The 57,671-nt window shown below is 36.7% G+C and carries 57 protein-coding genes and 1 riboswitch (2 of these 58 cut by a window edge); of the genes, 12 read left to right on the forward strand and 45 right to left on the reverse strand.

What is annotated here, in order from left to right; translation table 11 throughout:
• The 15 genes from coaE to citZ form a co-directional block, all read right to left on the reverse strand.
• Nucleotides 1-418, reverse strand: the 5' portion of a protein-coding gene (gene coaE / locus AC1Q6O_RS12250; protein WP_089985710.1) for a dephospho-CoA kinase. 176 nt of this gene lie to the left of the window's left edge; only the first 418 of its 594 coding nucleotides appear in the window; it begins with the start codon at nucleotides 416-418; its stop codon lies off the left edge, out of view.
• Between the two features lie 13 nt (nucleotides 419-431).
• Nucleotides 432-1,304: a bifunctional DNA-formamidopyrimidine glycosylase/DNA-(apurinic or apyrimidinic site) lyase gene (gene mutM / locus AC1Q6O_RS12255; protein ID WP_008176868.1), complete on the reverse strand. Its 873-nt coding sequence runs from the start codon at nucleotides 1,302-1,304 to the stop codon at nucleotides 432-434.
• A 12-nt stretch (nucleotides 1,305-1,316) separates the two neighbouring features.
• Nucleotides 1,317-3,944 (reverse strand): DNA polymerase I, encoded by a 2,628-nt coding sequence (polA, locus tag AC1Q6O_RS12260; RefSeq protein ID WP_492401363.1) that lies wholly within the window; start codon nucleotides 3,942-3,944, stop codon nucleotides 1,317-1,319.
• 57 nt (nucleotides 3,945-4,001) lie between these two features.
• Nucleotides 4,002-4,130, reverse strand: a complete 129-nt coding sequence (locus AC1Q6O_RS12265; protein ID WP_258955931.1) for a hypothetical protein — start codon at nucleotides 4,128-4,130, stop codon at nucleotides 4,002-4,004.
• Nucleotides 4,131-4,380: 250 nt separating this feature from the next.
• Nucleotides 4,381-4,797: a DNA polymerase I gene (locus AC1Q6O_RS12270; protein WP_239354819.1), complete on the reverse strand. Its 417-nt coding sequence runs from the start codon at nucleotides 4,795-4,797 to the stop codon at nucleotides 4,381-4,383.
• A 185-nt stretch (nucleotides 4,798-4,982) separates the two neighbouring features.
• On the reverse strand, nucleotides 4,983-5,993 hold the full coding sequence (hflC, locus tag AC1Q6O_RS12275) for a protease modulator HflC (protein WP_008176863.1): 1,011 nt from the start codon (nucleotides 5,991-5,993) through the stop codon (nucleotides 4,983-4,985).
• On the reverse strand, nucleotides 5,993-6,955 hold the full coding sequence (gene hflK / locus AC1Q6O_RS12280) for an FtsH protease activity modulator HflK (RefSeq protein WP_036119524.1): 963 nt from the start codon (nucleotides 6,953-6,955) through the stop codon (nucleotides 5,993-5,995). The genes hflC and hflK overlap by 1 nt, the downstream gene beginning before the upstream one ends.
• A 99-nt stretch (nucleotides 6,956-7,054) precedes the next feature.
• Nucleotides 7,055-7,768, reverse strand: coding sequence for an LrgB family protein (locus AC1Q6O_RS12285; RefSeq protein WP_008176859.1), 714 nt, complete (start codon nucleotides 7,766-7,768; stop codon nucleotides 7,055-7,057).
• On the reverse strand, nucleotides 7,765-8,133 hold the full coding sequence (locus tag AC1Q6O_RS12290) for a CidA/LrgA family holin-like protein (protein ID WP_036119530.1): 369 nt from the start codon (nucleotides 8,131-8,133) through the stop codon (nucleotides 7,765-7,767). The genes AC1Q6O_RS12285 and AC1Q6O_RS12290 overlap by 4 nt, the downstream gene beginning before the upstream one ends.
• Nucleotides 8,134-8,514: 381 nt before the next feature.
• Complete coding sequence (gene pnpS, locus AC1Q6O_RS12295; protein ID WP_089985705.1) at nucleotides 8,515-10,047, reverse strand: two-component system histidine kinase PnpS; 1,533 nt, start codon at nucleotides 10,045-10,047, stop codon at nucleotides 8,515-8,517.
• The gene (locus AC1Q6O_RS12300) at nucleotides 10,044-10,760 is read right to left on the reverse strand and encodes a response regulator transcription factor (protein WP_008176854.1); all 717 of its coding nucleotides are present in this window, start codon (nucleotides 10,758-10,760) and stop codon (nucleotides 10,044-10,046) included. Before AC1Q6O_RS12300 ends, pnpS begins: the two co-directional genes overlap by 4 nt.
• A 53-nt stretch (nucleotides 10,761-10,813) precedes the next feature.
• Complete coding sequence (locus AC1Q6O_RS12305) at nucleotides 10,814-11,254, reverse strand: MaoC/PaaZ C-terminal domain-containing protein (protein WP_008176852.1); 441 nt, start codon at nucleotides 11,252-11,254, stop codon at nucleotides 10,814-10,816.
• Between the two features lie 285 nt (nucleotides 11,255-11,539).
• Nucleotides 11,540-12,478: a malate dehydrogenase gene (gene mdh, locus AC1Q6O_RS12310; protein WP_492401369.1), complete on the reverse strand. Its 939-nt coding sequence runs from the start codon at nucleotides 12,476-12,478 to the stop codon at nucleotides 11,540-11,542.
• A 183-nt stretch (nucleotides 12,479-12,661) separates the two neighbouring features.
• The gene (gene icd, locus AC1Q6O_RS12315) at nucleotides 12,662-13,924 is read right to left on the reverse strand and encodes an NADP-dependent isocitrate dehydrogenase (RefSeq protein WP_025114483.1); all 1,263 of its coding nucleotides are present in this window, start codon (nucleotides 13,922-13,924) and stop codon (nucleotides 12,662-12,664) included.
• A 79-nt stretch (nucleotides 13,925-14,003) separates the two neighbouring features.
• A complete protein-coding gene (citZ, locus tag AC1Q6O_RS12320; protein ID WP_025114482.1) occupies nucleotides 14,004-15,119 on the reverse strand; it encodes a citrate synthase in 1,116 nt (371 codons plus the stop codon).
• A 238-nt stretch (nucleotides 15,120-15,357) separates the two neighbouring features.
• On the opposite strand from citZ, the gene AC1Q6O_RS12325 reads away from it, so the two are divergent.
• Complete coding sequence (locus AC1Q6O_RS12325; protein ID WP_089985702.1) at nucleotides 15,358-16,323, forward strand: AI-2E family transporter; 966 nt, start codon at nucleotides 15,358-15,360, stop codon at nucleotides 16,321-16,323.
• Here AC1Q6O_RS12325 and AC1Q6O_RS12330 read toward each other — a convergent pair.
• The 8 genes from AC1Q6O_RS12330 to AC1Q6O_RS12365 all read right to left on the reverse strand — a co-directional run bounded on the left by AC1Q6O_RS12330 (nucleotide 16,307) and on the right by AC1Q6O_RS12365 (nucleotide 26,635).
• Nucleotides 16,307-16,696, reverse strand: a complete 390-nt coding sequence (locus AC1Q6O_RS12330) for an FxsA family protein (RefSeq protein WP_008176844.1) — start codon at nucleotides 16,694-16,696, stop codon at nucleotides 16,307-16,309. The genes AC1Q6O_RS12325 and AC1Q6O_RS12330 overlap by 17 nt on opposite strands.
• A 226-nt stretch (nucleotides 16,697-16,922) precedes the next feature.
• Entirely contained in the window at nucleotides 16,923-18,683 is a 1,761-nt protein-coding gene (gene pyk, locus AC1Q6O_RS12335; protein ID WP_008176842.1) for a pyruvate kinase, read from the reverse strand.
• 25 nt (nucleotides 18,684-18,708) lie between these two features.
• The gene (gene pfkA / locus AC1Q6O_RS12340) at nucleotides 18,709-19,668 is read right to left on the reverse strand and encodes a 6-phosphofructokinase (RefSeq protein ID WP_008176840.1); all 960 of its coding nucleotides are present in this window, start codon (nucleotides 19,666-19,668) and stop codon (nucleotides 18,709-18,711) included.
• Between the two features lie 312 nt (nucleotides 19,669-19,980).
• Nucleotides 19,981-20,937, reverse strand: a complete 957-nt coding sequence (locus tag AC1Q6O_RS12345; protein WP_008176839.1) for an acetyl-CoA carboxylase carboxyltransferase subunit alpha — start codon at nucleotides 20,935-20,937, stop codon at nucleotides 19,981-19,983.
• Nucleotides 20,930-21,787 (reverse strand): acetyl-CoA carboxylase, carboxyltransferase subunit beta, encoded by an 858-nt coding sequence (gene accD / locus AC1Q6O_RS12350; RefSeq protein ID WP_312145880.1) that lies wholly within the window; start codon nucleotides 21,785-21,787, stop codon nucleotides 20,930-20,932. The genes AC1Q6O_RS12345 and accD overlap by 8 nt, the downstream gene beginning before the upstream one ends.
• Nucleotides 21,788-21,811: 24 nt before the next feature.
• Nucleotides 21,812-22,453 carry a FadR/GntR family transcriptional regulator gene (locus AC1Q6O_RS12355; protein WP_008176833.1) on the reverse strand — a complete coding sequence of 214 codons (642 nt, stop codon included), beginning with the start codon at nucleotides 22,451-22,453 and terminating at the stop codon, nucleotides 21,812-21,814.
• Between the two features lie 132 nt (nucleotides 22,454-22,585).
• The gene (gene dnaE, locus AC1Q6O_RS12360) at nucleotides 22,586-25,669 is read right to left on the reverse strand and encodes a DNA polymerase III subunit alpha (protein WP_089985698.1); all 3,084 of its coding nucleotides are present in this window, start codon (nucleotides 25,667-25,669) and stop codon (nucleotides 22,586-22,588) included.
• Nucleotides 25,670-25,690: 21 nt separating this feature from the next.
• Nucleotides 25,691-26,635: a DHH family phosphoesterase gene (locus AC1Q6O_RS12365; RefSeq protein ID WP_083796489.1), complete on the reverse strand. Its 945-nt coding sequence runs from the start codon at nucleotides 26,633-26,635 to the stop codon at nucleotides 25,691-25,693.
• Between the two features lie 90 nt (nucleotides 26,636-26,725).
• Here AC1Q6O_RS12365 and AC1Q6O_RS12370 point away from each other — a divergent pair, with 90 nt between their 5' ends.
• On the forward strand, nucleotides 26,726-27,031 hold the full coding sequence (locus AC1Q6O_RS12370) for a YtpI family protein (protein WP_008176828.1): 306 nt from the start codon (nucleotides 26,726-26,728) through the stop codon (nucleotides 27,029-27,031).
• Nucleotides 27,032-27,083: 52 nt separating this feature from the next.
• On the opposite strand, the gene AC1Q6O_RS12375 is transcribed toward AC1Q6O_RS12370, so the two are convergent.
• Together AC1Q6O_RS12375 and AC1Q6O_RS12380 are read right to left on the reverse strand one after the other, a co-directional pair.
• Nucleotides 27,084-28,391 (reverse strand): DRTGG domain-containing protein, encoded by a 1,308-nt coding sequence (locus AC1Q6O_RS12375; protein ID WP_008176826.1) that lies wholly within the window; start codon nucleotides 28,389-28,391, stop codon nucleotides 27,084-27,086.
• Between the two features lie 152 nt (nucleotides 28,392-28,543).
• On the reverse strand, nucleotides 28,544-29,227 hold the full coding sequence (locus AC1Q6O_RS12380) for a metal-dependent hydrolase (protein WP_089985696.1): 684 nt from the start codon (nucleotides 29,225-29,227) through the stop codon (nucleotides 28,544-28,546).
• A gap of 231 nt (nucleotides 29,228-29,458) precedes the next feature.
• Here AC1Q6O_RS12380 and AC1Q6O_RS12385 point away from each other — a divergent pair, with 231 nt between their 5' ends.
• Complete coding sequence (locus AC1Q6O_RS12385; RefSeq protein ID WP_089985694.1) at nucleotides 29,459-30,547, forward strand: M24 family metallopeptidase; 1,089 nt, start codon at nucleotides 29,459-29,461, stop codon at nucleotides 30,545-30,547.
• A 183-nt stretch (nucleotides 30,548-30,730) separates the two neighbouring features.
• Here the strand turns inward: AC1Q6O_RS12385 and ald are convergent, their stop codons facing one another.
• Entirely contained in the window at nucleotides 30,731-31,846 is a 1,116-nt protein-coding gene (gene ald, locus AC1Q6O_RS12390) for an alanine dehydrogenase (RefSeq protein WP_008176820.1), read from the reverse strand.
• A gap of 402 nt (nucleotides 31,847-32,248) precedes the next feature.
• Between ald and AC1Q6O_RS12395 the strand changes: the two genes are divergently transcribed.
• A complete protein-coding gene (locus AC1Q6O_RS12395; RefSeq protein WP_008176818.1) occupies nucleotides 32,249-32,698 on the forward strand; it encodes a universal stress protein in 450 nt (149 codons plus the stop codon).
• Nucleotides 32,699-32,756: 58 nt separating this feature from the next.
• Here AC1Q6O_RS12395 and AC1Q6O_RS12400 read toward each other — a convergent pair whose 3' ends face one another.
• The 5 genes from AC1Q6O_RS12400 to mbcS all read right to left on the reverse strand — a co-directional run bounded on the left by AC1Q6O_RS12400 (nucleotide 32,757) and on the right by mbcS (nucleotide 37,837).
• Nucleotides 32,757-33,686, reverse strand: coding sequence for a class I SAM-dependent methyltransferase (locus AC1Q6O_RS12400; protein ID WP_342530408.1), 930 nt, complete (start codon nucleotides 33,684-33,686; stop codon nucleotides 32,757-32,759).
• 89 nt (nucleotides 33,687-33,775) lie between these two features.
• On the reverse strand, nucleotides 33,776-34,279 hold the full coding sequence (gene tpx, locus AC1Q6O_RS12405; RefSeq protein ID WP_036119564.1) for a thiol peroxidase: 504 nt from the start codon (nucleotides 34,277-34,279) through the stop codon (nucleotides 33,776-33,778).
• 137 nt (nucleotides 34,280-34,416) lie between these two features.
• A complete protein-coding gene (locus tag AC1Q6O_RS12410; protein ID WP_008176812.1) occupies nucleotides 34,417-35,043 on the reverse strand; it encodes an RDD family protein in 627 nt (208 codons plus the stop codon).
• A 12-nt stretch (nucleotides 35,044-35,055) separates the two neighbouring features.
• The gene (gene sppA / locus AC1Q6O_RS12415; RefSeq protein WP_008176810.1) at nucleotides 35,056-36,069 is read right to left on the reverse strand and encodes a signal peptide peptidase SppA; all 1,014 of its coding nucleotides are present in this window, start codon (nucleotides 36,067-36,069) and stop codon (nucleotides 35,056-35,058) included.
• Nucleotides 36,070-36,253: 184 nt separating this feature from the next.
• Nucleotides 36,254-37,837, reverse strand: a complete 1,584-nt coding sequence (mbcS, locus tag AC1Q6O_RS12420; RefSeq protein WP_342550511.1) for an acyl-CoA synthetase MbcS — start codon at nucleotides 37,835-37,837, stop codon at nucleotides 36,254-36,256.
• Nucleotides 37,838-38,024: 187 nt separating this feature from the next.
• Nucleotides 38,025-38,123: riboswitch (TPP riboswitch) on the forward strand.
• 86 nt (nucleotides 38,124-38,209) lie between these two features.
• Here mbcS and thiM point away from each other — a divergent pair.
• From thiM to thiE, 3 genes are read left to right on the forward strand one after another with little or no spacing between them, the layout of a single operon-like run.
• Nucleotides 38,210-38,977, forward strand: coding sequence for a hydroxyethylthiazole kinase (gene thiM / locus AC1Q6O_RS12425; RefSeq protein ID WP_008176807.1), 768 nt, complete (start codon nucleotides 38,210-38,212; stop codon nucleotides 38,975-38,977).
• Entirely contained in the window at nucleotides 38,965-39,789 is an 825-nt protein-coding gene (thiD, locus tag AC1Q6O_RS12430; protein ID WP_107922394.1) for a bifunctional hydroxymethylpyrimidine kinase/phosphomethylpyrimidine kinase, read from the forward strand. Before thiM ends, thiD begins: the two co-directional genes overlap by 13 nt.
• Nucleotides 39,779-40,420, forward strand: coding sequence for a thiamine phosphate synthase (gene thiE, locus AC1Q6O_RS12435; RefSeq protein WP_342550512.1), 642 nt, complete (start codon nucleotides 39,779-39,781; stop codon nucleotides 40,418-40,420). The genes thiD and thiE overlap by 11 nt, the downstream gene beginning before the upstream one ends.
• A 73-nt stretch (nucleotides 40,421-40,493) precedes the next feature.
• Here thiE and AC1Q6O_RS12440 read toward each other — a convergent pair whose 3' ends face one another.
• The 5 genes from AC1Q6O_RS12440 to ezrA form a co-directional block, all read right to left on the reverse strand.
• Entirely contained in the window at nucleotides 40,494-40,712 is a 219-nt protein-coding gene (locus tag AC1Q6O_RS12440; protein WP_008176803.1) for an alpha/beta-type small acid-soluble spore protein, read from the reverse strand.
• A gap of 151 nt (nucleotides 40,713-40,863) precedes the next feature.
• Nucleotides 40,864-42,078: a tRNA uracil 4-sulfurtransferase ThiI gene (gene thiI / locus AC1Q6O_RS12445; protein WP_008176801.1), complete on the reverse strand. Its 1,215-nt coding sequence runs from the start codon at nucleotides 42,076-42,078 to the stop codon at nucleotides 40,864-40,866.
• Nucleotides 42,078-43,232 (reverse strand): cysteine desulfurase family protein, encoded by a 1,155-nt coding sequence (locus AC1Q6O_RS12450; protein WP_008176799.1) that lies wholly within the window; start codon nucleotides 43,230-43,232, stop codon nucleotides 42,078-42,080. Before AC1Q6O_RS12450 ends, thiI begins: the two co-directional genes overlap by 1 nt.
• Nucleotides 43,233-43,350: 118 nt before the next feature.
• A complete protein-coding gene (locus AC1Q6O_RS12455; protein ID WP_043990211.1) occupies nucleotides 43,351-43,818 on the reverse strand; it encodes a GNAT family N-acetyltransferase in 468 nt (155 codons plus the stop codon).
• A gap of 83 nt (nucleotides 43,819-43,901) precedes the next feature.
• Entirely contained in the window at nucleotides 43,902-45,605 is a 1,704-nt protein-coding gene (gene ezrA / locus AC1Q6O_RS12460) for a septation ring formation regulator EzrA (RefSeq protein WP_008176795.1), read from the reverse strand.
• Between the two features lie 162 nt (nucleotides 45,606-45,767).
• On the opposite strand from ezrA, the gene hisJ reads away from it, so the two are divergent.
• Nucleotides 45,768-46,562, forward strand: coding sequence for a histidinol-phosphatase HisJ (gene hisJ, locus AC1Q6O_RS12465; protein WP_089985679.1), 795 nt, complete (start codon nucleotides 45,768-45,770; stop codon nucleotides 46,560-46,562).
• 24 nt (nucleotides 46,563-46,586) lie between these two features.
• Entirely contained in the window at nucleotides 46,587-47,066 is a 480-nt protein-coding gene (locus AC1Q6O_RS12470; protein WP_342530422.1) for a GAF domain-containing protein, read from the forward strand.
• 82 nt (nucleotides 47,067-47,148) lie between these two features.
• Here the strand turns inward: AC1Q6O_RS12470 and AC1Q6O_RS12475 are convergent, their stop codons facing one another.
• Nucleotides 47,149-48,840 (reverse strand): sensor domain-containing diguanylate cyclase, encoded by a 1,692-nt coding sequence (locus AC1Q6O_RS12475; RefSeq protein ID WP_492401382.1) that lies wholly within the window; start codon nucleotides 48,838-48,840, stop codon nucleotides 47,149-47,151.
• A 661-nt stretch (nucleotides 48,841-49,501) separates the two neighbouring features.
• Between AC1Q6O_RS12475 and rpsD the strand changes: the two genes are divergently transcribed.
• The gene (gene rpsD, locus AC1Q6O_RS12480; RefSeq protein WP_008176787.1) at nucleotides 49,502-50,104 is read left to right on the forward strand and encodes a 30S ribosomal protein S4; all 603 of its coding nucleotides are present in this window, start codon (nucleotides 49,502-49,504) and stop codon (nucleotides 50,102-50,104) included.
• Between the two features lie 367 nt (nucleotides 50,105-50,471).
• Here rpsD and tnpA read toward each other — a convergent pair whose 3' ends face one another.
• The 4 genes from tnpA to AC1Q6O_RS12500 form a co-directional block, all read right to left on the reverse strand.
• Nucleotides 50,472-50,948: an IS200/IS605 family transposase gene (gene tnpA / locus AC1Q6O_RS12485; protein WP_342530425.1), complete on the reverse strand. Its 477-nt coding sequence runs from the start codon at nucleotides 50,946-50,948 to the stop codon at nucleotides 50,472-50,474.
• 240 nt (nucleotides 50,949-51,188) lie between these two features.
• Nucleotides 51,189-51,440 carry a hypothetical protein gene (locus AC1Q6O_RS12490; RefSeq protein WP_089985677.1) on the reverse strand — a complete coding sequence of 84 codons (252 nt, stop codon included), beginning with the start codon at nucleotides 51,438-51,440 and terminating at the stop codon, nucleotides 51,189-51,191.
• Nucleotides 51,433-51,687: a YolD-like family protein gene (locus AC1Q6O_RS12495; RefSeq protein WP_089985675.1), complete on the reverse strand. Its 255-nt coding sequence runs from the start codon at nucleotides 51,685-51,687 to the stop codon at nucleotides 51,433-51,435. Before AC1Q6O_RS12495 ends, AC1Q6O_RS12490 begins: the two co-directional genes overlap by 8 nt.
• Nucleotides 51,688-51,830: 143 nt before the next feature.
• On the reverse strand, nucleotides 51,831-52,415 hold the full coding sequence (locus AC1Q6O_RS12500) for a DUF4352 domain-containing protein (RefSeq protein WP_089985673.1): 585 nt from the start codon (nucleotides 52,413-52,415) through the stop codon (nucleotides 51,831-51,833).
• Between the two features lie 329 nt (nucleotides 52,416-52,744).
• Here AC1Q6O_RS12500 and AC1Q6O_RS12505 point away from each other — a divergent pair, with 329 nt between their 5' ends.
• The gene (locus AC1Q6O_RS12505; protein WP_342550514.1) at nucleotides 52,745-53,071 is read left to right on the forward strand and encodes a hypothetical protein; all 327 of its coding nucleotides are present in this window, start codon (nucleotides 52,745-52,747) and stop codon (nucleotides 53,069-53,071) included.
• Between the two features lie 283 nt (nucleotides 53,072-53,354).
• On the opposite strand, the gene AC1Q6O_RS12510 is transcribed toward AC1Q6O_RS12505, so the two are convergent.
• The 4 genes from AC1Q6O_RS12510 to AC1Q6O_RS12525 all read right to left on the reverse strand — a co-directional run bounded on the left by AC1Q6O_RS12510 (nucleotide 53,355) and on the right by AC1Q6O_RS12525 (nucleotide 56,999).
• Complete coding sequence (locus AC1Q6O_RS12510; RefSeq protein WP_008176785.1) at nucleotides 53,355-53,540, reverse strand: hypothetical protein; 186 nt, start codon at nucleotides 53,538-53,540, stop codon at nucleotides 53,355-53,357.
• A gap of 80 nt (nucleotides 53,541-53,620) precedes the next feature.
• Entirely contained in the window at nucleotides 53,621-54,475 is an 855-nt protein-coding gene (locus AC1Q6O_RS12515) for a hypothetical protein (protein ID WP_008176782.1), read from the reverse strand.
• Between the two features lie 687 nt (nucleotides 54,476-55,162).
• Nucleotides 55,163-56,359 (reverse strand): MFS transporter, encoded by a 1,197-nt coding sequence (locus tag AC1Q6O_RS12520; protein ID WP_492401386.1) that lies wholly within the window; start codon nucleotides 56,357-56,359, stop codon nucleotides 55,163-55,165.
• A 91-nt stretch (nucleotides 56,360-56,450) separates the two neighbouring features.
• Nucleotides 56,451-56,999 carry a MarR family winged helix-turn-helix transcriptional regulator gene (locus AC1Q6O_RS12525; protein WP_008176776.1) on the reverse strand — a complete coding sequence of 183 codons (549 nt, stop codon included), beginning with the start codon at nucleotides 56,997-56,999 and terminating at the stop codon, nucleotides 56,451-56,453.
• A 537-nt stretch (nucleotides 57,000-57,536) separates the two neighbouring features.
• On the opposite strand from AC1Q6O_RS12525, the gene AC1Q6O_RS12530 reads away from it, so the two are divergent.
• Nucleotides 57,537-57,671, forward strand: the beginning of a protein-coding gene (locus AC1Q6O_RS12530) for an iron-containing alcohol dehydrogenase (protein WP_008176772.1). 1,071 nt of this gene lie beyond the right edge of the window; 135 of the gene's 1,206 nt are visible here — the first part of the coding sequence; the start codon lies at nucleotides 57,537-57,539; its stop codon lies off the right edge, out of view.

Consider the following 57,671-nt stretch of genomic DNA (forward strand, 5'->3'; position numbering starts at 1 on the left):
GAAGCTGAACCTCTTCACTTACCGACACTACAATGATACGCTCTACAAAATGCTGAAGCTTACTTTCAAATAACAGGGGAATATCCATGACAACATGCTCATGGCCATCCTCTAAATAGGCATCACGTTGTCGTAGCATTTCCTTTCTAATGGCCGGATGCATAATATCATTTAAAATTTTGCGTTTGGCAGGCTCATGAAAAATAATATCTCCGAGCATTGTCCGATTTAAATTGCCATCCTCTAGTAAAATATCTTGACCAAAGTTTTCTGCAATAAATGCCAGTGTCTCTGTTCCTGGCTCGACGACATCTCGCGCTACAATATCTGCATCAACAATCGGTAATCCTAGTTCGAGCATCATTTTTGCTACTGTACTTTTTCCGCTTGCAATACTTCCTGTAAGTCCGATAATCATTGTTAAATCCCCTTTAATGTTGACAATTTGGGCAAAAAACCGATGTTCGCCCACCAATCGTCATTTGACTTGTTGCCGTTTCACATGCTGGGCATATCTTTTTCCCATACATTTTCAAACGATTCTGCATGCTCCCAGCTTCCCCATTAATATTTCGATAATCAGAGATGGTAGAACCACCTGCTTCAATACTTTGACGCAAAACAGCAACGATCTCCTCAAATAATGCTCGTTTACGCTTCTCACTAATACGGTTCATTTTTCGAGCAGGATGAATTTTTTGAGCAAACAGCGCCTCTGTTGCATAAATATTGCCACAGCCCGAAACGACTTGCCCATCCATAATCACTTCTTTTACGGCCTTATTCTCATATTTTGGTAATGTTGATTTTGTTATAAAAAAATCACACGCTAATTCATCAAACGGCTCTGGCGCCATTTTTGTTAATGGTACATGATCTTCAATTTTTGCCAGAAATCGTAGTTCACCAAAGCGTCGTATATCTGAATAAATTAAGTAACCACCATCAGCCATCTTAAAGGTGGCATGTATATGCTTTTGGAATTTTGCTTCATCGATGTCTTCTGGTGAATTCACAACAAACCATGCACCTGTCATTCCTAAGTGACTAACAAGTACATAAGGAACCTCATCTTTGAATAAGTGAAAGAAAATATATTTTGCACGTCGTTCAATTTTTGTAATCGTCATTTCAGACAACGTTAATTCAAATGCATCAGGCTCTGCTTGCTTAACAATACATTGTTTCCCCTCACTAAAAGAAAAGTGTACCCTTTCAGATAGCTGTACATGTTGAATTGTACGTCCTTCAACCTTTGGCTTCAATGCCTGGACGACACCTTCTACCTCTGGTAATTCAGGCATTTGAACCCCTCCTTATTTTGCTTCATACCATGTCGAACCATGGTTAAAATCTACTTTTAGCGGTACGGAGAGCTCGATTGCATTTTCCATTACCTCTGGCACAATTTTTTCTAGCAACGCAATCTCTTCCTTAGGTGCTTCAAAAATCAACTCATCATGCACTTGTAAAAGTAGCTTTGCCTGCATATTTTCCTTTTTTAGTCGAGCATCCATATCAATCATCGCTTTTTTAATAATATCCGCAGCACTTCCCTGAATCGGGGTATTCATCGCCGTACGCTCAGCAAAGCTTCTTAAATTAAAGTTTAAGCTCGTAATATCTGGTAAATAACGACGTCTATTTAAAATTGTTGTAACATAGCCATTGAACTTCGCATTTTGCACAATATCATCCATATACTGTTTAACACCTGGGAAACTAGCGAAATATTTATCAATAAAAGTTGCCGCTTCCTTACGGGTAATATCTAAATTTTGTGATAGACCATAATCACTGATACCATAAACAATCCCAAAGTTAACAGCCTTCGCTGCACGACGCATATTACTATCAACTTCATCTTCGGATACATGGAATACGTCCATCGCTGTTCGTGTATGAACGTCCATCCCTTCACGGAAGGCCTCTACAAGGTTTTTATCCTCCGACATATGTGCGAGTACACGTAATTCGATTTGCGAATAGTCCGCTGAAAACAGTATCCAATTCTCATTTGAAGGGACAAATGCTTGACGGATTTTACGTCCCTCCTCTAAACGGATAGGGATGTTTTGTAAATTTGGATCTGTTGAGCTTAGTCGTCCTGTAGCAGTTAAAGCTTGTTGGAAACGAGTATGCACCTTGCTATCCTTTTCATGGATTTCCTTTAGCAACCCTTCAATATAAGTAGACTGTAATTTACCAAGCTGACGATATAACAGAATATATTCAATAATGGCATGCTCAGATTTTAACTTCTCTAATACATCAGCAGCCGTTGAATAGCCCGTCTTCGTTTTTTTAATAACAGGTAAACCTAATTTATCGAATAAAATAACACCTAATTGTTTTGGTGAATTAATATTAAACGTTTCTCCTGCCTCCGCATAAATTTCTTGTTCAAGCACGACAAGCTTTTCATTAAGCTCTTGGCCCATTTTTTCTAGCGTAGCACGGTTAACGGTAATGCCTTCACTTTCCATCTCACCTAAAATGGCTGCCAGTGGCAATTCCAAGTCTTTATAAAGATCAAATTGTTCATTTTCCTTTAATAATGCCTCTAGCTTCGGCTGTAATGACCAGACAGCATAAGCTTTTCGGCTAACATGCTGTGCAAGCTTATCTATTTCAGGTATAGCACGTTTAGCCCCCTTGCCATAGACCGTTTCATCTGCTTGTACATCATAATACCCAAGCTCCCTTGCAAGAGTGGCAACATCATCCCCACTAAGTCCAGGATTATTAATATACGAAGCAAGCACTAAATCAAAATCAACGCCAGCTAATTGAATACCTGCTCGTTTTAATGCTGCTTGAGACGCTTTGGAATCAGACATGTATTTTATTTTTGAGGAGTCCTCTAACCAGCAACGTAATATATCTGATTTTGCCGCAATATCAAAAGGAATGTATTGAGTCTTGGTCCCATCAGATAAGGCAATTCCAAGTAGCGCACAAGTGTGGTAATGTTCATTCTCTAGCTCAACATGCACAGCCATCACATCTTGTAAGTCTTCTTGTCGAACTTCTTGAATTTGTTCAAAATCAAAAGGTGTTTGCTCTTGCTCCTGCACAGTAAAATCACTTTTCTCGAGCAATGATTTAAAGCCGAGCTCACGCCATACATTGATCAATTCTTCTTCATTCGGTCCATGGTACGCGAGATCAGTTAATGAAATGGTAATTGGGGCATCTGTAAAAATCGTTGCCAGCTTCTTACTCATCTTAGCCTGCTCTTCATTGGCTACCAGCTTTTCTTTCATCTTAGAAGCTTTCAATGTATCCATCGCCTCGTAAAGTGCCTCAACGGAGCCATGCTCTTTTAATAGTTTGACAGCCGTCTTTTCGCCAACACCTGGCACACCAGGAATATTATCTGAAGAATCCCCCATTAAGCCCTTCATATCAATAATTTGTAAGGGCGTTAAACCGTATTTTTCTGCAATAAAGGCTGGCGTATTTCTCTCAATTTCCGTAATCCCTTTTTTCGTAATATAAACCGTAACTTGCTCTGTCGCAAGCTGTGTTAAATCGCGGTCTCCAGATACGATGATAACATCCATATCCTGTGATGAAGCCTCTTTTGCCAGCGTCCCAATAATATCATCCGCTTCATATAGGTCTTGTTCATATTGCTTAATTCCATAGGCATCAATTAGCTTGCGTATATAAGGGAATTGCTCCGATAATTCTGGTGGCGTCTTTTGTCGTCCACCTTTATATTCTGTAAAGGTTTCATGGCGGAAAGTTGTTTTTCCAGCATCAAAAGCCACTAAAATTTGCGTTGGTTGCTCTTCCTCTAATATTCTTTGTAGCATCGTTGTAAATCCGTACACAGCATTAGTATGAATTCCACTATCATTCGTCAACAATGGCAACGCAAAAAACGCGCGATATGCTAAACTATTACCGTCCAATAATAGTAATTTTTCCTTTGTCATAATATTATCCTCCTGCGTTGTCTTCTACTTCCTTCTACTTTATCATAACAATACATTTCAAGTAAAAAAAGCAGACGGGTCCTCCCTAAGGTTATCCGCTACTTTTGACTCGCTATCCGTCACTCTCTCGGTTTTATCCGTCACTTTTGGCTCGCTATCCGTCACTTTCTTTGTTTTATCCGTCACTTATAACATGCTATCCATCACTCCTGCATTTCAACCTATAGCGAATGTGAGCCCTTTATTGTGAAAATCCATAGCAGCAGGTAATGAGGTTTCTCCTGTCACAGGATCAGTGTATATTATTGCTTCATTTAATGTAATAGCAACTTGTTCGCCTCAATAGTAAAGGATTCCTCGTATTCAACGCATAAAAACGTAAAAAAACTCCCATTCGCGGATAAAGTCCCAGTGAATGAAAGTTCTATTATAGATATTATTGATTGGCTGTTCGATGAAAAATTTCTTCATATATAATCGTTAAAATAAAGGCATTCATAAAGGCAAATACTAAAAATAATGGCATTCCACCCAGTTGTGGCTGTGTTAACTCTTTACTAAATACCATTACAGCACTAATTTGCGCTAAAAAGAAAATGAAGCCAATACCGACTTGCCAAATAGGACGCTTGACCTTACGTTTTTCATACCAAAACAACTTTTTAAACAGATTTCTTACATCATTTGCAATAATAATACTAACTAAAAAGATACTTACAAAAAATACAGGTATATGATAAACACTCTTTGTCATCCATGCAAAATCAGATAGGCGGAAGAACAGAGTCAATAACGATGCTATACTACAAGCAATTCCTACATTTTGGAGCCAAGTGCTAATTCGCAATTTCACAGCTATTACCCCCAACAGTTCTTTTTTAAACATTATCATTCTATCAAATTATAGGCTGTTGGGGAATAGAAATTTGTATGTTTCTATTATTTTCACAATATAACAAGTCAATTGTAGGGATATTTATAATTTTCATAGTAACCAAAAAGTCGCCTTCCTAATAGGAAAGACGACTTTGCTATCTATTATTTTAAATAACCAGATAAAATTTTTGCATAAGGTGATGATGCTGGCAAAATAATGACCGTATCCTCTCCAACCGTTTTCTTATAGGATTCTAACGTACGGTATAAAGAGTAAAATTCAGGATCTTGAGAGAATGATTTATTGTATATTTTCGCAGCTTCCGCTTCTCCCTCAGCTTGAATAATGGATGCCTCCTTATTCGCTGTAGCTAACATTTCCTGCACTTGTTGATCCGTTTGGGCTTCGATACGTCGTTTATCTGCATCCCCTTCAGAAAGATATAATTGAGCCGTTGATTCACGCTCTGAAATCATGCGGGTAAATACAGACTGTTCATTTTCTGCCGGTAAGTCTGTACGACGAATACGTACATCCACTACTTCTACACCATACTTGTCGTTTTGTAACAGTTCATTAACTCGCTCTGTTACACGATCATTGATGCTTCCTCGTGAAGATTTTTCATCATTAATAATTTCATCGTATCGCAGTTGGCCAAGCTCTGTTCTTATGACGGAGTAAATAAACTCCTCCATTCGAGTCTCTGCCTTGCTAAGTGTACCTGCATTCGATATTAAAGCTTTTGGATCTGTAATACGCCAAACAGCATAGTTATCGATGATAATTCTTTTTTTATCCTTTGTATTAATTTCTTCTTCTGAAATATTATAGGTCATCTGATTTTTTGGTAATCGTGTAACACTTTGAATAAAAGGTATTTTCATTTTTAAGCCTGGATCTCGTTCAAATTTCACTACTTCTCCAAACTGGCGAACCACGGCATATTCAGATTCCTTTACAATATAAACATTCGCAAAAATAATGATAGCTGTAGCAAAAACAACTGTTAATGTGATGACAATAGACAGATATTTTTTAGGGTTGAGCGGGCCTTTTTTCGCCATTTTCACGACATTGTCTCCCGAATCACTGTCTGTTGGAGCCGCTTTTTTGCTTTTTCCTGATAAAAAATTGAGGAATTTGTCAAGGTCCTTATTTTTTTGGTCCATTAATTACTGCTCCCTTCTTTTTTATCTGATTGTGCCTGCTGAGGCTGTAATGGCTGTAGTGGTAAGTACTTCATCGTACTGCCATCATCATTCATAATGTATATTTGCGCCTTCGGTAAGACGTTTTCAAGTGTTTCTAGAATTAATCGCTCTCGTGTAATTTGTTGATTTCCTTTATATTGCTCATACATCTTATTAAAGACAGCTACATCACCTTGAGCTTGCTCGATACGTGCTGTTTTTGCACCTTGTGCCTTGGAAATAATAGCATCTTTTTCACCTTCAGCTTCACTTTTACGCTGATTCATATACTTTTGTGCTTCATTCGTTTTTGTATTCTTTGTTTCACGTGCATCCGTTACTGCTGTGAAGGCAGCACGCACTTCCTTGTTTGGTAATTCAACGTCTTGTAATTTCACACCTAATACGCCAATACCAATATCATATTTTTCGATTAAGGACACTAGTAAATCACGTGTTTTTGCTTCAATTTCAGCCTTCCCATCTGTTAATGCTGCATCAATGGTAGAGCTACCAATAATTGAACGAATGGCGCTTGATGTGGCGCTATGTAAAATTTCTTCGGGGCTTTGTGCGTTAAATAAAAATTTACGAGGGTCGGTAATTTTCCATTGTACAACAAGATCAGTTAATACAATATATTCATCTCCTGTAATCATCTTTGTCTCAGCATCATAGGCTTCTAGCTCTCCTGCCTTATTTTGCTTATAGCCAAACTGTAAACTGAACGTTTCTTTCGATAAAATTTCAACTGATTGAACTGGCCAAGGTAATTTAAAATGAAGTCCTGGGTTTGTAACCATTTCATCGGCACGGCCAAATGTAATGACAACCGCTTGTTCTGATTCATCTACTGTGTACCAAGATGTAAATACGGTAATAAGTGCAATAACTCCAAAAATCCCAAGTCCAACCATCATTAGTGTCCTTTTCACACTCATGTCTGTTCCTCCCTTTTATTGATTACTATTGTTTACGGAAGAGTTTTATAAAAAGTTTCAAAATATAGTGAATTTAGCATAAAAAAATCCTGCTACCTTTTATGGTAACAGGATATTAATAACTAGATGTTCAAAGACTGGGAAAATGGTTGTGGTTAATACAATGCTAATTAAAGCAGCAACAATCATTGCTAAGCTGGCAAATGTACCCTCTAGTTCACCAAATTCAAATGCTCTAGATGTACCTGCCCCATGCGCGCCCATTCCTAACATTAATCCTCTAGACGATGGGTTGTGGAATCGACATATTTTAATAACAATAGGTGCTAATAGGCTTCCTAAAATGCCTGTCGTCATAACAAAGACAGCTGTTAAAGTAGGAGAGCCTCCAATCATATTTGAAATGTCCATTGCAATAGGTGTTGTCACTGAACGTGGCACTAAACTATGCACAAGCTCATTGTTTAACCCTACTACTAAGGCCATTATAAAAGATGAAATAATGGCGACTGTGGAGCCAACCGCAATACTTATAAAGATTTCGAAGGCATGTTTTTTTAATAAATTGACATTTTTATAGATAGGAACCGCAAAAGCAACCGTTGCTGGTCCTAGTAAATTCGTTAAAACACTAGCTCCTGCATTATAAGTTGTATACGGTATACCTGTTAGTAATAGTAAGATAATAATAACGATCGGCGTCACCAGCATAGGTGTCAGCCATTCCTTTTTATATTTCTTATAGATTATTTTACAAATATAAAAAATAATAATTGTTCCAAGTAAGCTACTACCAGCTATCCATAAACTCATACTGCATCACCCTTCTTTCGACGCCCTAGCCATTGTGCTGTGTAGCCCGTTACAAACATCACAATAATCGCACTTCCAACAATGACCAACACAACCTTCATGCCTTGCACACCGAATAATGCATCATAATCGATGACACCAATGGCAGATGGAATGAAGAAAAGTAAGAGTTCACTTAGTAATAATGCTGCCCCTAGCTCAATCCATTCAAGCTTAATAATATGAAACTGTAAAAGTAAAAATAATAGAACGAGTCCTATTATGCTCCCTGGAATCGGCAAGTGAAGTAGGCGTGCAATACTATTCCCAATCAATAATAGGAAATAAAGAAAGCCGATTTGCACGATACTTTTGACGATTTTCATGGTCATCCTTCTCTCATTTTTTTCTCTGCTTCAACAGTCAGAAAAACACGATTCAAATGAAAAGAAGTTATGATTTCACTGACTGTTCAAGCTTTAGTTTGACAAACTATCTACTACAGATTGATGTTAAACTTTTATGCTACTATACTTTACACCTATTTATCCTCTCTGTAAAACAGAAAAAGAATCTAGTGCCTAATAATTAGACAATAGATTCTTCTGTGGAGAAAATAAAACAGTTATTAAAAAATCTGTCATCACCAAATAAATTGATGAGCGCGATTTTTTAGTTTATAGTCTTAACAATCATATAAGGGGGTTTCTAGTTATAAGTATAGTTCCCAAATATGAATGTAACATTTTGTTCATGTAAAGTATTTGTTAATTTTTCGGAATCATCACAATCATTATTGTCCCTACGCCCACTTCACTTTCTACTTGAATACGTCCATGATGGGCCTCTACAAGATGCTTGACAATTGCTAAGCCTAAGCCTGTTCCACCTGAATTCCGGCTTCGTGCGCGATCAACACGATAAAAGCGCTCAAAGACTCGGGCTATTTCATGCTTTTCAATTCCAATTCCTTGATCTTCAATTTCAATAATACCATGTGTTTCATTTTCCTTTAAACGAATAGACACTGTTGTATTTTCTGGAGAATAGGTGATTGCATTGGTAATTAAATTCGTCACGATCTGAATAATACGATTGGCATCACCCATTACTTGTACGTCACGGTCAATATCCACTTGGAAGCTCATATTTTTTTCATCTAATCGTGGCGCTGTTAGCTCTGCTCCACGAATCAGCACATCCTGCAAGCCCATTGGCATAATGTTGACCGTGAAGCCATGTTGTTCAATTTTAGAAAGCTCTAACAAATCCTGAATGAGCATTTGAAGACGATTACTCTCTTTATAAATAATTTCCAAGAAAGATATTAACATTTTTTCGTCTTTATAGGCTCCATCCAATAAGGTTTCAGAAAAACCTTTAATAGAGGTAATAGGTGTTCGCAATTCATGGGATACATTGGCAACAAAATCTTTGCGAATTTGCTCTAAACGGACAAGCTCCGTTATATCATGCATAACAATAACAACGCCTAGCCATCGTCCATGGTCCCCAATAACAGGTGCTCCATATACTTCTTTATTATAGAGCTCCTGCTTTATCTCCATTTTAATTTGCTGTCGATAAGGCATCTCTGTAAGAAATACGTGATCGATAAACTGCTCTAATGATTTTGGTAAGCCAATTGTCCGGAATACCTTTCCCTGAACTTCATCAATCTGCATCCCAAAACGTTCTAAAAATACGCGATTCACAATAGAAATATTGCCTTCACGCCCAATCATCATGAGAGAGCTACCCATATTTTCGATTAACGTTTTCAGCCTCTCTTCCTCTACTTCACGAACAGTCGTAATATCCTGGAGATTACGAGCCAAAATATTAATGGAATGACTTAATGGAATCATGCGTTCATATTCATTTTCCTGGGCACGTGCACGATAGTTCCCCTTTGCAAGTTCAAGAGCCGTTTCCGTAACATTATCGATTGGTGCTGTAAAATTCCGTATCATATAGCGACTGACAATCCCGATTAAAATCAGGGTAATCGTGAAGAGGATGGCCAATATGATATAGAGTCTGGCACGTACAAAGGTCAAAGAATCTTCTAGATCTAAGCTCTGTGATGCAAATAATGCTTCTTGATCTTCCTCTGAAAGCTGGAGCTTGCGTTCATCTATTACTTGAGTCATTGATGCTTGTTTATGAGTATTTGCATCCTCATTGTATTGCTTAATATAAACAGGAAAAAGCTGACCTATAACAATCATTAGGACAGCTAATATCGTTCCAAGTAAAAGCATGAATGTCAAAAATAAGCGGTTGCTCATTGATTTCATGACGTTTTCGGCTCCTCAAATTTATAGCCAAGCCCCCTGATTGTTTTAATAAACATTGGCTTACGGCTATTTTCCTCAATTTTATCGCGAAGGTGGCTAATATGAACATCCACAATTCGAGTATCGCCAGCAAAATCATATTTCCATACAGCACTTAATAGCTGATCGCGTGTTAATACACGATTTTTATTTTCAAGTAAGTAAATGAGTAATTCAAATTCCTTTGGCGTAAACTCCAGTGCCTCATCTTGTAAAAAGACTTCAAAGCGTTCTGGAAATACACGCAATTGTCCAAACTCAAACATTTTCTCTTGCGGCTCATCTTTCTCATCTGATACAACATTTTGAGTAAAACGTCTTAAAACTGCCTTAACGCGTGCCAGTACTTCCCGTGGACTAAAGGGTTTAGTCATATAATCATCTGCGCCTAATTCTAGACCAAGTACTTTATCAAATTCGTCATCTTTTGCTGTTAACATTATTATAGGCGTATTCATACGCTGCTGACGTATTTGTTTGCATACTTCCATACCATCTAGTTTAGGTAGCATCAAATCTAACAGAATTAAATTAGGCTGTATCTCAATTGCTTTTTCCAGACCTTCTTGTCCATCTGCAGCTGTTTCCACTAAATAGCCAGCCTGTTCTAAATTATATTTCAATAATGTTGCGATTGAAAATTCATCTTCAATAACTAATATCGTTTTTGTCATAATATAATGCCTCCGTTAGTGATTTGAAACCCCCATTTCAAACCTCAAGACGTCTATAATGCAAGTGGTGGTGTCACCAACAACATACCTTCAATCACAAGCTGCTTTTGCTCATTATAAGAGTGTACAGACACCGTAATCGTATTTTCATATTTATTGACTGCTGTTACCTCTAAAAGCGTATCAAACAATTCATAATGATAGAGAGGCCCTAAATATTTTAAATGTTGCTCAATAATTCGTGCACCCGGTCCTGGAATATACTTTGACACAGCTGATGTAATAATACCATTTAACATGATGGTCGGGACAATCGGTTTTTCAAAAGGTGTCATCGCCGCATAATCATGTTGAATATAAAGTGGATTACTATCATTCGTGAGCCCTAAATACAGCAACAGATCTCTATCCTCAATCTTTTCAGTTATATGGATCTTTTCGCCAACTGTAATTTCATCGATTGTCAGACCAAGTTTACTATTTTTTTGAAGCAAAGATACGCCAACCCCTTTTCTATCATACTACATTCATAGTATCAATTTTATGCCAAAAGTACAACGAAAAGCCGAAGTACCTTAACCCTATCACACTTATGCACAAAAAAACGAGCAGGAGTTACCTACTCGTTTTCTTAATTCAGCAAATACTCATGTACTGATATTGAAACTTCAGATATAGAGACATTGCTTATATATTTTTTCGATAGCTGAAATAGAGAGAGATCGACATGCTGCCCTAAAGACTCTGGCGAAAAGCACCTTGAGTCGGACATCGTTAATCTACACTAAAATTTTCATTACGTTGCGTACTGCATCTGCCGATTGGTCTAAAGCTGCTTTTTCTTTGTCTGTTAACTCAAGCTCAAAGATTTTTTCAATACCATTTTCGCCAAGTAATGTAGGAACACCCAGATATAAATCGCTATAGCCATATTCACCTTCTAAATAAGCAATAGATGGTAGAATACGCTTTTGATCTTTAATAATAGCTTCAGCCATTTCAATCAATGCTGCAGCAGGTGCATAGTAGGCTGAACCGTTTCCAAGTAAGTTAACGATTTCAGCACCCCCATTACGAGTGCGATCAACGATAGCTTCTAGACGTTCAGCAGGGATTAATGTTTCTAATGGAATACCACCTGCAAATGAATAACGTGTTAAAGGCACCATCGTATCTCCATGACCACCTAATACAAAACCAGTAATATCTTTTACTGAGACATTCAACTCTTCTGCAACAAATGCACAGAAGCGCGCCGTATCAAGAACACCAGATTGACCGATAACACGATTTTTTGGGAAACCAGTTTCCTTATAAACTGTGTAGGTCATGGCATCAACTGGATTAGTAAGGACGATAATTGTGGCATTTGGTGAATGTGCGGCAATCTCTTTGGACACTGTTTTCATGACGCCCTGGTTGATTTGTACAAGATCATCACGACTCATACCTGGTTTACGGGCTACCCCAGCTGTAATAATGACTACGTCAGAATTAGCTGTATCTGCATAATTTGATGTACCTTTTACATAAGCATCAAAGCCTTGTATTGGCGCTGCCTCCCACATATCTAGAGCTTTTCCCTTTGTAGGATTTTCTGCTTGTGGGATATCTACTAATACAACGTCACCAAGTTCTTTCTGAGCTGCTAAAAAAGCTGCGGTAGCACCTGTAAATCCTCCACCGATTACTGATAATTTATTTCGTTTCAGAGACATTTGAATACGCTCCTTTAAAATGGGGTTATATATTTTAAAAGAGGGAGGAGAAATACATCTCACTCCCTCGATTAAACAAGTTCATCGTAAATATTTTATTTAACGAAAATTCACTTTTACCCTAATTATATCAGCATATAAAAGTATACTTTCACGTGAAAATTTCTATATCAGAATAGAAAATTATAAGTTTTTGATTAACTCATTAGCGAATTCTGAACATTTCACTTCTGTAGCGCCGTCCATTAAACGAGCGAAGTCATAAGTTACAACTTTAGAAGAAATTGTATTCTCAACAGATTTAGTGATCATGTCAGCAGCTTCTTGCCATCCTAAGTGTTCAAGCATTAATACACCTGAAAGTAATACTGAAGATGGGTTTACTTTATCTAAACCAGCATATTTTGGAGCTGTACCATGAGTAGCTTCGAAGATCGCATGTCCAGTAACATAGTTAATGTTAGCTCCTGGAGCGATACCGATACCACCAACTTGTGCAGCAAGTGCATCAGAAATATAGTCACCATTTAAGTTCATTGTAGCTACTACATCGAACTCAGTTGGACGAGTTAAGATTTGTTGTAAGAAGATATCAGCGATAGAATCTTTTACTAAGATTTTACCAGCTGCTAAAGCATCAGATTGAGCTTTGTTTGCTGCTTCTTCACCTTGTTCAGCTTTGATTGCATCGTATTGGTTCCAAGTGAAAGTTTGATCAGCAAATTCTTTTTCTGCTAATTCATAACCCCATTTTTTGAATCCACCTTCAGTGAATTTCATGATGTTACCTTTATGAACTAAAGTAACAGATGGGCGTTTATGTTTAATTGCGTATTCGATAGCAGAACGTACTAAACGCTCAGTACCTTCTTTAGATACAGGTTTAACACCGATACCAGAAGTTTCTGGGAAACGGATTTGATTTACACCAAATTCAGATTGTAGGAAGTTGATGATTTTTTGAGCTTGTTCTGAACCAGATTCGAATTCAATACCAGCGTAGATGTCTTCTGTGTTCTCACGGAAGATAACCATATCAACGTCTTCTGGGCGTTTAACTGGAGAAGGCACTCCATCAAAGTGACGTACTGGGCGTAAGCATACATATAAGTCAAGTTGTTGACGTAATGCTACGTTAAGAGAGCGGATACCACCACCGATTGGTGTAGTAAGAGGACCTTTGATTGCAATTAAGTATTCATTAATTTTGTCTAAAGTTTCTTGTGGTAACCATTCACCAGTTTGGTTAAATGCTTTTTCACCAGCTAAAACTTCTAACCATTCAATTTTCTTTTCACCGTTATAAGCTTTTTCTACTGCTGCGTCGATTACGCGTGATGCTGCTGCCCAGATATCTGGACCAATTCCATCACCTTCGATGAAAGGAATTACTGGATTATTTGGTACATTAAGTACGCCATTTTCAACTACAATTTTGTTTGACATTCTGTTGCCTCCTAAATTCATAATCATAGGACTGTGTTAGTGATAACACAGTCCCAAACATTCTAGCATATTTTCCAAATTAGCGCTCGCTGATTGGAACATATTTTTGCATGCCTGGTCCAACATACTCAGCACGTGGACGGATTAGGCGGTTATTTGCATATTGCTCAAGGATATGTGCCACCCAACCTGAAGTACGTGATACTGCGAAAATTGGTGTGAACAGGTCATGATCAATACCTAAAGAATCATACACTGACGCAGAGAAGAAATCTACGTTAGCTGGTAATTTCTTTTGTTCAACGATCATGTCATGGATTTTAACTGACATTTCATAAAGCTCTGGTTTACCAGTTAGTTCAGTTAATTTTTTAGACATTACGCGTAAATGTGGTGCACGAGGGTCGCCTTTGCGATATACGCGGTGACCGAAGCCCATGATTTTTTCTTTGTTGTCTAATTTATTTTGAATGTAAGATTCAACATTTTCAAGTGAGCCAATTTCAGTTAACATCTTCATAACTTGCTCATTTGCTCCACCATGAAGTGGCCCTTTTAAAGCGCCGATTGCTGCAGTTACACCAGAATAAACGTCTGATAATGTAGCTACACATACACGTGCAGTGAATGTAGATGCATTTAACTCATGGTCAGCATGCAATACTAGTGCTTTGTCGAATGCTTCAATTTCAATATCTGCTGGCTCTTCGCCTTTAAGCATGTATAAGAAGTTTGCCGCATATCCTAGTTCAGGTTTTGGTGAAACTGGTTCTAAACCTTTACGAACACGTGCAAATGCAGTTACTACTGTAGCAATTTTAGCTTGAAGACGAATTGCTTTACGGTAGTTTGCTTCTGGGTCCATAACATCCGCTTCTTCATCGAATACACCAAGTAGAGATACTGCAGTACGTAGTGCAGCCATTGGATGTACAGTTGAAAGTGGGTATGTTTTGAATTGGTCGACAATCGCTTGCGGAATTGACATATTGTCTGCCAATTGTTGTTTTAACTCAGCTAGCTCGTCCGCTTTTGGTAAACGAGTATGCCATAACAAGTAAATTACCTCTTCAAATGACGCATTTTGTGCTAAATCATCAATGTTGTAACCAACATATGTAAGTGTGTCATCGATAATTGAACTGATTTTAGATTCCGCTGCTACGATACCTTCTAATCCTTTAGTTGCTGACATAAATTATCGCTCCCTCATATTTATATTTTGTTGTAAATGCGTTTTTTTCTTGCATTTACGGTTTTTGCTCATATGAACCATTAAGTAAATCGCTTACATTGCTATTATAATCATTTTTGACAGCTTTGTGAATGAAAATCCTCTAAATAAAGAAAAAGACGTCCGAACGACTATATATTTGTCCTAAAGAGATTTTATTGTATTTTTTGACATTATGATTTGAGGTGAATTTGTTAAAATGAGGAATTTAAAGTATTTTTCATACGAAAGAACCACAAGTATTTTACTTTTTATTTTTTACTTAGTCATACTTTGGTTTGTATTACCAGTATCACTTGCGATTTTTTTGTCATTTTCGACGTACCCTGTCATAAATTTCTTGCATAAATATTGCAGGATCGCCTATTGGATAGCAGCAATAATTGTGGAGGTATTGATTTTAACTTGTATTTTTTTGCTTGTCGTCATATCCATCAATAGTGTGATTGTCATCTTTCCGGAGATTCGTAATACATTACAAAACTTCCCACTTTTCAGTGAATATGAATCGATGTTTATACAAGTTTTAAAGGAGAAATCACTTTCTATTTTTGATTCGATCATCATATATACAGCTGATCTTTTCCAATTATTAATGAAACATGTCATTGAGGTATTCATTTTCTTGGTAGCTTATTATTTCGCTCTCCTAGAAACGCGTAAATCACGCTATTGGTTTTTTCAATATGTGCCAAAGAAATATCGTCAAGAATGGCAATCACATTTCGCGAAAATCATGCAACTTTTTCATTATTTTTTATATGTGGAATTTCAATTATTTACAATAACCTTACTTATTCTTTGTGGAGGCTTTATGATCCTTCAATTTGAACAAGCTATTATTAAAGCTTTTATTGTAGCTTTCGCAGATGTCCTGCCATTTTTCGGTATCGGTGTATTTCTTGTGCCGATGAGTATTTATTTTTATTTCAATGGAAATACATTTTTATGTGTAGCCATTTTACTGTTGTATTTATTTGTACAATTAACAAGGCAGCTAGCTGAATCAATGCTTTGGTCCAACACGCTTCAATTACGTACATTCCATACATTTTTCATCAGCGCCGCCTCTATTCTATTATTTGGCTTTTATGGAATATTACTTAGCCCGATCTTTTTATTTTTAGCGGTTAAGCTAAAAGAAAACTCTATCTTTGAACGATAATAAATTGACCTTTTTTCATTTTTTTACGCATCCAATAATAGACAACCGGTTGGAACATTTTTCGTGAAAAAGGCAAAAGCAGTAGTAAGCCAATAAGATCTGTCATAAAGCCTGGTAATGCTAAAAGCAGTCCACCACTAAAAGTTAATAATGTATCAACCAACGCAGATCCCGGAGCCTCTCCACGTGCTAATGTATTTTTTACATTTTGGACAGAATTCATACCTTTATTCTTCATTACATAAACCCCAAGTACACTAGTGGCAATAATGAGTAATAATGTACTTAAAACACCAATGTTTTGTCCAATAACTATTAATAACGCCAATTCGGCTAATGCGTAGACAATGAAACCAAGAAAAATTTTTCGCATATTTTTCTCCTTTCTACTTGAAAAGGTATACCTTTTATACGTTATTATAGCCCATTTAGTTTCATAAAAAAAATGAATGCCTCCCATCAAATAATACCAAATCACTTATCTTTTTTGATGGAGATATAAAAAGTAGCTTTCCATATAGCACGAAATATAGTTAATTTGTACAACCCTTATTAAAAGCTCTAGTACAACAAATCGCACTAGAGCTTTTTGTTTATAATTAAAGAACGCTAGCATGTCCTTTATAGATAACGCCTGTTTCAGCGTCCATCGTAATTTCTTGACCATGGCGTAATAATGTTGTTGCTTCTTTTACGCCAACAATTACTGGAATACCAAGACTTAGTCCAACTACTGCAGCATGACTAGTTAGTCCACCTTCTTCAGTAATTAGCCCAATGCAATTTTCTATTGCTGGCATCATTTCACGGTCTGAACCAACTGTTACAAGTATACTTCCTTCCGTATCATAAGCAAGTGCCTCAGCCGCATTTTTAGCAATAACTGTTTTACCTACAACCGATGCCTTGCCAATCCCTTGCCCACGAGCTAGTAAATCGCCAATAATGTGTACTTTCATTAGGTTTGTAGTACCCGCTTCACCAACTGGCACACCTGCTGTAATTACAACAGCATCACCATGTGTGACAAAACCGTGTTTCAAGCTTTCATCTACAGCTAATTCTAAAATCTCATCTGTAGTTGTCACACGTTGGCAAACAATTGGGTGTACACCCCACACTAATGTTAATGTTTGAGCCGTATTTGTTGAGCCTGTTACTGCAACAATAGGTACACCAGGTCGGTATTTGGCAATCATTCTAGCTGTATTTCCACTTTCTGTTGGGGCTAATACGGCTTTGACACCTAAATTAATGGATGTATAAGCGACTGCTTGTGAAATAGCTTCTGTCATATTGGCTTCTTTTTCACGACTACGTGTAGAAACAATCGATTTATAATCTAATGAATTTTCAGTACGTTGAGCAATTTTATTCATTGTTTGTACTGACTCCACTGGATATAGACCCGCAGCAGTTTCTCCTGATAACATGATTGCATCTGTACCATCAATGATGGCGTTCGCTACATCACTTGCTTCTGCACGTGTTGGACGTGGGTTACGTTGCATAGAATCCAACATTTGAGTAGCCGTAATAACTGGTTTTCCTACTTGATTACATTTTAGAATTAACTTCTTTTGTACAAGAGGTACTTCTTCTGCTGGAATTTCAACACCTAGATCTCCACGTGCTACCATCAATCCATCGGATACAAGGATAATCTCATCGATATTATCGACACCCTCTTGGTTTTCAATTTTCGGGATGATTTGGATATGCCCACCGCCATTTTGCTCAAGTAACTCACGAATTTCAAGCACATCTTTTGCACGACGAACGAATGAGGCAGCAATGAAATCTACACCTTGTTCAATACCAAATAAAATATCCTGAGCATCCTTTTCAGTAATACCTGGAAGTTGTACAGAAACACCTGGTACGTTGACACCTTTTTTATTTTTCAATACGCCCGCATTTTCTACAATCGTATGAATTAAACCTTTTTCAACATCTGTAGCTAGTACACGTAATTGGATCAGACCATCATCAAGTAAAATAATTGAGTTTTGCTCAACATCTTCTACTAGTTGCTCATAAGTAACAGAAAAGCTTGTCTCCGTACCTTCTACTTCAGTCATTGAAATATCAATCACTTGGCCAGCTGATAAATGAAGCTCACCATTTTTCATGTTATGCGTACGAATTTCAGGACCTTTTGTGTCTAATAAAATTCCTACTGGTTTATTTAACTTTTGTGCCACTTCACGAATTAAATGAATTCGTCCCGCATGCTCTTCATGAGAGCCATGTGAAAAATTCAAGCGGGCTACATTCATACCTGCTTCAATTAATTTTTCTAATGTTTCTGGTGACTCACTTGCAGGTCCAATTGTACATACGATTTTTGTTTTTCTCATTTTTGCCCACTCCGTTTATAACAAATTATATTGATAGTTCTTTCATAAGTGTGTATAGACTTACATCTGCCTCATGATTTTTTTCAAAAGCCTCCGGCATATCATAATCGATAACCTGATGATTGCGAATACCTACCGCTCGGCCATATTTGCCTTCCATTAGTAACTCCACTGCATGTGCGCCAAACTGACTTGCCAATACGCGATCACGTGCAGTTGGGGAACCACCACGCTGAATATGACCTAACACAGAAACACGTGTTTCTTTACCAGTCTTTTCTTTTATCAACTTAGCTAGTTCATTTCCAGACATAACGCCTTCTGCCACAATAATGATACTATGCTTCTTCCCACGTGCTGCACCACGATCTAAGCGTGCCACAATATCATCTAAGTCATAATCCTCTTCTGGAATTAAGACTGTTTCAGCACCGGCAGCAAGTCCTGCCCATAAAGCAATATCTCCTGCATCACGACCCATAACCTCAACTATGAAAGAATTTTCATGAGAAGTAGCTGTGTCACGAATTTTATCGATGGATTCTACTACTGTATTGAGTGCCGTATCAAAGCCTATCGTATATTCTGTTCCTGGAACATCATTATCGATAGTTCCTGGTACACCTACAGCAGGGAAGCCTTTTTTCACTAAATCCATAGCCCCTCTATAAGAACCATCGCCACCAATGACAACAAGTCCTTCAATTCCGGCAGCTCGTAAATTTTCAATGCCTTGTAGTTGCACGGCATCTTCTTTAAATTCTGGACATCTCGCAGAATTTAAATGGGTACCACCACGCTGAATAATACCACCAACCGAACCTAGATCAAGTTCTTCTAAATAACCTTTTACTAAGCCCTCATAACCATGTTTAATTCCGACAACATCAATTCCATGGAATGCTGCCTTACGAACAACCGCTCGAATAGCTGCGTTCATTCCAGGCGCATCTCCACCACTAGTTAATACAGCAATTTTTTTCATTGTCGAACCTCCTGCAGTTACTATTATTATTCACATTAACATGAAAAAACAAACTATGTAAGGGTTCTGAGGCTACAAAAACATAACTTTTACATAAAAAATGAAAAGAATGCGCTTTCACACACTCTTTCCATCCAAAAACATCCTAAATCTAACAAATTTCCAAGAAGTCTGACGTTCAGATTGCGTAACTAGCTTCTTTAATTTTTATAGCTTTTTAATATGTTAAGAAACAAATTTTGTCTCTTAACGAGCAAATTCATATCCCCATATTTTTGCTGCTATCAGAAGATAGCCTTCCAAAAATGTGTTTTATACTTCTGTATATTGTCCGATTTTTTTGAACTTCTCATAACGATCTTCAATTAATTGTTCTCCATTTAGAGAATTTAATGCATGAAGTGTAGTGCTGATGCATTCTTTAATATAAAGTGCCTGTTTTGCTACATTGCGATGGGCACCACCAATAATCTCAGGGACGATACCATCTATAACACCAAGCTCTTTTAAATCCGGTGCTGTTATACGCATTGCTTCAGCCGCTTGCTTAGCAAGGCTACCATCACGCCATAAAATCGACGCCGCTCCTTCTGGAGAAATAACGGAATAGGTTGAGTTTTCTAGCATAAAGACACGGTTTGCAACACCTAATGCTAGTGCACCACCACTTCCTCCTTCTCCAATCACAATACTGATGACTGGTACTGTTAAGCCTGCCATTTCAACAAGGTTTCTAGCGATTGCTTCACTTTGCCCACGTTCTTCAGCAGCTTTACCTGGATAAGCACCTTTTGTATCAATAAAACAAATTATTGGTCGATTAAATTTTTCTGCTTGCTTCATCAAACGTAGGGCTTTACGATAACCTTCTGGGTGAGGCATACCAAAATTACGTCGTATATTTTCTTTTGTTGATTTTCCACGTTGGTGTCCGATTATTGTTACAGGTTGCCCTTCAAAAATACCTATTCCACCAAGAATTGCAGCATCATCACCAAAAGTACGATCTCCATGCAATTCAATGAAATTCTCACATATCGCTTCAATATATTGTAAAGTAGTAGGTCTTTCTGGATGTCTTGCTACTTGCACACGATCCCACGGCTTCATATTCGCATAAATCGATTGCTCTAATTGGGATAGCCGTGTTTCTAGTTTCTCGATTTCACCCGTCATATCGACATCAGCTTCAGTGGCTATTGTTTTTAATTCATCAATTTTTTCTCGTAATTGGATAACTGGTTCTTCAAACGCTAAATTTTTAGACATGTTGCACGCCGCCTTTCGTATGCATTTTTACAAGTAAAGAAACTTGTTTACGTAAATCTTTGCGAGGGAAAATGGCATCAAGTTGGCCATGCTCTAATAAAAATTCTGCCGTTTGGAAATCATTTGGTAGTTTTTCTCTTACAGTTTCTTCAATAACACGACGGCCTGCAAAGCCAATTAATGCTTGTGGTTCTGCAATATTTATATCACCTACAGAGGCAAAGCTTGCTGAAACCCCACCAGTTGTAGGATGCGTTAAAATGGAAATAAATAATAAACCTTGATCGCTATGACGCTTTAAGGCAACACTTGTTTTTGCCATTTGCATTAAAGATAGTACACCTTCTTGCATACGCGCACCGCCACTAGCCGTAAAAATAATAAATGGCACACCTAATTCAGTTGCTTTCTCTACTGCGCGAGTAATTTTTTCGCCCACAACTGAACCCATGGACCCCATACGGAAGTGAGAATCCATAATGGCAACAACAATTTCTTCTCCATCTAATGTACCAACGCCTGTTAGTACAGCTTCATTCAAGCCTGTTTTGTCTTGGTCAGCTGAAATTTTCTCTACATATGCTGGGAAATTCAATGGATTGCTTGTTTGTAAATGATCGTCCATCGAAACGAATGAACCTTCATCCAAGAAATAGTCCACACGTTCTTGTGCAGTCATTTTGAAATGATGACTACATTTTGAACACACTTTATCATTCTTTTCTAGTTCTTTCGTTAATTGAATATGGCGGCATTCAGGACATTTTGTCATTAATCCTTCTGGAAATGCCTTTTCCTGTCCATCCTCTTTCTTTTTTCGATTACCACTAAATAAGCTACGTATTGCCATGTTTGACTCCCCCTTTGTTGTTGTCTAAGTGCTTTGTACAGTACTCATCCACTGCTCATAAGCTTTTAGTGCTTCTTTTTCGTACCCTAGCTGCATCGATTTCAACATAGTTTGAATGATTATTTTTTCATCTTCTGTTGAGTTTCGATTTAAACGGTCGCCATCATAAGCTGCCAATTGAAACCAGATTTTTAATGATAAACGATTACCTGTTGTGATTAAAAGTTCTCGCAATATATCACGACAATTAATCATACCTTCTAATTCTAGTTTCACAAAAAAACTATCCCACACAGGTAGTGTGCGAAGAATCTCTGTACAACTTATTACGCGAATAGCTTCCTTTTCATGAATTTGTCGCGTAAATTCGACATCTTTTTTTGATTTTACATCTTCTAATATAAACATCGACAGGATTTCTACAAGCTGATGCTTATGTGTGGAAGCAAGAAAAGTACCACCACCATGTCTCGTTTCTATAAGACCTAGCAATTCTAGACTTCGCAATGCCTCTCTGACAGAGGATCGCCCGACACCTAGACGCTCAGATAAGACTCGTTCGGAGGGAAGCTTTTCACCTGCTTGAATTTTTTCCAATTTAATGAGTTGACGTAGTTGTTGGACGATTTCTAAAAACACTTTTTTTTGTTCGGTTTTTTTATCCATACGACTAACTCCCCTTATCAAAAAAGTGGTCAGACCACTTTTTAACGTTGACTCTAGCTTACAAAATAACTGCCCAAAAGTAAAGAAAAAACTGCATAAAATTTAATGCAGTTTCTAAATTTTCGTTTCATTTTATATCTTTTTCGTCGCTTGCGCATGTTTTACTTTAATTTGTGGTTTTCCAAAACGTCTTTCTATAGTTCCTTCTATAAACAGAATTTCATCTTCTATTAACAAGTCTTGAACGAATTGGAAAACTTGTGGGAATAACGTAGCGGAAACAGCTCCATGCTCATCCTGTAACTGGACAAAGGCCATCTGTTCTCCTTTTTTGGTACGAATTTTTTTTACTTCTTCAATGACACCAATCATTTTCACATACGTCCCATCTCGCATCTGCTTTAACTCACGACAAGTACTATTCACATCAGCCCAATATAGTCTTTCTTGCGTAACGGGATGGGCAGAAATGTAAAAACCTAAACTTTCCTTTTCATGCATCAATTTTTCCTTTTGTGGCATATCATCCACCTGCATATATTTTGGCTTTCCAAAGCTAAATTCTGTAGCAGTTGATATATCAATATCCTCAGTTGGTCGTAGGAGTTCAGCGTGTTTTAATGCAGCGTCTATTGTCATGATCAGTACTGCACGGTCTTTCTCTAAATAATCTAGGGCTCCAGCATAAATTAATGCTTCTATTACTTTCGGTTTAAAATGCTGTGCACTTAATGCCACAGCTAAATCAAAAAGATTATGCAATACCAGAGGGTTTGATTGGCGCAAAGTATGGATATTCTCTATAAAAGTATGAGGGACGCCTTTAATTCCTGATAAGCTATAACGTATCCCTTCTTGCTCAACAGTAAAATATTTTGTACTGTCCTTTAATGAAGGTGGATAAAATGGGATACCTTTGTCCTTGGCCTCTTGCACTAGCTGTTGAATTTTATCTATATTTCCCGTCGCATTAGATAATAATGCGGCGTAAAAGCTTTGAGGGAAATGAGCCTTTAGATATGCCATTTGATAGGAAATAACACTATAGGCTACAGCATGACTTTTAGGGAATCCGTAATCGGCAAAACGGACAATTAATTCGTACACCTCTGTCGCTACCTGTTGATCATAGCCTTGTTTTAATGCCCCTTGCACAAAGGAAACCTGTTGCTCCTCTAGCACTTGGCGATTTTTCTTACTAACTGCACGGCGAAGTAAATCTGCTTGTCCCATTGAGAATCCTGCAAGCACAGAGGCAATTTTGATAATCTGCTCTTGATAGACAATAACACCAAAAGTCTCTTGTAAAATGGGCTCTAGCACAGGGTGAGGCATAACAACCATTTCTTTGCCGGCTTTTCGTTTAGCATAGACAGGTATAAATTCCATTGGACCTGGACGATAAAGTGCGTTTACAGCAGCAATATCTAAAAAGTGTGTGGGATGAATGTCTCGTAATGCTTGTTTCATTCCTTCTGATTCTAATTGGAAAATACCTGATGTATCACCCTTTTGCAATAATTGAAAAGTCTTTTCATCATGCATAGGAATTCGTTCAAAATCAATCCACGGTCCACCAGCTTTATAAATGGACCAACGCATTTGCTCCAAAATAGTAAGATTACGTAACCCTAAAAAATCCATTTTGACGAGACCACATGCCTCGATATCCCCCATCGGCCATTGTGTGCAATAGATGCCTTCATGTCCATCCTCTATAGGGACTGTATTTACTAAGGGGGATGGTGCAATAACAACGCCTGCCGCATGGGTAGAGGAATTTCTCGGTAGCCCCTCTAATTTTAGCGCTACGTCAAACCATCGCTGATGTTGCTCATCCTCAGAGAGCCAGCCCTGTAAATCATAGGATTCTTCTAAAGCCTTTTGTAATGTAATGCCTGGTTTATTAGGTATCATTTTCGAAATTTTTTCCAATGTCTCTGCGCCGAAACTAAATACTCTCGCGACATCTCGAGCAACTGCTTTTGCAGACAATGTACCGAATGTAATGATTTGCCCCACATTGGCTTTACCATACTTTTGTGCAACGTATTGGATTACTTGATGTCGTTTACTATCGACAAAATCAATATCTATATCAGGTAAAGATATCCGTTCAGGATTTAAAAATCGTTCAAATAATAAACCATAGGCAAGGGGGTCCACTTGCGTAATAGCTAAACTATAGGCAACCAGTGACCCAGCGGAAGAACCACGACCAGGTCCAGTCAAAATGCGATTGTCTTTCGCAAAGCGCATAAAATCAGCTACTACTAAAAAATAATCAGCGTAGCCCATTGAACATATTATTTCAAGCTCATATTGTAATCGTTCTCGGTAACCATTCGGAATATCCATTTGGTTGAACCGCCCCTCTAATCCGGCAAATGCTTCTTTAACAAGTAAGCTCTCAGCTGTTTCACCAACTGGCACAGGAAATTTAGGCATTTGTACAGACATTTCTGGGATGATAGCGTGACAGCTAGCAAGCATTTGTCCACAAGATTCAAGCCATTCTGGTCGATCAGCAAACCAACTTTGCCACTCCTGTGCTGTAGGTGCAAAATAACCTTGTAAATTAGCTGTTAGCATCGTATCACCAAGCTTGTCTCCTGTATCGATAGCTCTTGCTACCTCGTATGCAAAATGATCATCAGGACGTAAAAAATAACAGCTTTGAACGGCTACAAGTGGGATCGCCTGCCCTTCACACCACTCTATAAGTTCTTTCTCATTAGCTTGCGTTACCCCTCCAGGTCTGGTAATTCCCATATAAAAATGATGCTGAAAGAGATGGGCTAAGGCAGATACTAATGCCTGCCAATCTTCTACATCACCTATATCATCTGAAGAAAGTAATGCCAAGCAGCCTGCTGCATAGCCCTCTAGCCATTTCCAAGGCAGCACTTCATCTTCCCTAATTGAAACTGCACTACTTATCTTCAATAAATGCTGATAGCCCTCCTGAGATTGCGCATACAGCACAAGAGGAAACGTTTTATCATGCCATTGCACATTTATAGAAAGGCCAATGACAGCATGTATATTTGCTTGCTGCATGGCTTTACAAAAAGGCAAAAGCCCGTACAATTTCGTATTTACGATTGCACAGGCTTGTGTCTTTTGTTCTTGTAAAAAAGGAATCAATTGCTCAAGCCGAATTGTGCTTTTCAATAAATCCGCGCTCGTATGCATCTTTGTGTATACGTGTGTCAAATGAATCCCTTCCTTTTCTTTTTAATGATACGCTTTACAAATCTCTTGTAATCTTTCGATGACGTCATCTGCCTCTTTCCATGAATAAGCCGTAGCTCCAGAAGCGAGCGGATGTCCACCACCATTAAATTCTTTTGCTAATGTATTAATAATAGGACCCTTCGAACGTAAACGCACACGAATTTGATCCTCTTCTTCAATAAATACAACCCACGAACAGATCCCTTTAACACTTCCTAGGCATCCTACCAGTAACGATGCCTCTGATGGTACAATATCATGTTCTGCTAATAATTCTTTTGTTAGCTTTACATGGGCTGCTCCATACTCATCCATTGTAAAGTTTTGATAAATATAGCCCTGTAAATTCAGCAGTTTTTGCTCCATTTCATACATACCATCAAAAATTTGATTTCGATCAAAATCATATGTAATCAGGTCTGCGGCTACTTTAAATGTCTTAGCAGTAGTACTTGGGAATTGGAATCTACCTGTATCCCCTACAATTCCTGCAAATAATAATCGTGCAGCAGTATCTGACAGTTGCCAGTTCGCCACTTCCTTACCTTCCTCATACAGCTCGTAAATCATTTCACTGCAAGAACTTGCTGTCGTTTCCACCCATAAAAGATCACCATAGGCATCATCATTTGGATGATGATCAATTTTAATCATCATTTTTCCCTTTGTATAGCGTTGATCGTCAACACGTTCTGTATTAGCTGTGTCAGTCACAATGACTAAAGCATGCTCATAAACGTCATCCAATACTTGATCAGGCTGTGCCATAAATGTTAAAGAAGCATCATGGTCACCTACAGCAAAAACCTTTTTCTCCGGATAATTTGCTAAAATCAATTCTTTTAACCCAAGTTGTGAGCCATATGCATCTGGATCTGGTCGTACATGACGATGAATAATGATTGTTTCATAGGCAGCAATTGTGTCGATGATTTGTCTTTTCACAATAAATTCCTCCAAAATGATAGTAAGAACCGTTAGCATTTTTTCAAAATTATCGTTACAATAATGTCTAGTTATGCTAGGAGGTTTACTATGCTCAATTTAATATTTGTGTTTGCGATAATTATATCTTTTGTCTTTTATTTTTATTTTAAAACAAAACAGTTCCGTTCTTCATTACCAATCGCTAAAAATTGGTATAAAAGTAAGGCGAATATCGGCTTCGGTTCCTTCCTACTGTTTTTCGGATTCAATCAAGCCTACTTATTCCCTAGCTTATATACATTTATAATTGTAGCAATTCTTGTCGTGCTAGGCATCTTTGTCGTTGTAGAAAATACGAAAAAAGCGCGTCATTATGGTCAGTTTGTTGAGGAAGAATTCCGCATTAATCGATAATATGTAACAAAGGGATGACCAAGCAATTGCGCTAGGCCATCCCTTTCAATCCTTAACGTTCTAAAAGCTGGAACATCATCATTGCCTTACCAACAAGTATTTGTTGATTATACACTTCAAAATCCATTTTCACAAACTTACGACTCATGTCTAATATTCGTGGCTTGACTGTAAGTGTACTTTCCATTTGTACTGGTTTAATAAAGTAAATGGTCATATTCTCGGCTACTGCATCTCCACGTTTTCGACGCTTTAATGCAAATGAACCCACTTCAGCTAATAGAGTCGTGAAAGCACCGTAAGAAATCGCCCCGTATTGATTCGTCATTTGCGGTGTAACTTTAAACTCCACAACGAGCTCTTCATCACCAAGTACCTTCATCTCATTTTTCACTAAATCATCAATAGTTTCACCATGCTGTGGCTGTCTTTGAGCTAGCTGTAATGCTTTAAGTACGTCCTGACGACTAATGACTCCTTGTAAAATATTATCATCATTTACGATTGGTAACAGATCAATACCTTCCCAAATCATACGATGCCCGGCTGAAGCAACACTCATCTTCATGGAGCCAGCAATTGGATTCTTCGTCATAACCTTTTCAACTAGCTCATTTTCTTCTCGACCAATAACGTCTTTTACAGTAATCATTCCGACAAGTTTATTTTGATGAGTGACAACTGGAAAAGCCCCATGTGTTGTGCGTTCATTCAACTTCTGGAAATGTCGGATAGTTTCATCATTTTTTAACGCTGCTGTGTCAGTCATAGGAACATAAATATCTTCAATAAATAAAATATCCTTTTTGATGAGCTGATCATAGATCGCTCGGTTAATCATCGTTGCTACAGTAAACGTATCATAGCTAGTTGAAATTATTGGTAAATCCAATGAATCTGCAAGCTGTTTATTGGCATCCGTTGTATCAAAACCACCTGTAATTAAAACAGCAGCACCTGCACGAAGGGCATTTTCATGGGCTTTAATACGATTCCCTACAATCAATAAGCTACCCGCATCTGTATAGCGCATCATGTCTTCTAATTGCATGGCCCCTATGACAAATTTCGTTAACGTTTTATGTAGACCAGATTTTCCACCTAAAACTTGACCATCTACTATATTGACAATTTCTGCAAAAGTTAAGCGTTCAATATTTTCTTTCTTTTTCTTTTCAATACGAATTGTTCCAACACGTTCAATTGAACTTACTAAGCGACGGTTTTCTGCTTCTTTTATAGCACGATACGCAGTCCCTTCACTCACTTGCATTTCCTTCGCAATTTGACGTACTGAAATTTTATCGCCCACTGGTAGTGACTCGATGTATTGTAAAATTTTCTCATGTTTTGTAGACAAAATATCACCTATTTCCTAAGCTTCAATTCTGCTCTTAGTGTACCATATTTTTTATAAAAATATTTAATATAAAGTGATCAAATTGTTTAAAAACCCCCACCATTTCAACTACCAGCGTGGTGTCAATTCATATAGTACAGCGTTATCAACGATTAGAAACAGTTTACTTTCTCACCAGCTTTTAAAATTTGAACCTCTGAAATTTGTACTAAATCAGCAAAAACCTGTGGATCTTGCTTGATAGGTGGGAATGTATTGTAATGAATAGGTACGACAATCTTAGGCTTTAAGAATGAAACTGCACATGCAGCGTCTTCTGGACCCATTGTAAAATTATCACCGATTGGTAGGAATGCTATATCTATTGGATGTCGTTCACCAATTAATTTCATATCACCAAATAGAGCTGTATCGCCTGCATGATAAATCGTTAACCCTTCAACAAATAGTAATATCCCTGCTGGCATACCCATATAAATAATTTCATTTGTATCTGTTACATAAGAAGAGCCATGGAAAGCTTGCGTAAACTTCACCTTTCCAAAATCGAATTCCTTAGCCCCTCCAATATGCATTGGATGTGTTTTTACTCCCTGCCAGGAAATCCAATTGGCTAATTCATTTGGAGCAATAACTAGCGCATCCTTTTTCTTCGCTAGTTCTACGGTGTCTCCAACATGATCATTATGACCATGTGTTAATAAAATAATATCTGGTGCTTCCTCAGCAACCTTTAAATCTGTTTGTCCATTACCGTTAATAAAAGGATCAATTAAAATTGTTTTCCCATTTGTTTGTATTTTGACAATAGAATGTCCATGATAGCTTATTTCCATCTTCATGTCCTCCTTGATTTATAAATGAAAACCCCTCCATTTTAATTCGCTACCCATGCGCTTTTTACCTTTTTTTGATATGCTTGTACAGAGAATAATCGTATCACTTCTAACAATTTTATACGTTGTTAGATCACAATTATTCAGTGATAAAAAGGAACAGCTATTTTCTTTAGAAAGTCGAAGGTTCCTCATTAAAATTTCCCATGTACTAAAAAGGAGGACATATTTATGTCAAAGGTTGAAGAAATCCAAAGTTATTTGCAGCAAAATCACATTGATGCGGCATTTATCACTACACCTGACAATGTTTTTTACGTTTCAGGCTTTAAAAGTAATCCTCATGAGAGATTACTAGGTGTCATAATTTTTAAAGATGCTGAACCTTTTCTAATTTGTCCGCAAATGGAAATTCCAGATGCAAAAGCGGCTGGCTGGTCTTATGAGGTTATTGGCCACCAAGACACTGACAATTCGATGGAGGTCCTTGCACAAGCCATTACATCACGTGACATTCAACCAACTACGTTTGCCATTGAAAAGGCACAGCTCATTGTGGAACGCTTAGAGGCCCTACAGCAATCCTTCCCACAAGCAAATTTTGTACGTCTAGACGAAAAAATTAATGCAATGCGCGTAATTAAGGATGAAAGTGAATTAGACAAATTACGCAAAGCTGCAGAGTTAGCTGATTATGCTATTGAAATCGGTTGCAGGGAAATTGCTGAAGGTAAAACAGAAATGGAAATTTTGACAGCCATTGAAAATGCTATTCAAGATAAAGGTTGTAAAATGTCCTTTGAAACAATGGTACTGAGTGGACCAAAAACAGCCTCTCCTCATGGTCATCCAGGTGCACGAAAAATAGAAAAAGGGGATATGGTACTATTTGACCTTGGTGTCATTTACGATGGCTATTGCTCTGATATTACACGTACAGTTGCCTTTGGAGAGCCAAGTGAAGCACAAAAAGAAATTTATCATGCTGTGTTAGCAGCTAACCAAAATGCCGTTTCAGCTGTGAAACCTGGTGTCCGTGCTATGGACTTAGATAAAATCGCACGCGATACGATTACCGAAGCAGGATTTGGAGAATATTTCACACATCGTCTTGGACATGGTCTTGGCATTTCTGTACATGAATTCCCATCTGTTACAGGAACAAATGACATGACAATGGAAGAGGGCATGGTCTTTACGATTGAGCCTGGAATTTATAAATCAGATGTAACAGGTGTACGTATTGAGGATGATGTTGTTGTAACAAAAGATGGTGTGGAAGTATTAACAAAATTCCCGAAAGATTTAATCATTCTATAAGATAAAAAGGAAGCGTCCAAATACCTTCCTTCAGACTGTAGACAAACTCAAAAACTTTGAGAGTTTGCCTATAGTCTTTTTATTCCATTGAACTATGATCTTTACTAGAGAAATGTTTGGAAGAAAAATCACAAAATCCTTCGAGAGTGATTTTCTCGAAGGATTTTTTATTTTTACATCTAATTATTGAATAAGCTCATCCACATTTACATATGGAAGTCCTTGTGAATCTGCAACAGCTTTATATACTAGTTGTCCATCTAAAGTATTAACACCTTTTTTCAGTGCAACATTGTCTAGGCAAGCTTGTTTATAGCCTTTATTCGCAATTTGAAGTGCGTAAGGAATTGTATTATTTGTTAAAGCAATTGTTGATGTACGTGGTACTGCTCCAGGCATATTCGCAACTGCATAATGTACAACGCCGTGTTTTACGTATGTTGGATCATCATGTGTTGTGACACGATCTGAAGAAGCAAAAATACCGCCTTGGTCAATAGCTATATCCACTACTACAGAGCCTGCTTGCATTGATTGAATCATTTCTTCTGATACAAGCTTTGGTGCTTTTGCGCCTGGAATTAATACGGCACCAATTACTAAATCTGAAGTTTTTACAGATTCTGCAATGTTATAAGGATTAGAAATCAATGTTTGAACATCACGACCAAACATATCTTCTAATTGGCGTAAACGCTCAGGGCTTAAATCGATAACTGTTACGTCTGCTCCCATACCAACAGCGATTTTCGCAGCGTTAGTTCCCGCGATACCACCACCGATAACTGTTACTTTACCGCGTTGTACACCTGATACACCGCCAAGTAAAATACCTTTACCAGCATGATTTCTCTCTAAGAACTGTGCTCCGATTTGTGTAGCCATTTTACCTGCTACTTCACTCATCGGTGTTAATAATGGTAGTGAACCATTTGCTAATTGAACTGTTTCGTAGGCAATCCCTACAACTTTTTTATTTAAAAGTGCCTGAGTCAATTCAACTTCTGGCGCTAAGTGTAAGTAAGTGAATAAGATTTGACCTTCATAGAAGTAATCATACTCAGAAGCTACAGGCTCTTTTACCTTCATAATCATCTCTTGTGACCAAGCTTCTTTAGCCGTTTGCACAATATGGGCACCAGCTGCAATATAATCAGCATCCGTAAAGCTTGATCCTAAGCCTGCTCCAGTTTCAATGTACACCTCATGGCCTGCATGTGTTAAAGTAACAACTCCTGCTGGTGTCATTGCTACACGATTTTCATTGTTTTTAATTTCCTTTGGAATACCAATTTTCATAGTTTCCTATCCCCTTCCATTACGTAAAAAATCAGCATCATTTATGTAATTAAAAATTGATGCACCCCTTGCAATTCCATATTACCAAACAAATAAAAAAAAAGCTTTAATTAAAATAAATACAAATAAAATTTCTAACATTTTCAAAATACAAAATATTTAAACGGTGATTTTACAATTTAAATTATTATATTTATAAAATAAAAAGGAAAATTATAGTGATATATACTCCTCCATTTCGAAAGCCAAAATTACGTTTACACGTTGCTAATAGTGGGAATTAAGTAATTATATTTTCTTCATGAAATGCCTTCACTTTTTCATAATTTTTCTTCCGGAAAGTATTTCCTTTAGGAAATCATTTGGTATAATCAACATATACAAATCAGGGAGGTTTTTTAAATGGCTAATCATTATAAAAGCATTGTGGTTGCAGTAGACGGTTCTAAGGAAGCTGAATACGCTTTTCGTAAATCAATTGACGTGGCGAAGCGTAATGAGGGTTCTGTATTAAATTTAGTGAATGTTATTGATACACGTTCATTCGCTGCAATTGAAGCATACGACCGTTCCATTGCAGAACGTGCTCAAGCATTCTCTGAAGAACTATTAAATGGTTACAAAAAGCAAGCTGAAGATGAAGGTATCGCAAATGTTAACCTAATCATCGAATATGGTTCTCCAAAAAATATTATTACTAAAGAGCTTTCTAAAATTGTAGACGCAGATCTAATCATTTGTGGTGCAACAGGTCTAAATGCAGTAGAACGTTTCCTAATTGGTTCAGTATCTGAAGCAATTGTACGTTCAGCTAATTGTGACGTTCTTGTCATCCGCACACCTGAAAACTAATCAGCAATACATAAAAAGGTATCCTACTGTAGGATACCTTTTTGAATTCTATGAGCAATTACTTGCCCTCTTTCCACATTTTCACTTTTTCAAAGAATAAAGCAAGTGCCTGCTTATTTTGCATATTTGGTACTTTTGCTAAAAGCACTTCTTTAGGTGATTTACATTCCTTCGATTGCTTTTGCAAGATGACAATGCTCTTTTCTAATGATTTATTGGCAAACATGGAATCAGGTAGTTGAATAATCGCTTGAATCCAAGCATGCTTTTGAATGTATTTATGAAGTTGCTTAGACTGCTCTGAATCAAAAAGATGTGATGGCGCAAGGAAAAATAAGTAGCCACCTTCCTTTGTATAATTCATAGACTGCTCAATAAATAAATGGTGGGCATAGCTCATTCCCTCAGGCGCGCACAATTCATACTCAAGGGCAATTTCTTCATTTGGATAATAACCAACAGGTAAATCACATACTACTGCATCAACAGGATTTGCCAATAAATCTTGTAAGGCATCCTGACGATATAAAGAAATCGGTTGCTCTGTTAAATCAGCTGTAGCTGCAGCCAAACGTATAAGTAGCTCATCTACCTCTACACCAGTAGCCTCCACTTTACCATCTAATAAATTCATAACTGTTAGTAATAAATTTCCTGTTCCTACTGCTGGATCCATAATCGAAATTTTGTCATGCTCAAGACGTTCAGCAAAGATTTGTTCAACAAAATAGCCCACTAATAACCCTAACGTATCAGGCGTCATTTGATGGTTTGGTTGTGAACTTTTACGCATTCCTTTTAGAATGGTAATTTGAATAGACTTGCGAATATCCTCTTTTGTTGCATCCTTTTGTGAGAAATCCACTTCTCCATCAAGCCATGCCTCTAGCCCATCTAGTAACCCCTCTAACAAAGTTGTATTGTGTTCTTTTTCGATTTTTTCAGCATGCTCATTTAGCATACCAAATAATTTCTCGATGTTTTCCATAGATAACTTCCTTTCAAGCAGAAAAGAGCCGTGACAAACACTCGTCACAGCCCCTTTGTCTAGTATTATCTTAGCCTAAAAGCAGGCCATTATGCTAGTGCTTTAACAGCTTCAATAGCCGCTTCATAGTTTGGATGGTCTGTTGCCTCAGGTACATACTCAACATATGTTACTTTATTGTTTGCATCCACAACAAATACTGCACGTGTCAGAAGACGTAATTCTTGAATGTACACGCCATAAGCCTCACCAAATGAAAGGTCGCGGTGATCAGAAACCGTTTGAACGGCATCAATACCTGCTGCCCCACACCAACGTTTTTGAGCGAATGGAAGATCTACAGATACTGTATAAATCACTACATTATCGCCTAAGTTAGCTGCTTCTTCATTGAAACGACGTGTTTGCGCATCACATACACCAGTATCTAATGATGGTACTACACTAAATAAACGAATTTTCCCCTCGGAATCTTTTAATGTTACAGGTGAAAGGTCATTCGCTAATACTGTAAAATCTGGTGCAGAATCGCCCACCTTTACTTCATTACCTACTAGTGTCACTGGACCATTTTTAAATGTTACTTGTGCCATATAAACGCCTCCTAATCTTCATATGTACATAATATTACTAAATGAAGGGAATTAATTGCAACTAAGATAGCTTACTTTATTCTAAGTGTTAGCTAGTAATAGAAAAGACTGTCTCTTCATTTGAGACAGTCTCTTGTTTATTGTTCATTTTTTTCTTCTAGTTTTTCTAGCTCAGGTTTTCCCTCTTGTTCAATAGACACTATAAGCTCTTCCTTTTTCTCTATAGCAAGTGGCGCCAAGTTCTTTTCAATATAGACTTTCTCATGCACCACTGTTGTATCGGCAAAATAGTCATGCAACCCTTGATTGTCTGGCAAAATAACTACCAAAATATAGAGAGGCATCACAATATTATTAATAATACGCCCAATCCATTCACGGAATAACACATCTGACCAAGTAAGGTTATCATGCTTTAATGAAATTACACGTAACCCAAATACCATCTTCCCTAGCGTTTGACCAAAGAATTTCGTCATAAGGACAAAATAACTGTAATAAAGAATCGCCGATATAATGGAGATTGGAGCATACCAAACTGATTCTGATAAGGACCAGTCCATTAAATAAAAGATAGGGTTAATGAGTATGCCAACTACAGCAGATACAATAAATCCATCCAATAAAAATGCCCACAATCTGATCCAAAAGCCTGCCGTTTTTAATGTGTAGTTTTTTTGACTTGTTGAATCTTCCGTGCCATTGTTAAAAAAGCCATTTTCCATTGAGGGTGAACCTTGCATAACAACTTCATTGTTTGTCATTGAACTCCCTCCTTAATATTCACCGTATAAATACATCATTTTCGGTGCATTGTAATCCGTCATAATTTTCATTAGCATTTTTTCCTCTGCAGAAGGACCGAACATAGAGCCAATTTTCATTCCAACATAAGATTGCCATCCGCCCATATCATAGGCATATTCAAATAATGCAGCATCTTCTAGTCCAAAATCTGCGCGTAAGGCTGCAATGGCAGCTTCTTCGTCGCCAATTTCATCAACTAAACCGGCTTCAAGTGCTTTTGTACCGCCAAGGATACGTCCATCCGCCACTTTCTTCACATCAGCTTCTGACATATTACGTCCTTGTTCAACGATATCTACAAATTCTTCGTATGTTTCATTAATCATATCCTGCATCATCGCTCGTTCCTCTGGTGTCACATCACGCATTGGACTTAGCATATCCTTATGCTCGCCAGATTTAAACGTTTCGAATTTGACACCTACTTTTTCAGCCAATGCTTGATAATTAATAGATTGCATGATTACACCAATCGAGCCTGTAATTGTATCCCGATGGGCAAATATTTTATCTGCTGGAGCTGAAATATAATAGCCACCAGATGCTGCCATCGAATCCATCGATACATAAATTGGAATTTGTCGTTCTTCTTTAATTTTTAATAGCTTTTTATAAATTTCAGCAGATTCTTTTACCCCTCCACCCGGAGAGTTAACACTTAAAACAATTCCTTGAATCGTATCATCGTACAAAATATTATCCAATTGATCTAAGAAAAATTGATGATCATATGCAACAGGTTGCCATAGTGAACTTGATCCAATATCTTGGATTGTTCCATCTACCTTTAAATAGGCAATCCTTTTATCATAATTATCTCCTTCAATTACATTTTCATATACATCTAGGTTATTTCCTGCCATTAAACTGTCAAAATTACCTAGGAAATCTGCTTTAAATAGTGCAAAAATGGTATTAATCCCTAATGAAAACAGTAAAAGAACACCAGCCACTATTAATGCAACCCACCTTTTAACATTCATGTCTTTCCGCCTCCTTAACTCGTAATACGTATGACTTGCTCATTTGTTTCATTTTTTTGCAATAATATGCAAAAAGTTTTATTCTATTTATTTCCTCATAATACCTTACCTAAAAATATAAAAAAAATCAAAGTTCATTTCTTTGCATGAACTTTGATTTTCGACATTATTTCCTAGGAAATGATTATTGTACAAGATGTTTTAATTCTTGTTGTCTTAATTCAACACGTCTAATTTTACCAGATGCAGTTTTGGGTAACTCAGTAACAAATTCAATAGCACGTGGGTATTTATAAGGTGCCGTTAATGATTTGACATGATTTTGAAGGCATTGAATAAGCTCTTGATTACAATTAACACCATTATGAAGGATAATGAATGCTTTAACGATGTTCCCGCGAACTTTATCGGGACTTGCAATGACAGCAACCTCTTTCACAGTCGGATGCTTCATCAGCGCATCCTCTACTTCAAAAGGTCCAATTGTGTAACCTGAGGAAATAATAACATCATCTCCGCGGCCTTCAAACCAAAAATAGCCGTCCGCATCTTTATAAGCTCGATCCCCTGTTATATACCAATCACCACGGAATTGTAAATTAGTACGTTCAGGATCATTTAAATATTTTTTAAAAAGTGCAGGTGTTTCTCGATGAACAGCAATATCACCTACTTCTCCTATAGCAACTGGCTCGCCAAAATCGTCTATAATGTCAACCGTATTGCCTGGCGTAGGTTTACCCATCGAACCAACTCTTGCGTCCATACCAACCATAGTCCCTACAAGAAGTGTATTCTCAGTCTGACCATAACCATCTCGCACTTGTAGATGGAAAGTGTCTGAGAATTTTTTAATGACATCACTGTTCAATGGCTCACCTGCTGAAACAGCTTGTCGAATTGAACTGATGTCATACTCCTGTAAATTTTCAAGTGCTGCCATAAAACGATATTCTGTCGGTGTGCAACATAAGACATTCATCTTAAATTTTTCAAGCAACGCTAAATATGTTGCTGCATCAAACTTTCCTTTATAAACAAATGCAGTGGCACCGCTGCCTAAAATCGCGAGAAACGGACTCCAAATCCATTTTTGCCATCCTGGTGCTGAAGTTGCCCATACAATATCATTTTCTTGTACTCCTAGCCAGTGTGGGGCTGTTGTCCGTAAATGTGCATAGCCCCAGCTATGAGTATGCACAGCAGCTTTCGGGTTACCTGTTGTGCCACTTGTGTAAGCTAAAAAGGCATGGTCTGTACTTTTTGTTGGTGTAGAACTTATGTAAGTTGTTGGTTGCTTTCGCATTTTGTCTACTAACGGCTGCCATGGTTCATGTGCATTACCGATAACAAATTGCTGTATATTTTGTAAATTCCCTACTTGATCAAATTGCTCAATATAAGGCTCAAAGGCTACAACAGCTTTAGCATCAGCATGATGAATACGATACTCAATATCTTTTGTTCTTAGCATTTCAGAGCTTGGAATGATTATTAAACCCGCTTTTAATGCAGCAATATAGACAATGTATGCTTCTACTGAGCGTGGTACCATCACTAAAATGACATCACCTTTAGTTAATCCACTTTTTGTAAAGACATGTGCCGCCTGATTCGCTCTTTCAAGTAAATGTGCGTAGGTGATAAATTGTACATCAGAATGCTCATGATAAATAATCAATGCATTTTTAGTTGAATCCTTTGCATATTTTTCAAATTCATCTGTTATGTTATACCATTCTGGTGCTACTAATTCTTGTCTATTCATGGCAAATGCCCCCTTTTGTTAAGACACATTATACTCCTTTTCTAGTATTTTCAATGGTTTACACTTGATTTAAGTAAAGTCATGACAACTATCATGCTTAGCTATATGGCATCAGTCACGTTTTGTCGATAGGAAAACTTGCTATTGAATACATATGAAAAGTATGGTACATTTTGGTCAACTATAAGCAAGATTGCAGGGGGACTCATAAAGAGTTGAGAAGGTAAAACCTGACCCTTTGAACCTGTTAGTTAATACTGACGTAGGGAGCAATGAACATCGTTTTTTCAGATGAAAGGCTCTTTTTCGTGCATTTTTACGTAAAAAGGGCCTTTTTTGCATGCTTACGTCCACCAATAAAGGAGGACTAAAATGATTTTTCAAACAATTCGTCAACAACAACCGCTTATTCACTGTATAACTAATTATGTCGTGGCTAATTTCCAAGCCAATGGTCTATTGGCATTAGGTGCCTCTCCTGTCATGGCTGATGATAGCCATGAGGTGGAGGAAATGGTCGCCATTGCAGACGCTCTTTTAATCAATATTGGTACACTAAATGACCGAACAAAAGAATCAATGCTGTTAGCAGGAAAAAAAGCAAATACCCTTGCCATTCCTGTTATATTAGATCCGGTTGGCGCAGGTGCCACAGTTTATCGCAAGGAAACCGTACACCTATTACTTTCAGCTATACAATTTGCAGTCATACGCTGTAACAAGGGTGAGCTTGCGGCATTAGCCAATGTAGAATGGCAACAAAAAGGTGTTGATAGTGGTGAGGGATTTATTGCCATAGAGACTGAGGCTACACTATTGGCTCAACGCTACAACTGTATAGTCATTGTTACAGGCAAACATGATTTTATGACAGACGGTGTGCAGAGCCAATGGATTACAGGTGGAAATTCACAAATGACTGAAGTAACGGGTACAGGCTGTTTACTTAGCGCTATATGTGGAGCAGCCTTCTCTTCAGGAGATGATCCGTATAGCCAATTAGCGGAAACACTGACATACTATAAAAAAGCAGCTGAGTTAGCATCCGCATTTACAGAGGATATCGGGGATATTCAAATTGCTTTGCTTAATGCCTTACATCGTCTTTCAAAGGAGGGTGAGGCATCATGCATATTGTAACGACAATTGCAGGCTCGGATAGTGGCGGTGGCGCTGGCATTCAGGCTGATTTAAAAACATTTCAGGAATTAGGGGTTTTTGGCACCTCCGTTATTACAGCATTAACTGCTCAAAACACAATTGGTGTAACAGGGGTTTTCCCAATTGACGTTGACTTTGTTGAAAAACAATTTCATGCATTACTTGAAGATTTTTCGATTGCTGCGATTAAAACAGGGATGCTTTATTCCTCGGAAATTATTCAAGGTATTGCACACATTATTGACGATTTAAAAATCCCACTAATTGTTGATCCCGTTATGATTGCAAAAGGTGGAGAAAGCTTACTGCAGCAAGAGGCTATCGAGGCCATGCGCATGTCTTTACTTCCTCTTGCTACAATTGTGACACCAAATATACCAGAAGCAGAGGCACTTACGGGAAGAAAAATAAATCATTTCTCGGATATGGAGGAAATTGCTCAATGCTTTTTCCAACTAGGTGTTCAATGTGTCATCATTAAAGGTGGGCATCTACCCAATTCGTTATATGCAATTGATTATGTATTTATAAAAAATGACAAATCATTTTCCATGCAGTCTCCTCGTATTTCGACGGAAAACACACATGGTACAGGTTGTACATTTTCAGCAGCTATCACGGCTTTCCTTGGTCAAGGTTTGTCCATTGAAAAAGCTATTATCGAAGCTAAAAAATTTATACAATTAGCCATTATGCACGATTTAGACATTGGTAATGGTCATGGGCCCACAAATCATTTTGCTTATCAGTTGCATAAAGGTGCCTGCGAGGTGAAATTACTTGAAACGTGAAGATTTACAGCTTTATTTTATTATGGGTACAAGCAATGTTTCCCAACAGGAACCTTTAGCTGTACTCGAACAAGCGCTGCGGGCTGGCATTACTATGTTTCAATTACGTGAAAAGGGTCCTAATGCATTAACAGGATTAGCTTATGAGCAATTTGCCCGCCAATGCCAAAAACGATGTCAACATTACCGTGTGCCGTTTATCATTAACGATGATGTGGATCTAGCAGTTCGACTTGGTGCAGATGGTGTTCATATTGGCCAAGATGATGAACAGATTGCCATTGCACGTAAAAAAATGGCAAACCGGCTCCTTGGCGTTTCTGTACATTCACAGGAAGAGCTACAAACGGCTATTGACCATCATGCGGACTATGTAGGAATTGGACCTATTTTTGCCACAACATCTAAAAGTGATGCACAACCACCATGTGGCACAATTTTTTTACAGCAAGCTTCCAAATTGCAGCCTAACTTTCCCATTGTAGCCATAGGTGGAATAAATTGGACAAACGCTAATGTTGTTTTGCAAGCTGGTGCTGACGGAGTTGCTGTTATTTCTGCTATCTGTGACAGTAAGGATATTGAACAAACAGTATCCATGTTTAAGTCTTTATCTCGCATAAAAAAATGATTGATAAACAAACTAAAACCAGTGCCTTTTACGGTCACTGGTTTTGAGTTTATAAATGCTTAGTTAGCATTTATTAGTTGTTGTTGTTTGGCATACCTTTTAATTGAGATTCTGCCATTTGTACAAGACGTTTAGTGATTTCACCACCAACGGAACCGTTAGCACGAGCTGAAGCGTCAGCCCCTAATTGAACACCAAATTCTTGTGCAATTTCGTATTTCATTTGATCAAGTGCTTGTTGTACACCAGGTACTGCAAGCTGGTTTGAACTGCGGTTGTTGTTTGAAGCCATGTTTCTCACCTCCTTGTGAATATAGAATGTGCGTTATTAGATTTTTAATACAAAAAAAATAAAGGTAAAATGTACCTCTATTGGCATTCGGCGAACTATACAAAAAAGCCGTCTCAAATAAGCTATTTGAGACGGCTTTTGAAATTTTGATTTATAAAAGATCAGCAAACTTATCTTGCTTTTGCTCTTCTTCTTTCTTAGGGAAAATATAGACCTCACGATTTTTGACCGCGCGTGCTATCAGTTCATCAAAATCAGAAAAGCTTTCGTAATGCTCAACCTTTTCGAGCTTAGGCTTTGTTTTAGGACTAGCAGGCGTAAAGATTGTACAGCAGTCCTCAAAAGGCTGAATAGATGTTTCATATGTGCCGATTTGTTCAGCTAACTCAATGATTTCTAATTTATCTGATGAAATTAACGGTCGTAAAATAGGTGTATTCGTTACTGCATTTATTGCTGTTAAGCTTTCAAGTGTTTGACTTGCTACTTGTCCAAGACTTTCTCCTGTGACAATCGCAAGAGCACCGATTTCTTCTCGCACTTGATCTGCAACTTTTAACATCATACGCCGAGTTGTTGTCATTGATACATTAGAAGGTACTTTTTCTTTAATCAGAACTTGTATTTCAGTAAAAGGAATAACATGTAATCGTATATTAGCTCCAAATTTCGTTAACTCATTTGCAAGCACTTTTACTTTTTCCAATGAATTTTCGCTTGTATAGGGCGGACTAAAAAAGTGAATGGCTTCTAAACGGACTCCGCGTTTCATCATTAAATAACCTGCAACTGGACTATCAATACCACCTGAAAGCATTAACAATGACTTCCCGTTTGATCCTACAGGCATTCCGCCTGCACCTGGAATGACTTGTGCCATCATATAGGTTGCATCATGGCGGACTTCTACACGTAACTCAATATCAGGTCGCTTCACTTTAACAGATAAATTATTAAATTGAGGTAAAACATATCCACCAATCTCCCGTTGAATCGCGTGTGATTCTAATGGGAAGGTTTTATCGGTACGTTTCACTTCCACTTTAAATGTATATGGCTTTTCTTTAAATGTCTCCATTATCGTAATCGCCAGTTTTTTCATACTTTCCATATCTTTTTCACATGCTGCAACCGGACTAAATGATTGAATACCAAAAATTTTAGGCAAACCTGTTACTAGTGTTTGCATTTGTTCTTCATTCTCTATCGCAATAAACATTCGATCACGTTCTGTACGAATATGGAGATGTCCTAAATCAGCAAATGCATGACGGATATTTTCACGTAAACGGCGGATAAAATCCATCTTGTTGCGACCTTTTGTAGAAAGTTCGCCATATCTAATTAAAATTTCTTTCCAAATCATTACTTTATTTCTCCTTTAAGCTCTAGCATTACTTCTGCTAATACTTGTTTAAACTTTTCAATATCTTCGACCGTGTTATGTGCACCAAAACTAATACGGATAACACCTTTTTTATAATGCTCATCTAGATGCAATGCTTCAACAACATGACTTGTTTTAGTTTGCTTCGAAGAACAAGCACTGGATGTAGATACAATAACGCCTCGTTTTTGCATCGCATTAATGATGACTTCTCCTTTTAAATCGCGAACACTGAAAGATATAATATGTGACGCTCCCTGCGGAGTCGATAAAATATGAATAGCTTCTCCATATTCGTGTAACTGTGCAAGTATTTCATCATGCCATTGACGATAATTTTTTGCATGGTCATTCATGGTTTCAACCGCCATCCGAGCTGCCTTAGATAAAGCGACAGCTTGTGGAACAGCAACAGTCCCACTACGCAATCCAAATTCTTGGCCGCCACCAAGTGCATATGGCTGCCATCTTATCGCTTTACGGAATGCTAATACACCAGAGCCTTTAAAGCCATGAATTTTATGACCTGAGATTGAAATACAATCCGGTCCCTCTTCACCCTTAAAGGATACAGCCAATTTTCCAAAGCTTTGTACAGCATCCACATGTAAGGCTGCCCGACTCATTTCATGGATTAATTTAGCAGCTTCCTCTATCGGTTGAATCGCACCCATTTCATTGTTTACATGCATCATACTTACTAAAATTGTATCTTTTCGTATTTTTGCACGAAGTTCATCCAACGAAATAACACCACGCTGATCAACATTTAAATATTCCACTTCAAAGCCCTCTTTTGAGAGCTGTTTAACAGTCTCTAAAACTGAAGGATGTTCTATTTCAGTCGTTAAAATATGCTTTCCTATATGTGTATTGCTACGTGCTATTCCAAAAATCGCCGCATTATTCGATTCCGTACCACCTGAAGTAAATAGCACATTTTTTGCTTCTGTTTGCAAAATATCTGCTACTTGCTCACGTGCACGCATTAATAAATCATTTGCTTCAACACCCATCGCATGGATAGATGCAGGATTGGCATAATACTGCTCATTCACAACCATAAACGCCTGTAGAACTTCTTTTAATGGTTTTGTTGTGGCACTATTATCCAAATAAATTGTCTCGTTCATTATATTTTCACACACTTTCAAAACGTTGATGTAACGGTTTTTATCATAACGCAATCTGTGGAGATTGACCACTAACTTTAACGATAATTCATATTTTAATCATTAGAAAGGATCGCTCTTACAATTTTTTTAACATCGTAATAAATTCCGTTGGCGTACTAAATTCAAGCTCTTTCACAAATCCTAATTTTTCATAAAGGAATATCGCTCGCTTATTGAATTGGGCAACTGTTAAACGAAGTGGCGTAGCGTATTCTTGCTGGATATTCTTGATGATGAATGAAAAGAATTTTGTACCAAAACCTTTTCCTGTTAGCGTTGGCTTCATGCCAATACCAATATCTATATACTCTTCTGAATAAGCGTTAAAATCATGTCCTTTTGGCACTTGGGCAGCTGACCCCGTGCAATAAAAACCGATTAACTCCTCTTGTTCATTCATAATGGCGAAGTAAGGATTGTCAAGAAATTCCCGCAAGGATTCCTCGGATAATTCATTATTATAAAAATCATAGGGCTCTTCGTATTGCCAACATATAATTTCCTGAGCATACTTTTCGTTCATATTTCGAATTAATAGTTCCACTCGTATCACATCCTTTACAAAATTTAAAAAGAAAGCTGTCTAAAAAGTAATTGCTATACTTTTTAGACAGCACAAATGTAGTTTTAATTTTTTGCCATAGACTGTTCTGCAACCATTTCTTGGATGCGCTTTAATGCACCTGGCTCCATTTCTTCCACTGCTGTCCCTGCTTCCTCTAATGCTTTGGAATAACGGAATTGATGGAATGCTTCCTCAGCCTCTTTTAAACGTGCATTTAATGTCGGATTAGATGCACGATGACGATTGCCATACTGAATAATGCGTTCAATAAGCATTACATTCTCTATTAATTCATGAGCTTTTGCTTTAACATCCTCTACACAAAGTGTCGCAGCATTTAAATTATTATGAACCGTTCCCATATTAAGCGGAACTTCCTGCAGACTTTGCATAACTACATATATATGCTCTGCCGCTTCATCAAGTCGTGCGTCCATCTCCTCTGGGACTCCTGGAATATTCGCCTTATTTAGGAGACGATCTGTATCTTGTAATATTTTCTTTAAGTTTTCGACTTGAGCACGGGCCTTATTTTCATCAATACGAAGTTTCTTCATTGTATTAGACAGATGACCTTGCTCTTCATGGATTCGTTCAAGCTCTTCACTTATTTCTATTAATTCCTCTTGCAAGCTTGAATACGCAGACTTTTCTTCTTTGACACGCATGGATAATAAATCATAACGACGTTGCAGTGCTTCCAATTGCTTTAATGCAGCTTTTGGAATTTCAGCATCCTTTTCGTTTAAGTGATAGCTTTGTTGTACATAGGTTGCCTCATCACTCACTGATTTTGTAGACGTTATAACGTTTGTGATTGAGCTTAATAAACGATCACAATTTTGATCCACATAATTTTTGGCAATAACCTCTTTTTCCAGTAAATCATAAAAATGATCGATTTCTTCATTTATTTCTGTTACACGAGGTTTAACAACCATTAAATTTAGCTCTGCTAGGTCATTTTTTAACGAAGTAAATTCTTTTTCATATTTATTTAATGCTTCCGCTAATTCTAAATGCTGCAGATAGTAAGATTGGTCTTCCATTTCCCGTTGACCATTACGCAATTCCTGAACTGCTCCTGGGAGCTTAACTTGTAATTCCGTCAAAATCGTTGGGACATCATTTATATATTCGAATGTCTGCTGTGATTCCTGATTTAGGCTAATTACAATTTCCCTTGCTTGCAAGTAATTACCTTCATTCGTCAGAACATCAAATTTTTCAAACTTCTCAACAAATTCCTCTAGCTTTTTCTCCAGTGCAGGTAATGCTACACCGAAGGAATGCTGGTGTGCTAGCAATGTTTTTCTCGCAGAACGGTAATATTCCTTTAACTGTTCAATTTCAATTCTATTTTTTTCTTCGCTGCCAATTAATTCATTTAATTCTTCTAAAATTTTATCTTTATCTTGGTCACATTTTTCGATATAGTCTTCGATTTCACGTTCAATTAATGTCGCTTTTTTAAAACGAAGTCGATTAATTTGATCTTCTGCATCAAATAAAAGTGAATCGATTTTAGTCATATGTACATCGATGACTTCATCCCAAATATTGCGCCATCGTTCAAACATTTCTTCCGTTTCACCGTTCATGTTCAAAGATTTTACTTTTGAAATTTCTTCATTTATAGGTTTATGTTGTATTTGTAATTTTTCATTTTCAAGTTTTGCAATAATTGCAACATGTTTTCTTCGCATCATAAATCCTACTATGGCTAAAATTAATAGTAGGATTATCGGAATGATGATATACTCCATCGTAAGCCTCCTATTCTACAATAAACGAATTGGCTAGTTGTATTTATTATATACTATGTTTTCGCCTTTTGTACTAAAATTTAAGTGATTTTCAGAAAACTGTATTTTTGCTATTGTAAAATATTAAAATAGCGGTCTATAGATCTAAAGGAGTGGTACATTTTGAAACGTGATGGGCATATACATAGTCCTTATTGTCCACATGGCAGTTCGGACACGTTCATTCAATATATTGAAAAAGCAATTTCTCATAATTTCACAGATATAACGTTTACAGAACACGCCCCATTACCAGACGGTTTTATTGATCCTACACCACAGCAAGATAGTGGGATGAAAGCCGGGTATCTTATGCCATATATTGAAGAATTACAATGCCTGCAAAAACAATATGCGAAAGATATTCACATTCGTATTGGGTTAGAAGTGGATTATATCAAAGGATTTGAACAAGAAACTCGTCATTTTCTTGATACATATGGACATTTTTTAGATGATGCCATCTTGTCAGTTCATTTTTTACAGTGGCAGGACACCTTTGAATGTATCGACTACTCTCCCGAATGCTTTATTGATTTCTCTAAGAAAGTTGGCTCTGTTGAACAGGTATATCATTTATATTATGATACAGTCCTACAATCTATAAAGGCAGATCTTGGTCCCTATAAACCAAAACGGATTGGACACCCATCACTTATTCATAAATTTCAGCTAGCACATCATGAGAAAATAAATGACGACACTCGAATTCACCAGGTTTTAGACATTATGAAGCAAGATGGCTATGAATTAGATGTAAATAGTGCTGGTTTAAGTAAGCCATTTTGTCAGGAGCCCTATCCACCATTTGCCTTTATCAATTATTGTCATGCTATTGAATTACCTTATGTATTTGGTTCAGATGCCCATAGCGTGGCTGATTTACATCAACATTATAATGTTATATTACCGATCTAAATAACTTTTAAACGAGGTGCATATATGTTTACACTAATTAATTATGAAGGATCTATTGCTGACCAATATCTTACACTATCTAAGCAATTAGATGCACTACTAACTGGCGAAACAGATCAGATTGCAAATTTAAGCAATGCTTCTGCCATTCTTAATCAATTTTTAACAAATATTAACTGGGTTGGCTTCTATCTCTTACAAGATGATGAGCTTGTACTTGGACCATTCCAAGGTCTGCCTGCCTGTGTTAGAATTCCGGTTGGCCGTGGAGTTTGTGGAACTGCAGTGGCAACAAAAGAAACGATTGTTGTCAAAGATGTACACGATTTCCCAGGACATATCGCCTGCGATGCTGCCTCCCAATCTGAAATTGTCATACCCTTAATGAAGCAAGGTGAGATTATTGGTGTACTTGATATCGATAGTCCTACTGTAAATCGCTTCTCTCAGGATGATCAAGATGGCTTAGAGCAATTTGTTCAAACATTACTGCTTCACATATAAGGTGTTAAAAAATTGCCCTGAAATGCATTGTCATTTCAGGGCAATTTATTTTATAGTACCATTTACATTAACGCCATCCATCTTATTGGTTTGTTTGAAAAGAATCACCATGGATGCAAAAACGATTTTTACCACTATTTTTTGCTTCATATAGAGCAGTATCGGCATGTAAGAAAACAGATTGGAATGCCGGTCGGTCTTGATCATTCCATGTAATGAGACCTGCTGAAATCGTTACTTGAGGGTCCGTGGCACTTGGGATTACCTCAACGATGGCTGCTGCTAATTCTAAAGCTTCTTTTTCACTGATATTAGGTACATATACAGACATCTCTTCACCGCCCCACCTTGCACAAATCCCTCGACTGCCTATTGTTTCCCTCAACTGAACGGCAATCTGCATAAGAATTTTATCACCTACTTGGTGACCATACGTGTCATTAATACGTTTAAAATTATCAATATCAATAAGTAAAAACATCCCTGATTGATCATATTCAAGCGACTTTTCTACAAAATGATCTAGGTAACTACGTGCATATAGTTTTGTTAAATGATCCAAATCGACCATTTCCTGAAGCTGTGTTCGTAAAATAGAGTTTGCAATTGCTAAAGATGAGTGGTGGATTAAAGACTGCATTAATTTAAAGCTATCAAACGAAAAGAAATACGGCTCTTTATGTAAGACGATACTAAAGCCATTGATCTTTTCTTCCATTAGAATAGGGATAGCCATTATGGAACGATAATCAATTTGTTTAGAGGTTAATCGACTAAAATCAGCTATAAACAGCGGATCATTAGTTTGAGTAAAATGTTGTTCAACATGCTTAATATACGTTTGACCCTCTTCAGAACTAAATAACGAAGTACTTGCCCCCGTTACTTCAAAGGTGTCATCTTTTTTAAATGCGAAGCAAACTTCCATTGGTTGAAAAGATTTTAGTAACTGCTTTTGTAGGAAAAGTAACATTTCATGAATGTCAATCCTCATATTTAAACGATGTGATGTTTCATTGATAAGTTGTAAGTCACTGACGAGGCGATGCGACTGATGATATAACTTTGCATTTTCTAGTGCATTTCCTGACGCCTGTGCAAGCATCCGTACAAAATCTTTTTCAGTCGTTGAAAAAAGGTAAGTAGTTGGAGCACTTACTTGTAATATGCCATAAATTGCCTGCCTTCCTTTAATAGGTGCATTTAATAATCGGCAATTTAAATCACTCGCAAGTTCAGTTGTTAACTCTCCTGATACAAAAGCCTCAATAGTTGTAGGTCTTTCGGATAAATAATCAAAAAGCTTAATATCGATGGTCGTGTGTCGGTCTTGATCATTCGATAATATAAGCTCTACATTAAATTCAGGGAAGTTATCCCTTATATTTTTCAATACATTTTCTAAAATTAAATCGATATCCATTGTTGAATGAAATAAATCAGTCATGTTATATAGTTTTCTATATTGGTCTTCATTTATTTTTACATCTAAATTATCTCTCATCATTTGAAGAACCTGAGAAAGTATTTCTATACATTTTTCGCCGTAATCTGAGGTCATAAAGTCTGTCCAAGACTCTGTTGCCTCCACAAGTAATACACCAATGGGATTATTGCCCTCTGCTTGGAAAAGCACCATATCTGTCATCATTGAATAGGCCTGTCTTGCCTTTAATATATAAGGAATTTTCACTACTTTTTGTTGATAAAAACTAGCTTCGATCATCAGCCATGACACAGCATTTAGCTTTGTTTCAATTGTTAATGAAGCCATCTCCTCAATAGGTATTAAAGAATTACCTTCAAAACTAAGAAAAGCTGCATTATCAATTTCCAAGTGTTTCTTAAGACACTGTTTTAATGAATAAAAATACCCATTAAAACTAGCTTGTTCTTCATTAGAACTCACCCAAAAGCTCAAAACATCAGATTTTATATATTTTAGCGTTTGTAAATGGTCTGTCATGAAATCACCTTTTCTATATAACGTCCAAATCAATTACTATTAACTTATAATATATTATACATAATTTGTGTCATTTTGACTATGTAATTTCTCCCTTACTTTTACATTTTAGATTTCACAGCGTATCTTTAACTATTTCTGACACATTAGGAATGTACAGTGAGGAATTTTCTACTATACGCCTGTTACAAAATTTTAAATACTAATAATTGACGTACAAGTCCTAAGCAGTTACAATGAGGGTTGTGTAAAATAAACGCAGCAGTGGTATAAGCTTATATTGTATTTTATTCCTCTATTTTCTTCTGTACAACTACTTAGATAGTCAGCTATTAAAAATAGATGGTGTATTGTGTAACCTAACGGCTGCATAGGCGAAAATACATGAAAATAAAATGCGTGTAAGAATGGGTACTACTGGTTTTTGTTTTACAACAAAAAAACCAAATTTAAAGGAGGAGACAACAATATGTCTCGTTATACAGGTCCATCTTGGAAATTATCTCGTCGTCTTGGTATCTCACTAAGCGGTACAGGTAAAGAAATCGAAAAACGTCCTTACGCACCAGGACAACACGGTCCAAACCAACGTAAAAAATTATCAGAATACGGTTTACAACTTCAAGAGAAGCAAAAACTTCGTCACATGTACGGCATGAACGAACGTCAATTCCGTACACTGTTTAACCGCGCTGGTAAAATGAAAGGTGTACACGGTGAAAACTTCATGATCCTTCTTGAAACTCGCCTTGACAACTTAGTTTACCGTTTAGGTTTAGCTCGTACTCGTCGTGGAGCTCGTCAATTAGTTAACCACGGTCACATCTTAGTAGATGGCAAACGCGTTGATATTCCATCATTCAGCGTAAAACCAGGTCAAACGATTTCTCTTCGTGAAAAATCTCAAAACCTTGCTGTTGTAGGTGAAGCAATCGAAGTAAACAACTTCGTACCTGACTACTTAACATTTGACGCTGACAAAAAAGAAGGTACATTCACTCGCCTTCCAGAGCGTTCTGAGTTATCAGCAGAAATCAACGAATCATTCATCGTAGAGTACTACTCTCGTTAATTTTTTAACGATAGAAATCTTCGGATTCTTAAACCCCGTAACCTTGGTATACCAAGTGTTTACGGGGTTTTTGTTTTGTATTTCACTTTCGATATTTAGTATTTCTTACTGGGGGTTTAGGGGAGCGACTGGAGGAGCGTTTTTTGCTTACTTAGTTTTTAAAAAACAAACAACGGACAGGTGTACTTTATTTTTATTTTAAGCCCTAGGTATTTCGACTATTCAAAGTTAAGCCTAATCAGAACCACCAGTCTAACTGGTGGTTTGCTCTACGCGTGAAACGCTGGGGTACTGGCCCATGTCTAAAGACACACTGAAAGGTCCGCCAACCGCACTCCGTTTTCACGCTACCACTAAAGTGGTTTTATCATTTTCCTTTTTTTGCTTTTATTTCTTCTCCTGTAAATGGATCAATGAATTCTTTCATGGTCATTTGATCCTCAAGAATATCCTCTTGTAATTGATTTTTTATATATTCCTGAATGATTTTTCTGTTTCTTCCTACTGTATCTACATAATATCCGCGACACCAAAACTTCCTGTTTCCATATTTGTATTTTAGGTTCGCATGTCGATCGAATATCATTAAACTACTTTTCCCTTTCAAATAACCCACAAACGATGAAACACTTAATTTGGGTGGGATACTTACCAACATATGAATATGATCAGGACATGCTGTTGCTTCAATAATTTCTACTCCTTTTCTTTCACATAACTGGCGAAGAATTCTACCTACATCTACTTTAATTTGTCCATAAATAATCTGCCTTCTATATTTTGGCGCAAAGACGATGTGATACTTACAATTCCATGTTGTGTATGCTAAACTTTTATTATCCATTTGGATCCCCTTTCGTACGAAGTCGGTTGACCAGACCTGAATTCATTGTACGGCTGGGGTTTTTTTCTTGTCCATAGCTAGAAGCTCTTTAGAACCCCTCGCATAGCAAGGGGTTTTCAAAAGATACAATAATAGTCACTCATTTTTCAAATGAGCGACTTAAATAATAACTAATAATTACTTTAAGCTTTTTACACAATGTAAATATGGCTTATTTGTTCTGTATTTTAAATAAGAGAATCATTTAATCTTACAATGTTTATTAACATATACTCTTTTATTTATTTCTTTATCATTACTTCTCCCGATAAATGATCCTTCTGCCCACTCAGCACGAATATATTCATTCCATTCCTTATAACTAATTAGGGGCACAAAGACTTTTTTAATTTTAAGTTGTTCGACTTTCTGATAATCCATCTGTAGTGACTTTACTGCTAGTTCTATTAATAAGTATTTGTGTAAAAGCTGGCGTTGCTCTGGATTAATCATCAGCGTCTACCAATGACGCCTTTCGGATCATATCAAAGGTAATATGCTTAATTGATAAATCTGTTTCTAATAGTAATTGCTTTTTATAAACATCGGTGCCAGTTATTAACCCTACCTGGCCTAGAAGTTTATTCTGGTGCCATAGCATTAATTTAACTAATTTTTGCAATTTAAACGCTCGCTGTATGGTTTGTTCTATTTCCTCTAACTCCCACTGAGTTAGGTCACGTTTTTTATCATATTTGATTAACCATCATAGATACTGCATTCTGCATCGCACGCATCGGTTGACTTAAACGATCTTCAATCTGAATTGCTGTTTGGATGGTTGCCATGTCATCACATCCTTTTTTGGCATAATAAAAAGCCACTCAAAGGTGGCTTTATTAATTAATTTAATTTTATAATTCCTGTTTCTGTACCCCAAAAACCTGTTTGTACTTGTAAGTCTAGACCTGTTAATCCAGTTGGAACTTCGAATAGTACGTTACCTGTAAGTGCTAATCCAGGATTAATTCCTTCAAAAGTAAAATATTTATCATCCGCTACGATAATAGTTGATGGTGAATATGATGCTCCATTAGCAGCTTTTAATTTAAAGAAACTCGAATCTGTTTGAATCATTTCTGTTCCACTATTTTTTACAGTCACATTTACATTCAAAAATACTGCACCTTCTGCATCAGGTTTATATTTCATGTATCCATTAGCAGCACTAATCTCATTAACTTCGTTTATTGAATTAACTTTAAAAATAACTTTTCCAACTGATAATTCTTCACCTATACTAACCTTTTTGTCCTTCCCAGCATCTGGTTTATCATTTTTTGAATCAGTGTTAGTTGATGCCGTAACTGGTTCTTTCTCTTTATCTGTTGTTTCTTTATTATCATCGCCAACAAACATCCCGATAATTATTAACAAGATAAATAAAGCAATAAAACCACCACAACCTATTTTTAAAAATTTTTTCATTAAAATATCCCTCCTTATACACAAATATACATGGATAATCGAGGTAAATCTATTACTTTTTTCATATTTCTACATTTTTCATCACTCTTTTCATTGAAAAAACACCCTCAAATGAGAGTGCTTAATAGTTGTCTTTTTTCGATTTGCTTTATTAATAACTGGTTCATTCGCTTAAGATTTGGCTGATTGCTTTTAGAAAAGAAACCAAAATTTTTAAGATTCAATAACTGAGGTCGCTCATTTTTTCTACTGACTCCTGCCACCAATACCCTATGTTATTACACCCTTATTGAAGGATTACAAACCTTCAATATTTCGACTATTTCATCGTGTTTAAAGTTACAGTTAATGTGGCTGTTGATGCGGAATTAATCCCTCGTAATCGTTTTACTAAAGTAGTTATTAACGACGAAGAACGAGAAGAACCTAATGTACTGAATATCCAGCAGCTTAATCGATTACTTGAAATTGCAGAATTAGCTGAACCTTTAACCTCTTATGCCATTAGAGTGTGGAGTTCTGGAATTCTATTAGAAGATGGTGAACAACTTAAAGAAAGTGGTGATGTATTTATTTCTTCACATACTAAAGAGCCGTATGCAGATAACTGTCTATTTTATGCATTCAAACGTTTATCAGAAAAGATGGGTATTTAGTTTTTATTTTAGGGGATTTTTAAGGGGGCAGACAGGAGTATAATTATCTTCTTATTTATCCTCGCGTACTTCAGCCTTTCATATTATAACTACGCGTTCTTACTTCAACAAAATTATTTACTACTACAAGTATAAGTGAATAAAGAGTAAATCTGTTTGCAGTCCAGTCACTTATCGATAAAAGAAAAACCAGAATGGATTTCTCCATTCCGGTTAAAGTCATACTTTTTGGTTTCCCATAAAATAAATAGCTTGATTATAAACTTATCTTACCATTCGTTAATTATAATCGCTCTAAATCTTGGTACTCTTTCATATAAGGGCCATCCTCTGCAACAAATGAATGATACATGGCCTTTACTGCAAAATTTTTCTCTAATCCCATTTCAGATTTTAGCTTTTTTAATTCATCATGCAGTACTCGATGTTCATTGATAAGCTTTAGCATAACTGTTTTATTATATTTCATTACATCCGTCCTTTTGTTTAACTACAACTTTAAAAATTAAATTCTGTTCTGTGGTTCTGCATTTAATCGATTTTTTCCTTCTAAATACGCATTAATGCACCATTAGGTTTTGGTAATTCTTGAGCTGATATTTGATTCATTTTACAAAAATGTTGAAAAAATTGTTGTGCCTGCTCTCGTTCATTTGGGTCACTTTTCAATGACATAATATCAAGTAAAATTTGAGCCATCCATAAATTTTCAAAATATCGGTATTTACCTGTATTCCATGTCATTTTTTCAGGAGATTTTTCATTTAAATAATATTTCCAGAAAAGCAACTGATCCGACTCCTGTTCTGTAAGCTGCAATCTGTATATGGAATGAGCAGGAATATATCCATCTTCACAAATTTTGCCGACAAAATCTTCTTTCACCATATAGACGCCTAAGATACGTCTTTCTTTTTCTAGCTTGCTCGAATCTACTGCTGTTAATAACACAGCGCTATTTGGATGCAAGCGACTCGGCTTGTTTGGTTTTCCTTTGTTATTGCCACTTTTTAAGACTCCTGAAAAAACTTTCCACTCTGAAAAAGAAGTAGTCTGTTCTTCAGTGTCACACCAAAAAACCATTTGTGATGAGGGATGAAGTTTATGGTTTTTCATAAGCTTTTCATGCTCCAAGCGAAGCGCCAGCTTTTTTCGTTGTAAAACTTTTTCCTCTTCCTTCTTCAATTCCTCCTCTTTTCGTTCATTTTCCTTTTTTTGTATAATTTCTTCAAGTGACCTAGCATCACTTTTATCATGTAGCTTTAGATGCGTTCCAAATACATCAGGGAAAACAAACTTCTTATTTTCAGATGCGAAATGTATTTCAATACTAGAATCATTATGCTTAACGATACTACCTACGCCAAAACGCTTATGCGTAACTTTCTTATTGATTAGATTCATTATTCTAGTCCTCCTTAGGGAATAAAAAAATTCGGTTACTATTAGATAATAAATTAATAATTATTCAACTAACGTCCTTAAAAGCTCACATAAACTGTTTTGATTTTTTTCTTTAGCTTAAAAAAGATTTAAAAAAGTCCCAAATTCAATCTGTAAAAATAGACATCGGATTTCGAAATACGATTTCAAAAAAATGATTATAAGACTATTATAACATTTTTTTAAAATTTCACAAATTTATTATTGACAACATATTTTATCATAAGGTAAAATTATAATTTATTCTCTGAATTACTTTAAAATAAAGGCCTCCAACAAACTTCTGGCAAATGCCAGTATCTTGTGATCAGTACCCCTCTGTAAAAGAAAACGAATAGTCTAAGGGAATGATTCCACAATCATGCACCAAAAAAGACCCCAATTTTGCAAAAGGTTATTGCAAAAATTAGGGCCAGAATTTGTTTAAACCAAGCCTATCTCTCTAGATACCAGCTCAATTAATTATTGACGGTCTGTCTACGTTCCTGTGAATTTCTTTTTGTAAATATCCTCTCCTATTATGTACATCCATTTTTGAAACTTCCTCTGTTTGTAGGTTTTCCCATTTGTAAATGTAAAAAATTTAGTCTGTATTTGTCTATCAAGGTTCAGGGCTTTTTTCACCATTTAATCGTAATTTATGAACAATCAATTTGAACCTACGTTTTTTCCACTTTTAATCAATAGCGCAGAAACTAATCCAATACTAAGTGTTGTAGCAAGAAGAAGGAAGGCTACAGTAAAGCTACCAGTTTGAATTAAATAAACAGATATGAATGGTGCAATACTTGTTCCAGCAAATAAAATGACTGTATACATAGAGACCGCAATCCCTCCCATATTCCAGCCTAACTGACTAACAAGTGTTACTAATGAAGGAACCGCCAGTGCAATCCCACCGACAAATAAAATACTAATAATCGTTAAACCAGCTATAGTTGAAATAAGGCTCATCACGGTTAGTGAGATAATCGAAAGACATAAGGCCATTTTTAATACAAATAGTACATTAAAACGCTTCGCTAATTTACCTGCAAATGGTGACATCACCATTCCTACTATCCCAAAGGCACGAATGTAAATGAGGTTTTGACTATTCATACCGAAGGAATCACTCGTTAAATATGCACCTAAAATAATGTACATACTGACAAATGACATTAATAATACAAACGAAATGATATAACTAAATATCAAATTTCTATTGGTAAAAATAATACCGATTCTCTTCAGAGGAACCCATATATTTTTAGATTCGTTCTGAAGTACTCCCTTCGGTAAGATCCACACGACTAACAAAGCAGTTATAAGATACACTGCAGCAAGCACATAAAAAATGACGTGCCAATGACTATGTTCACTTACATATCCACTAAACACTTGCCCAGCTATACCCGCAACAAGAAATCCCGTACTGATAAAACCAATTGCCCCAACCTTTCGATCATTGGGAAAAACCTCAAGAGTATAAGCAAGTGCTACTGGTGAAAATGTTGCTGCCGCAAGCCCTTGTATTCCTCTCAATAAAAGAATAATAGAAAAATCATTAACTAATCCTAGAAGTAACGTGATCATGCTTAGTGAAAAAAGCCCAAATACAATGACATTTTTTCGACCATATTTTTCTGATATCGCACCATAGAAAAAACAACCTAGTGCAAATCCAAGTGAAAAAACACTTGATGTAAAGCCTGCCTGAACCAATGAAATATTAAAATAATCACTGAATAAACTAATCAGAGGTATTGTTAAATAGAGACTAGACATCACTACCATACCTGTCCAGGATAAAATAGTTGTCATTAAAGCATAATTTTCTCGATTACCTGAAATTACAATATTCATTAAATAAATCACCCTTTTTAGTTTGATTAACTTATAGTTAGATAATCTAATTAAATGACTAAAAATTAAACTGTACCAACATAGCTACAGTTTAACGCTCCACATTTAGTTTTCTTTGTATTGATGTTAATAATTTACTCACTAGCTTCTCAAATACTTTTCGTTCATCAGGCTCCAAATCGATTAAATTAGAAGCACACGACGACCAATATGTCGGTAAAACTTCAGCTATAAAAGTACGACCTTCATCCGTTAAACTTACATATATCTTCCTCCGATCTTCCTTACTATGATTCCTTACAACAAGATTTCTTTTTTCTAACCAATCGAGCATTGACGTTGCAGATGCTCTCGTAATTCCCAGTCGTTTGGCTAAAGCAGACGGAGTCGCACGTCTTTCTCCATGTAATGTCAGTAATAGCAATAAGTCCAATTTACTTTCTGTAATACCAAATGGAGCTAACTCATTGTCTGTTACATCTAAAACATAATCGCTTAACCATAACAACATTAAACCCAATTTCGCATCTTCATGATTTGTTTCATTTGATGAAGACATCTGAATCAGTTCCACATACGGCTCTATCCCTAAGGCTGGTAAATCATCTTCATTCATGTACGTTTTCTTAAGTTTTGTCATTGAATCACCTTTTAATTAGATTATCTAACTATCAAATATTCTAACTATAAATTTAGTTGAAGGCAAGCACTTTTATTTCCACAAATTTCTTCAAAATAAAAGCTACTCCTTTTTTAGCGCAAACACAATGCCTCTCAACGATCATAAACCCTTCTCATTTTGTGACAATTTTATGTACTTTAAAATAGTAATTACATAGTTTCAAAATAATATATCCACTACCTTAATATTAAAAACAAAATATCAGTTATTTACTATTCCTAGACCACTTCAAATAGAACCTTTTCTCAAAAAATATATTTTATTTTTATAGTAAAACATTTTCTAAACATTATTATAATCAACATTCTTATACAATTCTTGTTTTCAAAGAATCATTTAATAAGCTAACTTTTTTGTAAAATAATAACAAGAATAAAATGAACAATTTTAATAAAAATACGAGTTGAACTTTAACAAAAAATAGAATACGATGAATTCCGAAAGGTGGTTCACCATCATTCAAGCAATAATAATTTTTAAAAAGGGGTTGGAAGTATGTCAGACGTTCTAAAGCAATTTGTTATGCCGAAAACAAACTTATTTGGACCTGGAGCAATTCAAGAAGTTGGTAAACACTTAAATGATTTAGAAGTGAAAAAGACATTAATCGTAACAGATGAGGGCTTACAC

The organism is Lysinibacillus sp. GW823-FHT06C08 (genome assembly GCF_058795135.1).

Bases quoted from the DNA above. Each gene is read 5' to 3' on its own strand.
- thiD (WP_107922394.1), top strand. From the start codon at position 38,965: ATGCATATTGTAACGACAATTGCAGGCTCGGATAGTGGCGGTGGCGCT.
- sppA (WP_008176810.1), bottom strand. From the start codon at position 36,069: ATGAATGTTAAAAGGTGGGTTGCATTAATAGTGGCTGGTGTTCTTTTA.
- mutM (WP_008176868.1), bottom strand. From the start codon at position 1,304: ATGCCTGAATTACCAGAGGTAGAAGGTGTCGTCCAGGCATTGAAGCCA.
- accD (WP_312145880.1), bottom strand. From the start codon at position 21,787: ATGGCAATACGTAGCTTATTTAGTGGTAATCGAAAAAAGAAAGAGGAT.
- AC1Q6O_RS12490 (WP_089985677.1), bottom strand. From the start codon at position 51,440: ATGATTAATCCAGAGCAACGCCAGCTTTTACACAAATACTTATTAATA.
- AC1Q6O_RS12325 (WP_089985702.1), top strand. From the start codon at position 15,358: ATGAGGAATTTAAAGTATTTTTCATACGAAAGAACCACAAGTATTTTA.
- polA (WP_492401363.1), bottom strand. From the start codon at position 3,944: ATGACAAAGGAAAAATTACTATTATTGGACGGTAATAGTTTAGCATAT.
- AC1Q6O_RS12525 (WP_008176776.1), bottom strand. From the start codon at position 56,999: ATGACAAAACTTAAGAAAACGTACATGAATGAAGATGATTTACCAGCC.
- hflC (WP_008176863.1), bottom strand. From the start codon at position 5,993: ATGGACCAAAAAAATAAGGACCTTGACAAATTCCTCAATTTTTTATCA.
- rpsD (WP_008176787.1), top strand. From the start codon at position 49,502: ATGTCTCGTTATACAGGTCCATCTTGGAAATTATCTCGTCGTCTTGGT.
- ald (WP_008176820.1), bottom strand. From the start codon at position 31,846: ATGAAAATTGGTATTCCAAAGGAAATTAAAAACAATGAAAATCGTGTA.
- AC1Q6O_RS12370 (WP_008176828.1), top strand. From the start codon at position 26,726: ATGCTCAATTTAATATTTGTGTTTGCGATAATTATATCTTTTGTCTTT.
- AC1Q6O_RS12520 (WP_492401386.1), bottom strand. From the start codon at position 56,359: ATGAATATTGTAATTTCAGGTAATCGAGAAAATTATGCTTTAATGACA.
- AC1Q6O_RS12475 (WP_492401382.1), bottom strand. From the start codon at position 48,840: ATGGCTTCATTAACAATTGAAACAAAGCTAAATGCTGTGTCATGGCTG.
- thiI (WP_008176801.1), bottom strand. From the start codon at position 42,078: ATGATTTGGAAAGAAATTTTAATTAGATATGGCGAACTTTCTACAAAA.
- tpx (WP_036119564.1), bottom strand. From the start codon at position 34,279: ATGGCACAAGTAACATTTAAAAATGGTCCAGTGACACTAGTAGGTAAT.
- AC1Q6O_RS12510 (WP_008176785.1), bottom strand. From the start codon at position 53,540: ATGAAATATAATAAAACAGTTATGCTAAAGCTTATCAATGAACATCGA.
- AC1Q6O_RS12290 (WP_036119530.1), bottom strand. From the start codon at position 8,133: ATGAAAATCGTCAAAAGTATCGTGCAAATCGGCTTTCTTTATTTCCTA.
- hflK (WP_036119524.1), bottom strand. From the start codon at position 6,955: ATGAGTGTGAAAAGGACACTAATGATGGTTGGACTTGGGATTTTTGGA.
- AC1Q6O_RS12515 (WP_008176782.1), bottom strand. From the start codon at position 54,475: ATGAATCTAATCAATAAGAAAGTTACGCATAAGCGTTTTGGCGTAGGT.
- thiM (WP_008176807.1), top strand. From the start codon at position 38,210: ATGATTTTTCAAACAATTCGTCAACAACAACCGCTTATTCACTGTATA.
- AC1Q6O_RS12285 (WP_008176859.1), bottom strand. From the start codon at position 7,768: ATGAGTTTATGGATAGCTGGTAGTAGCTTACTTGGAACAATTATTATT.
- pnpS (WP_089985705.1), bottom strand. From the start codon at position 10,047: ATGAAATCAATGAGCAACCGCTTATTTTTGACATTCATGCTTTTACTT.
- AC1Q6O_RS12395 (WP_008176818.1), top strand. From the start codon at position 32,249: ATGGCTAATCATTATAAAAGCATTGTGGTTGCAGTAGACGGTTCTAAG.
- tnpA (WP_342530425.1), bottom strand. From the start codon at position 50,948: ATGGATAATAAAAGTTTAGCATACACAACATGGAATTGTAAGTATCAC.
- AC1Q6O_RS12355 (WP_008176833.1), bottom strand. From the start codon at position 22,453: ATGGATAAAAAAACCGAACAAAAAAAAGTGTTTTTAGAAATCGTCCAA.
- AC1Q6O_RS12450 (WP_008176799.1), bottom strand. From the start codon at position 43,232: ATGAACGAGACAATTTATTTGGATAATAGTGCCACAACAAAACCATTA.
- pyk (WP_008176842.1), bottom strand. From the start codon at position 18,683: ATGAGAAAAACAAAAATCGTATGTACAATTGGACCTGCAAGTGAGTCA.
- pfkA (WP_008176840.1), bottom strand. From the start codon at position 19,668: ATGAAAAAAATTGCTGTATTAACTAGTGGTGGAGATGCGCCTGGAATG.
- AC1Q6O_RS12440 (WP_008176803.1), bottom strand. From the start codon at position 40,712: ATGGCTTCAAACAACAACCGCAGTTCAAACCAGCTTGCAGTACCTGGT.
- AC1Q6O_RS12385 (WP_089985694.1), top strand. From the start codon at position 29,459: ATGTCAAAGGTTGAAGAAATCCAAAGTTATTTGCAGCAAAATCACATT.
- AC1Q6O_RS12400 (WP_342530408.1), bottom strand. From the start codon at position 33,686: ATGGAAAACATCGAGAAATTATTTGGTATGCTAAATGAGCATGCTGAA.
- mdh (WP_492401369.1), bottom strand. From the start codon at position 12,478: ATGTCTCTGAAACGAAATAAATTATCAGTAATCGGTGGAGGATTTACA.
- AC1Q6O_RS12300 (WP_008176854.1), bottom strand. From the start codon at position 10,760: ATGACAAAAACGATATTAGTTATTGAAGATGAATTTTCAATCGCAACA.
- citZ (WP_025114482.1), bottom strand. From the start codon at position 15,119: ATGTCAGCAACTAAAGGATTAGAAGGTATCGTAGCAGCGGAATCTAAA.
- AC1Q6O_RS12330 (WP_008176844.1), bottom strand. From the start codon at position 16,696: ATGCGAAAAATTTTTCTTGGTTTCATTGTCTACGCATTAGCCGAATTG.
- icd (WP_025114483.1), bottom strand. From the start codon at position 13,924: ATGTCAAACAAAATTGTAGTTGAAAATGGCGTACTTAATGTACCAAAT.
- AC1Q6O_RS12500 (WP_089985673.1), bottom strand. From the start codon at position 52,415: ATGAAAAAATTTTTAAAAATAGGTTGTGGTGGTTTTATTGCTTTATTT.
- AC1Q6O_RS12470 (WP_342530422.1), top strand. From the start codon at position 46,587: ATGTTTACACTAATTAATTATGAAGGATCTATTGCTGACCAATATCTT.
- AC1Q6O_RS12345 (WP_008176839.1), bottom strand. From the start codon at position 20,937: ATGTCTAAAAATTTAGCGTTTGAAGAACCAGTTATCCAATTACGAGAA.
- ezrA (WP_008176795.1), bottom strand. From the start codon at position 45,605: ATGGAGTATATCATCATTCCGATAATCCTACTATTAATTTTAGCCATA.
- mbcS (WP_342550511.1), bottom strand. From the start codon at position 37,837: ATGAATAGACAAGAATTAGTAGCACCAGAATGGTATAACATAACAGAT.
- AC1Q6O_RS12380 (WP_089985696.1), bottom strand. From the start codon at position 29,227: ATGGAAATAAGCTATCATGGACATTCTATTGTCAAAATACAAACAAAT.
- AC1Q6O_RS12410 (WP_008176812.1), bottom strand. From the start codon at position 35,043: ATGACAAACAATGAAGTTGTTATGCAAGGTTCACCCTCAATGGAAAAT.